Source organism: Pseudoxanthomonas wuyuanensis, assembly GCF_900215535.1.
In the GTDB taxonomy this organism is placed as follows: domain Bacteria; phylum Pseudomonadota; class Gammaproteobacteria; order Xanthomonadales; family Xanthomonadaceae; genus Pseudoxanthomonas_A; species Pseudoxanthomonas_A wuyuanensis.
The window spans coordinates 57,672-114,354 of sequence record NZ_OCND01000010.1; the positions used below are offsets into that span (position 1 = coordinate 57,672).

Sequence of the window (56,683 nt, forward strand, 5' to 3'; positions counted from 1 at the left end):
TTCCTGCGCAGCGCGACGCTGTCGCATCAGCCGATCCGGCCTCCCATCCGCTGAGCCGCAAACGGCGCCTTGCCGTAGCTTCATATCCGTCCCTGTCGCACGGCCAATCGCAAGGCCGGCAAGGACAGTCGGCTTTCCGCGCATCCGGCCTGAAGGCCGCCCGCGTGATACCAAGAACCTGGAGTTTCTCCATGTCCAACGACCTATTCGACGAACCTTCCCGCACCGGCGCGGCACTGTCGCGGCGCCGCTTCGTGCAGGGCCTGGCGCTGGGCGGCGTGGCCGCAGGCGCCGGCCTGTGGCGGCTGCCCGCATTGGCTTCCAGCGGCATCACCGGCGCACCGCAGGTACTGAGCGGTACCGATTTCAAGCTGAGCATCGGCGCATCGCCGGTCAATTTCACCGGCCGCACGCGTCCGGCCATCACCGTCAACAACAGCCTGCCGGCGCCCATCCTGCGCTGGCGAGAAGGCGATACCGTCAACCTGCGCGTGGCCAACGCCCTGCCCGACGCGATGACCTCCATCCATTGGCACGGCATCCTGCTGCCGGCCAACATGGACGGCGTGCCGGGCCTGAGTTTCAACGGCATCGCTCCGGGCGAAACCTACCAGTACCGTTTCCAGCTCAAGCAATCCGGCACCTACTGGTACCACAGCCATTCCCTGTTCCAGGAACAGGCCGGCCTGTACGGCGCACTGATCATCGACCCGCTGGAACCGGCACCCTACCGCTACGACCGCGAACACGTCGTGCTGCTGTCGGACTGGACCGATACCGATCCTGGTGCGCTGTTCCGGCGCATGAAGAAGATGGCCAGCTACGACAACTACTACCAGCTCACGCTGGGCGATCTGATCCGCGACGCCAGGCGCGATGGCCTGTCGGCGGCATTGCGCGAACGCGCCATGTGGGACCGCATGCGGATGACGCCCACCGACATTTCCGACATCAATGCGCACACCTACACCTACCTGATGAACGGCAATGCCCCGGCCGGCAACTGGACCGGTCTGTTCCGTCCCGGCGAAAAGGTGCTGCTGCGCTTCATCAACGGCTCGGCGATGACCTATTTCGACGTGCGCATCCCGGGCTTGAAGATGACCGTGGTGGCGGCCGACGGCCAGTACATCCACCCGGTCACGGTGGACGAATTCCGCATCGCGGTAGCGGAGACCTTCGATGTCATCGTCGAGCCCAGCGGCCAGGATGCGTTCACCGTGTTCGCCCAGGACATGGGCCGCACCGGCTACGCGCGCGGCACACTGGCCGTGCGCGCAGGGCTGCAGGCACCGGTGCCTGCCCGCGATCCGCGCCCGCTGCTGACGATGGACGACATGGGCCACGACATGTCCGGCCACAAGGGCATGGAAGGCGGTTGCGGCGCCAGCATGGGCAAGGGCATGGAAGGCAGCTGCGGCACCAGCATGGGCATGGCCGGCATGGACCACAGCGCGCATGGCGGTGACGATAAGACACCCAGGCATCCGCCCGGTGAGACCGGCAACCCGCTGGTGGACATGCAGTCGATGGCCAGCGCGCCGAAACTGGACGACCCCGGCATCGGCCTGCGCAACAACGGCCGCAAGGTGCTGACATACGCCGATATGAAGAGCCTGTTCCCCGACCCGGACGGCCGCGATCCCGGCCGCGAAATCGAGCTGCACCTGACCGGGCATATGGAGAAGTTCGCCTGGTCGTTCGACGGCATTCCATTCGCTGGCGCCGAACCACTCCGGCTCAACTATGGCGAGCGCATGCGCATCGTGCTGGTCAACGACACCATGATGCAGCATCCCATTCACCTGCATGGCGTGTGGAGCGATCTGGAAGACGAAAGCGGCAACTTCCACCTGCGCAAGCACACCATCGACATGCCGCCGGGCACGCGCCGCAGCTATCGCGTGCGCGCCGATGCGCTGGGCCGATGGGCATTCCATTGCCACCTGCTCTACCACATGGAAGCCGGCATGATGCGCGAAGTGAGGATCGAGGAATGAACATCCATCACAGGATTTCCCTCACTGTTCTGGCCGTCGCACTGGCCCTGGCCAGCAACGGCAATGCGCATGCGCAGCACGATCATTCGCAGCACGCCGCGCAATCCGAAGCGGCCAGGCCGACAACCGGTGCGCAATCCCATGCCGGGCATGAAACCAAGGCCGACGCGGACCGGACCGGGCAAGCTGTCGACCATTCGACAATGGACCACTCGCAGATGGACCACTCGCAAATGGATCACAGCCGGCACAGCGACCCGTCGCCGGTAGACCATGCCGCAATGGGCCATGGCACGCCGGCAACGCAAGCTCCCATCGAACCGATCCCGGCAGTCACCGATGCCGATCGCGCCGCCGCATTTCCCGCTCTCGACCATCATGCGATGGAGCATGCGCCCGCCATCAACCGCTTCGTCCTGTTCAATCGCCTGGAAGCCTGGGATGCCGATCACGGCACCGGGCAGGCCTGGGAAGGCAGCGCCTGGATCGGCAGCGATCTGAACCGCCTGTGGCTGCGCAGCGAAGGCGAGCGCGAAGGCGGCCGCACCGAAGCGTCCGATCTCGAAGCGATGTACGGCCGCAGCGTTTCGCCGTGGTGGGATCTGCTGGTGGGCGTCAAGCAGGATTTCCGGCCGGCCGATTCGCAGACCTGGGCGGCGTTCGGCGTGCAAGGCATGGCGCCCTACAAGTTCGAATTGTCGGCCACCGCCTATGTCGGTTCGGGCGGCCGCACCGCCGCCACGCTGGAAGCCGAATACGACCTGCTGCTGACCAACCGCCTGATCCTGCAACCGTTGATCGAAGCCGATCTGTCGTTCAAGGACGACCCGCAGCACGGCGTCGGCACCGGATTGAACAAGATCGAGGCCGGCCTGCGCCTGCGTTACGAGTTCACCCGCCGGTTCGCGCCTTATATCGGTGTGGTGCACGAACGCGCGTTCGGCAACACCGCGGACTACCGCCGCGAGGAAGGCGAACCCGCGCGCGATACCCGCGTAGTGGTCGGCGTGCGCCTGTGGTTCTGACCGCTGCCGCATGCCGCAGCGGCCTCATTTTCATTCCTTGCCCCGATGGCCTGAAGCCATTCCAACTCGAGAAAGATCCATGAAAACTTTCAGCAAGATCCTGGTGCTCGTCGTCGCTCTCAGCGCAACCGCCGCAATCGCCGGCGAACACGATCATCATGCCGCCAAGCCGGCCGCCGCTGCGACGGCGCCGCGCAACACCGCCGACCCCGAATTCGCCAGACTGGACGCCAACCAGGACGGGTTCATCAGCAAGTCCGAACTGGCCAAGCATCCGCTGCTTGCGCATTTTTCGATGGCCGACAAGAACAAGGACGGAAAGCTGGACAAACAGGAGTTCATCGCCGGCAAGGCGATGCTTTGACGCGTCATGGAGCCGGTTCGAAACCGGTCCGCGGGAAAGGCGGGCCGGTTCGCAGTACCTGGGTGATTGCCGGCGTCCGCCTGGGGTTCTGAGCGTTGCCGCGTCCGCCAACCGCCGCACCGCCTGTCAGCAGAAAGGCCCGCCAAAAGCGGGCCTTTCTGCGCAGACACTGCAAACTTGGCTCTCTTAGAACGGAATATCGTCATCGGCGAAATCGTCCACCGGCGCCTGCTGCGGAGCCGGGGCCTGGCGGCGCGGAGCCGAGGAGGATGACGACGAATACTCCTGGCGCTGCGGACGCGCGGCGCGCTCACCGCCGCCGCCGCCACCGCCACCGCCTTCGCCACGGCCGCCCAACATCTGCATCTCGTCGGCAATGATGTCGGTGGAATACTTCTCCACGCCGTCCTGGCCGGTGTACTTGTCGTAGCGGATCGATCCTTCCACGTACACCGAGCTGCCCTTGCGCAGGTACTCGCCGGCGATTTCGCCCAGCTTGCCGAAGAACACCACACGGTGCCATTCGGTACGCTCCTGCTGGTTGCCGTCCTTGTCCTTGCGGACGCTGGTGGTGGCCAGGCTGATGCGGGTGATCGCCATGCCACCCTGGGTGTATTTGGTTTCCGGGTCGTTGCCGAGATTGCCGACCAGGATGACTTTGTTGATGCCGCGGGCCATATCGTTATCCATTGAGAATCACCCGCCGGTCGCGGGCATAGCCAGTGAAGTATACCTGCGTCGCTGCAACCATCAGTGACCTGCCCGGCCGAAGGTAGGATTTCTCCGTATAATTCAGGCACTTTCCCGCCATTGCCCCCATGTCCGCCGTCGAATCCGCCCGTCCCGTCCTGGCCCTGCCGCAGATCCAGACCCTTGCCGCGCCGGACATGGCCGCCGTCGACGCCCTGATCCGGGCCCGGCTGGCCTCGGACGTAGCGCTGATCAACCAGATTGCCGACCACATCATCTCCGCCGGCGGCAAGCGCCTGCGGCCGATGCTGGTGGTGCTGGCCGGGCAGGCCTGCGGGCCAACGACGGCCGACCACCATCAACTGGCGGCGATCATCGAGTTCATCCACACCTCGACCCTGCTGCACGATGATGTTGTCGACGAATCCGATCTGCGCCGCGGCCGCAGCACCGCAAATGCATTGTGGGGCAATGCGCCCAGCGTGCTGGTCGGGGATTTCCTGTACTCGCGCAGCTTCCAGCTGATGGTGGAACTGGACCGCATGGAAGTGATGCGGATCCTGGCCGACACCACCAATCGCATCGCCGAGGGCGAAGTGCTGCAGTTGCTGCATGTGCACAATCCCGACACCGACGAAGCCGCCTACCTGCGCGTCATCGAGCGCAAGACCGCGGTGCTGTTCGCCGCCGGCACCCAGTTGGGCGCCTTCGCCTCCGGGGCCGACAGCGCCGCCCAGCGCAAGCTGTACGACTACGGCATGAACCTGGGCTACGCCTTCCAGATTGCCGACGACGTGCTGGACTACACCGCCGACGCCGCCGACCTGGGCAAGAACCTGGGCGACGACCTGGCCGAGGGCAAGGCCACGCTGCCGCTGATCCATGCCATCAAGCATTCGGATCCAGCCGTCGCAGCGCGCCTGCGCGACATCATCCAGCAGGGCGATGCCGACGCCATGCCGGAGGTGCTGGGCGCCATCCGCGCCACCGGCGGCATCGAGTACAGCCGGCGCCGCGCCGGCGAATACGCCGACGCCGCCGAGCGCGCGCTGGACGGTCTGGCCGAGAACGACGCCATCGCCGCGTTGCGCGGCCTGGCGCGCTATGCGGTGCAGCGCACGCACTGACGGGTCGAACCTCCAGGGGGAACTGTAGGAGCGACGTGAGTCGCGACCGAGATCGCGACAGAAAAGGAAAATCTCGTTGTCTGCCGTCTGGCCGAGCGGCGGCGGCTTCTCTTCTGTACGCACGCCTGGCTGCTTGCGGCACGGTCGCGACTCAGGTCGCTCCCACAATGCTCCGTTTCCGGTCGGTCAAGCCTTGGCATGGATTTTGGTATGAAACTCAAACTCCATGACATGCTCTAAGGCAACGCTGAAAAAGGTCGAAGCGCTGCCCTAGGCGATGCCCAGACCGGGAATCGAGGAAATAGCGGCCAGGTCGAAGCCTGCCAGCGCTGCAAAATGACGGCCGCGCGCCACATAGTCGCGGTAGGCGCCAAAGCTCGGCGCGCCGGGCGACAGCAAGATCACGCCTGGTCCGTCCAGCAGTTCCTTCGCGCGGGCCATCGCAGTCTCCATATTCTGCGCCTGCGCCAATGCAAAACCTGCAGACTGCGCCAACGGCGCCAGCAACGCGTGGATGCGCGGCCCGTTGGCGCCCATCGTCACCACGGCGGCAGGCGCGCGTTCGCGCATGCGCGCAGCGAATTCGGTCCAGTCCAGTCCGCGATCATGCCCGCCCAGCAGAATCGCGACCCGCTGCGAACGGAAACAATCCAGCGCGGCTAGGCTGGCGTGCGGCGTGGTGCTGATGGAATCGTTGACGTAGACGATGCCGTCGCGTTCGCCCAGCCTCTGCAGGCGGTTGGGCAGCGGGCGGAAACTCTGCGCGGCAGCGGCCAGCGGCGCCGCGTCGATGCCGGCGGCCTCGATGGCCGTCAGCACGGCGCACAGATTGCCGCGGTTGTGGCGGCCCGGCAGCGGCACCGTGGTGGTGTCCAGCACCAGGCGTTCGCCGCGATACAGATCGTCGCCGCGCAGATGCCAGCCATCGGCACGGTTGAACCAGCGCACTTCGCTGGCGGGCAATGCCAGCGCCGCCAGTTGCGGGTCGGCCGCGTTCAACACCGCGATACGCGGCCGCGCCGCAGTGACCAGCGCCAGCTTGTCGGCGACATAGCGGGCCTGGCTGCCGTGCCAGTCCAGGTGTTCGGGGAACACATTCAGCGCCACCGCAATGTCCGGTCGCGCACCGCTGTCGGCGACATCGCGGGTCTGGTAGCTGGACAGCTCGATGGCCCAGAACTCCGGCAGCAGCTGCGGATCCAGCACCTCCAGCAGCGGCAGCCCGATATTGCCGGCCAGCGCGGTGCGGTGTCCTGCTGCACGCAACAGATGCGCCAGCAACGCGGTGGTCGTGCTTTTGCCTTTGGTGCCGGTGACGCAAATCGTGCCTGCGGCAATGCCGGCATCGCCGGCGTGCTCGGCAAACCACAGCGCGGTGCCGCCGATAAAGCGGGTGCCCCGCTCCGCCGCAGCCAGCGCTTCGGGGCGATACGGGCTGATCCCGGGCGATTTGATCACGATGTCGAATGCGGACAGGCGCTCTGCCGTCACCTCGGTTTCCGGACTCAGCGCCGGATCGTCCAGCATGCGGATTTCGGCTGCCTCTTCGGCCAGACAGAAAACGGTCAGCGGCCTGGCTTCACCCGATTCCCGGGCGCGCAATGCGCGCCACGCGGCGCGGCCTTCACGGCCCCAGCCCCACAACGCAACGCGCCTGCCCTCAAGCTGCGAAATTCGCACGCAGGCGCTCCCACAGCGCGGGCGGGACGCGGTGTTCGCCGGAAACCACCAGCAATGGCGCGATATCGAGTTCGGCGGCATCTAGTTGCGGCCGGATCTCGCGGTTGAAGCGCACCACCAGCGCGTCTTCGCGCCATTCCGGGCGTTCGCCCAGCGCGGCCATCGCGGCGCGCGATTCCTGGCCTTCGCCGACGCACTCGAACGGTTTGTGGTCCTGGTATTCCAGCAGCGCATCGAAACCCGCGGTCTGCGCCGCATCGTCCAGCAGGTTGCGGCCGAAGATGCCGACCAGCCGTGGCTTGGGCATGAACGGCGCCAGCGCCAGGAACACGAAATGGCATTTGGGGCAGACCCCGCACCAGCGGTTGACCGGCCGCTCGCCCATGATGTGGAAATTGCGGTTGCAGCTTGAGAAATGCGCGTCGTAATGATCGGTCCTGGCGAACTGCCGCGCCACCGCCAGCTCCGACAACGGCCGCAGCAGCGAGTAGTAATGCAGGTCCGCCGCCACATGCGTCCGTACGTACTGGCCGAACGCCTGTTCGAACGCCCAGCCCTTGGACCATTGATGGTTCACTTCGCCGGTGCCGGGAATCATGCTGCCGTAGCTGGCCGAGCGCTCGTTGGAAAACACCACCTGGTCCACGCCGTGCAGCAATGCCGCCAGCACCAGGATGGCCGAATTCACCGCGGTCACCGGGATATGGCCGTTCCAGGCGCCCTGGCGGTTGTAGTCGAACAGTTCCGGCGCCAATGCGCGGCTGATGTTCAAGGTCGGCAGGCCGGTACGCGCTGCGCAGGCGGCGATCAGTTGCGAACCGCCGATCCAGCTGACGGTCTGCCCGACCCCGGCCGCACGCAAGGCCTCGATGCTGACCAGCGAGTCCTTGCCGCCGCCGATGGCGACCAGCGCGTGCTCGCGCAGGCCAACGGCAGGCGCCGGCGCGGAAGAGGCTTCAGCCTCTTCATCCTGTCCGCGCGGGACCGAAGCCCCTGCCGCCGGGAAACGCACCCGCCCATGCAGGTTCAGCCCGTTGCGATAGGCGAATTCGCCCAGGCCGTGCACATAGATCTGTTCCAGCAGCACCGCGGTGTCGGCGTCGATGGCATAGCCTTCGATGCGGATCTGCTCGGGCACCGCGGCCTTGTAGTAGCTGACGCCGGTGATCAGGTGCAGCAGCCGCAGCGCGCGCTCCACCGCCTGCGTGCGCGCGCGGTCCAGCGCGAAAGGCGCGCCGGGGATGGTGACGGTCTCGATCAGCTCCGGGCCATCATCGAAGGCATAGACCAGGCGCGCGGCACCGGTCTGCGCATCGAAGCCGCAGCGCACGAAACGGAAGGATCGGATCTTGTCTTTGTCGAAAGCACTCATGGTTTACTCGTAGTGGCATCCATCGAACGGCGCAGGTAGCGCCGGCACGCGAAGTACTCGATGGCGAAAGCCGGTACCGCGCCGAACACGACGGCGATAGCGGAGCAATAGACGATGATGGCCGGCAGCCACGCGGTCACGTCCTGCCAGCTGGCCGGCTGCGCCGCCCAGCGCAGTTCGACCCAGATGACCGTCAGCGCCCAGACCGCCAGCAGCAGGGGAAACGACAGAAACAGCAGCAGCAACGTGCGCAGGGTCATGCCGCCGGCCCGCCAGCGCTTGCCCTGCATGACGGCGCGACGATGCCATGCGGTCGCCGCCAGCGATGCCAGCAGCGCCGCCAACGACGCCGCAGGCGTCCACTTCAGCGATGCCGCGACGCTTTGCAGCTGGAATCCGTCGCCGCCGTGGACGACCGTCGCGAAGACGATCACCAGCAGCAGCGCCGCCAGCAATACGCTGGCCATGACGAACTCAGTCCGCGGCGCCATCATCGCCGTTTCCATCCAGCACCTCTTCGGCGGGCAGCGCGCGCAGGTTGTAGGTATTGGCCATCGCATAGCCGTACGCGCCGGTATCGGCAAACAACAGCGCGTCGCCCTCGGCGGTGGCGGCCGGCAATCGCCGGCGCTTGCCGAACACGTCGCTGGACTCGCAGATCGGGCCGACCACGTCGAACAGTTCCTCGGCGCCATCGTCCAGCCGGCTCAGGTTGGCCACATCATGCCAGGCGTCGTACAACGCCGGCCGCATCAGCGCGTTCATGCCGGCATCGGCGCCGACCCGGCGGATGCCTTCCTTCTCCACCACCTGGGTCACCCGGGTCAGCAATACGCCGGACTCGGCCACCAGGTAGCGGCCGGGTTCGATGATGAACTGGTAGCCCGGATAGGCGGCCTTGATTTCGGCCAGGCCCAGGCTCCACGCCTCCAGATCGAAGGGCTCGTCGTCGGCGCTGTAGGGAATCGGCAGGCCGCCGCCGATGTCGATGCTTTCGATGCTGCCGATCCGCTCGGCGATGCCGCCCAGCTCGTCGCAGACCTGGCGCCAGTGCTGCGCGGTTTCCACGCCGCTGCCCAGATGCGCATGCAGGCCGCTGATGCGGATCTCGAGCTTGCGCGCCTGCGCCAGGAATTCCTCCAGCCGCGCCAGCGGCAGGCCGAACTTGGACGCCTTGCCGCCGGTCTTGACCTTGTCGTGATGGCCATCGCCACGGCCCAGGTCGATGCGCAGCCACAGGTTGCGGCCGCGGAACAGCTCCGGCCAGTTGCGCAGCGCCTCCACATTGTCCAGCGTGACGGCGACCCCGCGCGCCAGCGCGAATTCGTATTCCGCCCGCGGCGCGAAGCTGGGCGTGAACAGCACGCTCTGCGGCGGCAGCTCCGGCAATACCGAAAACACGCGCTCCAGTTCGCCCTGCGACACGCACTCCAGGCCAAAACCTTCTTCCACCAGCGTGCGCAGGATGGCCGGATGCGAATTGGCCTTGATCGCGTAGAAGCGGCGATCGACTGCGGAGATGGCGGCCAGCGCACGCGCCCGCGCGCGTACGGTCGGCAGATGGTAGACGTAGCGCGGCGTGCCGGTCTGCGCCAACGCCAGCAGTCGCCGGCGTTCGTCCGCGCCGTGCCACCACGGCGTGCCGCGCCTGCGCACCTGGCCGGCGATTTCGCGCCAGCGCGGACCGAATACGCTGGTTTCCTCCACCGGCATCGCATCGCTGTCGATCAGCGCCGCGTGCAGCGCCGGCAGAATGCCGTCGGCGTCGGCTTCGTCGATGACGAAGGTCAGGTTGAGATCGTTGGACGACTGCGAGATCAGATGCACGCGTTCGCGCCCGAACATCGCCCACACGTCCGACAGCTTGTGCAGCAGCGAACGCATGCCGCGGCCGACCAGCGTGATCGCGGTGCACGGTGCAATCACCTTGACCCGGCAGATTTCCGACAGATCCGCCGACAGCGCGGCCAGTACATCGGTACTGACCAGGTTCTCGCTGGGGTCCAGCGACACGGTGACGTTGGTTTCCGACGAACCGATCAGGTCCACCGACAAGCCATGCTTCTTGAATCGCGCGAACACGTCGGCCAGGAAGCCGACCTGCTGCCACATGCCGATGCCTTCCATCGACACCAGCACGATGCCGTTGCGGCGGCTGACCGCCTTGACGCCCGCCACCGTCAGCGCGTTGCCGTCGATGCTGGTGCCGGGCAGGTCCGGACGCTCGGTGTCCAGGATCGCCATCGGCACCCCGGCGTCGCGGCACGGCTTGATCGACCGCGCGTGCAGCACCTTGGCGCCGGTGGTGGCGATTTCCTGCGCTTCGTAATAGTCCAGCCGGGTCAGCAGCCGCGCATCCGGCACCTCGCGCGGGTTGGCGCTGAACATGCCCGGCACGTCGGTCCAGATTTCCACCCGCTGCGCGCCCAGCAGCGCGCCGAAATAGGCCGCCGAGGTATCCGAGCCGCCACGGCCGAGCACGCAGGTGCCGCCCTCCGGATGACGGGCGATGAAACCCTGGGTCAGCAGCATCCGCGCCGGCTGCTGGCGAAAGCCCTTGCTCCAGTCTTCGCTGGGCTGGGTGCTGCAGGACACCGACAGCCGCTGCGCCCAGGCGGTCTGGTTGGGCAGCAGCGTCGCCTGCAGCCACTGGCGCGCATCCATCCAGCCGAAGTCCAGCCCCTGCGCGCGCAGATAGGCCGCACCTAGCGTGGACGATAGCAACTCGCCCTGCGCCAGCACTTCGGCCTGCCAGTCCAGCGGGCGGGTGGCCGCGCGCGGGTCGTCCAGCAGGCCGCGCAAGGCGGCCAGGCGTTCGCCCAGTACCGCGTCGGCGTCCAGTTCCAGCTCGGCGACGAATTCGCGGTGGCGCTGTTCCAGGTTGGCGACCCGAAGCGCGCTATCGGCTGCGCCATCGGCAATGGCGGTCAGCTCGTTGGTCACGCCGGACAGCGCCGACACCACCACCAGCACGCGCGCATCGTGTTCGTCGGCGCGTTTTTTCGCCAGCCGGCCTATCGTGTCCCAGCGATGACGACGCGACACCGAGGTGCCGCCAAACTTGAGGACGATCCAACGATCGGAAGCGGGAGAGGCGGATGGCATGGATAGGCGTGGGGATATGCCCGACCCTTCGGGCGTGAACCGTCGATTCTAGCCGAAGCCTTGGGGAAAACTCGGGGCTGGGGACTGGGAAGATGCAAAGCGGAAGGCTTGCGCCGGCGGTCGCTCCCTCCCCTGCGGCTCCTAACAGCCGAATGGCTGGTCAGTTCGCTGTCCTCGGCAGCGCGGCGACAGACAGCTGCAGCGGTATCAGATGAAACCATCGCCGGCAGCCCGACTTGCTAAGCTGCGCGGCCCCCCACCCGCAGATTCCCGTCATGACCGCACGCCGTTTCGTCCAACTCGATGTCTTTGCCGACCGCCCCGGCGCCGGCAATCCGCTGGCGGTGGTGTTGGACGGCAGCGGACTGGACGATGCCACCATGCAGGCGATCGCCCGCTGGACGCGGCTGCCGGAAACCACTTTCGTGTTCCCGGCCAGCAGCGCCGAAGCCAGCTACGCCATCCGCATGTTCAGCCCGCGCCGGGAAGTGCCGTTCGCCGGCCACCCCAGCGTGGGCACCGCGCATGCGGTATTGCAGGCCGGCCTGGCGGTGCCGCGCGACGGCCTGCTGGTGCAGGAAGGCATCGCCGGCCTGCTGCCGCTGCGCGTGCAGGGCGAAGGCAGCGAGCGCAGCATCGCCGTGCGCACGCCGCGGGCGCGCGTGGTCGAAGTCGGCAAGCCTTCCGAAAACGACTTGTTGCGAAGCGCTTTGGCCGGATTGCCCGCCGGCGCGCTGTCGCCCGCGCTGGTCGATGGCGGCCGCCGCTGGTGGCTGGCCGAAGTGCAGGACGAAACCGCGCTGCGCAGCGCGACCCCCGACTGGAACGCGATTGCCGCACTGGCCCACGGCACCGACAGCATGGGTGTATGCGCCTACGCGCGCGCCGCCGGCCAGCCGTACGACCTGGCCGTGCGCGCCTTCGTCGGCGCGCCGGCCGTCTTCGAAGACGCCGCCTCCGGCGCCGCCAACGCCACCCTGGCCGCATGGCTGAAATCGCAGGATGCCCTGCCCGGCCACCGCGACCATTACACCGTCAGCCAGGGCCGCGAAGTCGGCCACGACGCCCGCCTGCACCTGCGCGTGGACGAGGAAGGTTACGTCTGGTCCGGCGGCCAGGTGCAGACGGTGGTGCGCGGCGAGATCGACTGGTAGCGCAGCCAGTGCGGAGGCCGGCAAAGGAGCAGGCTTTCGACGGGATCCGGCCGCTGCGGGCTGCCCGCTGCAGGCATCAAACGTTGCGATGATTGCGCTGCGGCCAGAACACAAAGCTGAACAAATATAAGGCGATTTCCGACTTCAGCGCGCTCCGTGCAAGCCGATATTAACGTCACCGCGGATTTGCCCGCGGCACGGTAACGGGCGATGAAATTGAACGGCAGCGGCGGACCAGGAACCGGGCGAACAGGACAGCGATTTTTGCCTGTGGTCCGCCGCCCGTGGCTGGCCACGGTAGTGCTGGCAGCCCTGGCCGCCAGCGCCCAGGCACAGCAAAACCCGGCCGATTTGGCCAGCATGTCGCTGGAACAACTGCTGGATCTCGAGGTGGTGACGGCGTCGCGCTTCGACCAGAAGGCCAACCGCGCGCCATCGGCGGTGCGGATCATCAGCGCAGAGGAAATTCGCGCCCATGGTTGGCGCACGCTGGCCGAGGCGCTGGAAAGCCTGCCGGGCCTGTATCTGAGCGACAGCGGTCTGTATACCTATCTGGGCGCACGCGGCCAGTTGCATGCCGGCGACTACGACACCCGCTTCCTGCTGCTGGTCGACGGCCATCGCATCAACGATCCCGTCTACAGCCAGAGTCCGGTCGGCAGCGAATTCCCGCTGGACATGGCCCTGGTCCAGCGCATCGAATACGTGCCAGGTCCGGGCTCGGCCGTCTATGGTTCCAATGCGTTCTTCGGTGTCATCAACGTCCTGACCAAGCTGCCGGGACCGCCCGGCGAAGGCGAGTTGGCGCTGACCGGCGGAAACTACGGCACCCATGCCGCGCGTGCCTCGCTTTCCACCGGCGATGCGGCCGGCAGGACGTTGCTGTCGGCCAGCCAATCGCATTCGCGCGGACGCGACTTCCATTTCCAGGAATTTGCCGAAGCCGATTCGGCCGGCATGGCGCGCGGACAGGACGATGAGCGTACGCGCCGTCTGTTCGTTCGCCATACCGCCGGGGACCTGGCGTTGCTGGCGCTGGCCGGCGATCGCCGCAAGGAGGATCCGGTCGCTCCCTACGGCCAGAGCTTCGGAATTCCCGGTGCCGGCGTCCAGGACCGCTGGGCGGTGCTTGGCCTGCAGTACGGCCGCGCCTTGAGCGCCGCCACCCGCTGGCAGGCGCAGCTCGATCTGATCGACTACCGCTACATCGGCGACTACGCGTACGGGGATTCGCCCACGGTCATCAACCGCGACGTTTCCAGCGGCCGTTCCCTGGTGCTGGGCAGCCGACTGGTCACCACCGCATTCGCTGGCCACATCATGGCGGTGGGTCTGGAAGCGCAGTGGGATCGTGCGGTCGAGCAACTCAACTACGATGTCGAACCCTACGCCAGCTATCTGCAGTCGCGCGAGAACATCGCGAACATCGGCGCATTCGTCACCGACGAGATCGCACTGGGCGGCGATTGGCTGCTGAACGCCGGCCTGCGCCTGGATCATGACGATGTCGGCACCGTCCGCCTGAGCCCGCGGCTGGCGCTGATCTCCACGCCGGCCGGCGGCACCACCTTCAAGGCCATCGTCGGCAAGGCATTCCGGTCGCCGAATGCCTACGAGCGCTTCTACGGCATCGATACCGAAGACGGCGCCCAGTTGCTCAACCCGGACATCCGCGCCGAGAGCATCCAGACCCTGGAGCTGTATTTCAGCCGCAATCTGGGCAGCCGCAGCCGCGCCGAGTTGTCGCTGTTCGACTACAGGCTGCACCATCTCATCACCCTGGTCGGCGAAGAGGACCTGCTGACGCTGGATAACGCCGGCAGCGCCTCTTCCACCGGCGCCGAGGTGGCTTTTTTCCATCGCTGGGACCAGGGCGCGGTGGTGCGCTCCAGCTACAGCTACAGCCGGGTGCGCCAGTCGTCGCCGTCAACGCCGTTGAACGCACCACGCGGGATTGGCAAGGTGTCGGCGACGCTGCCGCTGGCGCACGGCCTGTCCGCGGCCGCCAGCGCGCTGTATATGAGCCAGCGCGCGACCAGGTTGGGAACAGCGGGGCGCCATACGACAGTCAACGCCAACCTGCTGTGGGAACCGGTTGGCGCCCCGTGGGCGTTGTCGGCGGGAGTCCGCAATCTGCTGGACCAGGCCTACGCGGATCCGGTCGGTCCCGAGTTCATCCAGGATGCCATTCCACGCCGGGGGCGCGAGTACCGCGTCGAATTGACGTGGCGGTTCTGAACCTGCCTGCCCGCTGGTGCCGCCGCCTTGGCTTCCGCTGCCGGCTGTTGACCGCAGCGCTGGCGCTGATGGCGACGCCCGCATGGGCGCAGGTTGAAGAGGCCGCGCTGAAGGCCGCGTTCGTCTACAACATCGTCGCGTTCTCCAACTGGAACCGAGGTGGCAGCGCCGACACGCTCGTTATCTGCGCGAATACCCGCAGTTCGCTGGATGCGGCGCTGGTCGATCTGGGCGGCCGGAGAATCGGCCAACGCCGTATCGCGGTCCGCCGCAACACTGGCTACGCCGGTTGCGACGTCCTGGTTCATGCCGGCGACGCCAAGCCAAAGCCCGCCGATGCCGCCACCCTGATCATCTGCGACGGCTGCCAGCTGCCCGATGGCGTCAGCGCGGTGGCCCTGGTCCGCGAAGGCAACCGGATCCGTTTCGATGTCGACACCGGTTCCGTCGCTGTGGCCGGCATCAGCCTGAGCAGCCAGCTGTTGCGGCTTGCGAGGCAAGTGCTGTGAGCAGGCGTGCGTTCTCCACCGGCACGATGAACCTGGGCTCCAACGCCGCGGGCGCCGCGCTGGTATTGCTGCTGGCCGGCGGCCTGCTGCTGCTGCTGCAATACCTGAGCCTGCGCCGGGAAGCCATTGCCGACGCGCGCGCCCAGGCGCAACTGGTGGCCGCCAGCAGCGCTGCCGCGGTGATGTTCCGCGACGCCGAAGCGGTCGGCGAAACGCTGGACTCGCTGCGCACCATGGAATTGATCCGCAGCGCCCGAATCAGCGACAACGCAGGCAATGTGGTGGCGGCCTATCCGCGCATGGAACCGGCCGCTCCTGCAAAGCGCGCCTGCGGTTTCGACTGCGCCACCGTCAGCGCTCCTATCGCCCTGCAAGGCGAGAACGTCGGAACGGTGCAACTGGAACTGGAAATGCGCCGGCTGCACAAACGCCTGCTCAGTTTGGCCGGCGCTTTCCTGGTAGCGGCGGTGGTGGCGTTCGCGATTGCGATACCGGTGATGGCGCGCATGCGCGCGCGGGTGCGCGCCGCGGAAACGCGCCTGGAGTACCTGGCCCACTTCGATTCGGTGACCGGCCAGCAGAACCGCAACGCGTTCAACGCCTATCTCAACAGATCGCTACGGCACGACCGCGGCGTCCGCCAGGCGCTGCTACAACTGGATGTCGACCGCTTCAAGGAAGTCAACGACACCCTGGGCCACCTGGGAGGCGACGAGCTGCTGCGGCAGGTTGGCGACCGCATCGCCGCGGCGATGCGCAGCGGCGACCAGTTGTTCCGCCTGGGGGGCGACGAATTCGCCATCGTCATGAACGCGGTGGCCTCGGCCGACCAAGCGCGTACGGCGGCCGAAGCCATTCTTGCCCAGTTCCAAGCGCCATTCCGGATATCCGGCCAACAGCTGACCGTCACCGCAAGCGCCGGCATCAGCCTCTGGCCCGACGATGCGCAACAGGCCCAGGAGCTCGCCGGCAACGCCGATGCGGCGATGTATGAAGCCAAGCGCGAGGGCCGCAACCGGGTGGCGCTGTTCGAACCCCGGCTGCGCGAAGCCCAGGCCAACAAGTTGAGATTGCAGAGCGAACTGCGCCAGGCGCTGAAGCAGCAGGAACTGCAACTGCACTATCAACCCCAGGTGGACACGCACAGCGGACAACTGCGGGGCGCAGAAGCGCTGCTGCGCTGGACCCATCCGCTGCTCGGGCCCGTCCCGCCCGCCGCCTTCATCCCGATCGCCGAAGATTGCGGCCTGATCGTCGAGCTCGGCCGCTGGGTCATCCGCGAAGCCTGCCGGCAATCGGCCGCCTGGCATGCGCAGGGGTATGGCGAGGTGCGGCTGGCGGTCAACCTGTCGGTGCGCCAGACCCGCGACGAACAACTCCCTGCCTTCATCGATTCGGTGCTGGCCGAAACCACGCTTGCGGCGGGTTGTCTGGAACTGGAGATCACCGAGAACGTCCTGATGGAGGAAGCGGATCTGGCGATCGCGCTGCTGGCGCGATTGCGTGCACGCGGCCTGCACCTGGCGATAGACGATTTCGGTACCGGCTTTTCATCGATGTCCTATCTGAAGCGCCTGCCGATCGACAAGCTGAAGATCGATATGACCTTCGTACACGCCATTCCCGGCGACGGCGAGGCGATCACCACCGCCATCCTTGCCATGGCCAACCGGCTCGATCTGGCGGTCGTCGCCGAAGGCGTGGAGACCGAACAGCAGCACGACTTTCTGCGCCAGGCCGGCTGCGGGCAGATCCAGGGTTTCCTGATCGGCCGCGCGCTGCCCGCCGACGAATTCGCTTCGCGCTGGCTGCAAACGGCGCCGCAGCAGTTCCGGCGCCTGAGCTAGTCGCGCACTCCATCCACCGGAGCGGCGCCGGCTATCGCGCCTCGAACACCGCCCGGCCATCCACCCAGGTCGACAAGATTTCCAGATCGTCCAGCGCCTGGGCCTGCACGCTCAGCGGGTCCTGCGCCAGCATCACGAAATCCGCGCGCAGGCCCGGGGCCAGTTGCCCGACTTCGGTTTCGTCGCGGCCGGCATAGGCGGCGTCGCGGGTGAAGCCGCGCAAGGCTTCGGAAGGGCTCAGCTTCTGCGCGGGCAGCCAGCCGCCCGGCGGCTGGCCTTCGCGGTCCTGGCGGGTGACGGCGGCATACAGGCCCAGGCGCGGATCCGGAGATTCCACCGGAAAATCCGAACCCAGCGCCAGCTTTGCGCCGCTGGCCAGGAACCGCTGCCACGCATAGGCTCCCTCGATGCGCTGCGCGCCAACGCGGTCCTGCGCCCACGGCATGTCCGAAGTCGCATGGGTCGGCTGCATCGAAGCGATCACCCCCAGCGGCGCGAAACGCGGAATGTCCTCCAGCGCCACCACCTGCGCGTGCTCGACCCGCCAGCGGCGATCGTTTTTCCCATCGTCGCCAAGCACGCCGGCATAGGTGTCCAGCACGATGCGGTTGCCGCGGTCGCCGATGGCGTGGGTGGCCACCTGCACGCCGCAGTCGCGCGCCTTGCGCACCGCCGATTCCAGCGCAGCCGGTTCGGTCAGCAACAGACCGCGGTTGCCGTGATCGTCGCTGTAGTCCTGCAGCAGCGCCGCGCCGCGGCTGCCCAGCGCGCCGTCCATGTACAGCTTGACGCCGCGCATCTGCAGGCGACCGCCCGGGTGCCGGTACAGGCCATCCGCACACAGATCCTCCAGCGCCTCGCCGGCACCATCGGCATAGGCGTTGATGCGCAACGGCAGCTGGCCGGCGTCGGCGAATTTTTTCATCAATGCCAGGTCCTGGCGCGAGACGCCCATGTCGTGCACGCCGGTCAGGCCGTGGCCGACCAACGTCCGCACCGCCGTGCGCAGCGCCTGTTCGCGCACCGCGTCATCCGGCGCAGGCATGGCGGCGTTGACCAGATCCATCGCGCGGTCGACCAGCACGCCGCTGGGCTGGCCATCGATGCGCTCGATGCGCCCGCCTTGCGGGTGCCAGTCGCCCTCCAGCGGCTGCGCAGCGATGGCGGCGGCAGCGTTCAGCGCGGCCGAGTTGGCCCAGCCGGCGTGGCCATCGACGCGTTCCAGCCAGACCGGGCGATCCGGGAAAGCGGCATCCAGATCCGCTGCGGTCGGGAACGCCTTGCCCGGCCAGTGGTTCTGATCCCAGCCGCCGCCCTGCAGCCAGGCGCCGGCCGGCAGTTGCTTTTCGTACTCGCGCAGGCGGGCGATGGCTTCGTCCTTGCTGCGGGTCCCGGTCAGGTCGGCGCGCATCAACGCGTAGCCCAGCCCCATCACATGGCCATGGGCGTCGATAAGGCCCGGAATCACCGTGGCCCCGGGTTTGTCGATGCGGCTGGCCTGCGGATAGCGGGCGTGCAGTTCTTGCGCGCTGCCCACCGCAAGCAGCCGTCCGCTGCGGTCCCAGGCGATCGCCTCCGCCTGCGGCTGCTGCGGGTTGGAGGTATGGATGCGCGCGGCGGTGAGCACGGTGATGCCGGGTTCGGCGGCGTTGGCCGCGACAGCGCTGATGGCCAGTGCCAGACCGCAGAGAAAGTGCCGCATGCCGATGCTCCCGTTCGGATGACCGCCGCGACTATGCGTGCGGAATCGCGCGGGCACAAGAACCGGCTGACGCCGGGATTCGGCCGGAGTGGCCGATGCGAGGGGTATGGCGCAGCGACACATCGGTAGAAAACGACAAAGGGGCCTTGCGGCCCCTGTCGGTGCGGATGGCGCTGCCGCTCACTCCGGCCGCACGTCCACGCGTACGCGGATGCGGTCGCCCGGGTGGTGGTCGGTACGGGTACGGTAGGTACGGCCGGCATATTCGTAAGTCACGTCGTAGCCTGAAACATGCCCATCGTCGCGGCCGCCGTAGTAATCGTTGGCCGGTACCGGGTCGCAGACGCGGACCACGCCGCGCTGGCTTTGCTGGCGGTTGCGCTGCGAATTGTCGTAGATGGAACGCCCAGCCATGCCGCCGACCATCGAACCGACCGCGGTGCCGACATAGCGGCCGCTACCATCGCCTATCTTGCTGCCCAGCACCGCGCCGGCGATGCCGCCCAGCACGGTGGCGACGGTGCGGCTGGTTTCGTTGCCGGTGCCGTACCGGTCGCGGCGATAGCCATCACCGTAGCCGTCGCGTCCGTAGCCGTCGCGGCGATAGCCGTCACCGTAGTAATCGTCATCGCGGTAATAGCCGTCGCCGCCGGCATAGACCTGGTCGGCCTGGCGGTAGTAGCAGCGCTGCTCGGTGGAGGCGCTGCGGTAACGGTCGTAGTCGATGATGGGGTCGACGCGGATCACCCGCGCATAGTCGTATTCGGCGCCGTGGTCGGCCGGGTAGTAGCGCGAGGATTGCGCCGATGCCAGCGCGGGTAAGGCAAGGGCCAGAATCAGCAGGCCGGCGGACAAAGGCTTCATGGTCGACTCCCGGCGCCGAAGCGGCGCAGGCCTGCATCGTCGTGGCGTCCGCGTGAAAGCGGACTGAATTCAGCCGGCGACCGCCAGCCTGTTTACCCATGCGACAGCCTGCGCCGCGGTACCGGCCGCGCTATCGCCAAGCAACGGGCCAACGTGGCTGCCGGCCGGGGATTGCAGGAAATCGGCCTGCCACACCGCGGCTTGCTCGCGGCTGAGCGCGGGCGGCACATCGTCATCGCGCGTCGACGCGATCACCAGCACGGGACAGGCCGGCGCCGGGACGTCAATGCCGGCGGCGGCCATGCGCATCACCGCACCGGATTCGTCGCGCCAATGGCGGAACGCGAACAGCGCAGTAGCGTCATCGGCATCGGGCATCGCCTGGCGGGTCGAAAACAGGCGCGCCTGCATGCCCCAAGGCACCACATCCGGCCACTGCCGTGGCGGCAGCCGACGATGCAGCGGTGCCGGCGGTAGCGGGTTCACCGCTATCAACGCATCGGCGGCACCGGCATGGCTGGCGGCCAGCAGCCCGCCCAGGCTTGCGCCCACCAATACCCGCGGATGCGGCAGCATCGCCAGCGCGTCGCGGATCTGTGCGGCGTAGTGCTGCCAGCCGGTTCGCGCCAGGCCCTCGGGCGCAGGTTGCAGATCGGGCGCATGCACGTTCAGTCCATGCGCCTGCCACACGCCCTGCCAGATCCGCCATTCCCAGCCGCCGCCGCCGGCGCCGTGGATCAGCAGGGCGCTCCACTGGCCCGGACCACCGGTCACTCCAGCAGCGCGGCTTCCAGCGATACCGGTACCGACAGCGCGCGCGAGATCACGCAGCCGGCCTTGGCCTGCTGGGCGAGTTCCTCGAACTGGCCGGCATCGATGCCCGGCACCCTGGCCGACACGATCAGCTTGATGGCGGTCACCGTCGGCCCCGGATCCATGCCCGGTTCCATCGTCGCCTCGGCGCGGGTCTGGATGCTGTCCGGAGTGAAACCGGCCTTGCCCAGCACCGCCGACAGCGCCATGCTGAAACAGCCGGCATGGGCGGCGGCCAGCAGTTCTTCCGGATTGGTGCCCTTCTCGTCGCCGAAACGGGTCTTGAAGGAATAGTTCTGCGCATCGAACAGCCCGCTCTGCGGCGTGCTTATGCTGCCCTTGCCGGACTGCAGGTCGCCGTTCCAGACCGCATCGGCGAATCGTTTCAAAGCCATGGCATCGTCCTCGCTCACGTGGGAAGGGCAGCTTACACCGGCAGATGTTCATGCCGCGTACCGCACTGCGGCTTGACCGCGCCGCCGCCGATGCCGATGCTAGGGACCGTTGATGTTTCCGGGGCGATGACGCGGCTCCGGGTGCGCAAATGCGCTCCTGCGGGTTGGGCCTGGCCAGCGGCCAGACTCAACGCGGCCTGCCCGGGAAACCTCAGCAAACTCCAAACCCGCCATGACCGCCCGCAGCGCTGCCGCTCACGGGTCGCGATCTGCCCGGACAGCCATGACGGCCCTTCGACCCACGCATCAGCGACCCTGGGAGAAACGGCCTCATGCCTTACATCACACCGCAAATCCGCAACGTGGCCCTGGCGGGCCACCCCGGCGCCGGCAAAACCACCCTGTTCGAAGCCCTGCTGCATGCCGGCGGCGCCCTGCAGACGGCAGGCACGGTGGAACGCGGCACCACCGTCTCCGATCACGACCCGATGGAGAAAGTCCGCGGCCACTCCATCGACACCGCCATCGCCAGCATCGATCACGCACCCGGCAACGGCGGGGCCATCCATCTCAACCTGATCGACACCCCCGGCTATCCGGAATTCCGCGGCCCGGCGCTGTCGGCGCTGTCGGCGGTGGAGACCGCGCTGATCGTCGTCGATGCCAATACCGGCATCGAGCATGGCACCCGCCGGCTGATGGAGCGCGCACGCCAGCGCGGCCTGTGCCGGGCCATCGTCGTCAACAAGATCGATCACGAAAGCGCCGATTGCGCCGGCATGCTGGCGCAACTTCGCGAGCAGTTCGGCCCGGAGGTGCTGCCGCTTAATCTGCCCGCCGACGGCGGCAACCGCGTCATCGACTGCTTCGGCCAGTCCGCCGGCCAATCGGACCTGGGGCCGGTTGCCGACTGGCACCAGAAGATCATCGACCAGGTGGTGGAGATCAACGAGACGGTGATGGAGCACTACCTGGACCTGGGCGAAGACGGCCTGTCCGGCGAAGAGTTGCATGACGCCTTCGAACAATGCCTGCGCGAAGGCCATCTGGTGCCGGTGTGTTTCGTTTCCGCGCGCACCGGCGTCGGCGTCGCCGAACTGCTGGACATCGCCGAACGGCTGTTCCCGCACCCCGGCGAGGCCAACCCGCCGCCGTTCCGGAAAACCAACGGCAGCGGCACCCAGCCGGTCATCGCCACACCCGATGCCGATGCGCATGTCATCGCCGACGTCTTCAAGATCGTCAACGACCCGTTCGTAGGCAAGCTGGGCATCTTCCGCGTCTACCAGGGCACGGTGAAGAAGGACGGCCAGTTGTTCGTCGACGACGGCAAGAAACCTTTCAAGGTGGCCCACCTGTTCAAGCTCAAGGGCAAGGACCATGTGGAAATCGACCAGGCCGTGCCCGGCGACATCGCCGCGGTGCCCAAGATCGACGATCTGCATTTCGACGCCGTGCTGCACGACAGCCACGACGAGGATCATCTGCACCTGGCGCCGGTCGACTTTCCCAAACCGATGTTCGGCCTGGCCATCGAGGCCGCCAGCAAGGGCCAGGAACAGAAGCTGTCCAACGCGCTGCAGAAGCTCGCCGAGGAGGATCCGGCGTTCCAGGTCGAGCATCTGGTCGAACTCAACGAAACCGTCATCCGCGGGCTGTCCGATCTGCACCTGCGGGTGATGCTGGAGCGGTTGAAGGATCGCTACGGGGTGGAAGTGAAGACGCGGCCGCCGCGCATCGCTTATCGCGAAACCATCGCCGCCAGGGCCGAAGGCCACCACCGGCACAAGAAACAGACCGGCGGCGCCGGCCAGTTCGGCGAAGTGTCGTTGCGCATCGAACCGTTGCCGCGCGGCGCCGGGTTCGAATTCGTCGATGAGGTCAAGGGCGGCACGATACCCGGCCAGTTCATGCCGGCGGTGGAAAAAGGCGTGCGCCAGGTGCTCAGCGGCGGCGCCATCGCCGGTTACCCGCTGCAGGACGTGCGGGTCATCGTGCATGACGGCAAGCACCACCCGGTCGACAGCAAGGAAGTGGCGTTCGTGGCCGCCGGCAAGAAGGCCTTCCTGGATGCGATCGGCAAGGCCCGGCCGCAGGTGCTCGAGCCGGTGGTGGATCTGGAAGTCAGCGTGCCGGAAGCGCAGGTCGGCGATATCACCGGCGGCCTGGCCAGCAAGCGTGCGCGCATCAACGGTACCGATTCGGTGCGCGGCGAGATCGTGATAAAGGCGCAGGTCCCGTTGTCCGAGCTGGAAGGCTATGCCGCCGAACTGAAGTCGGTGACCGCCGGCCGCGGGCGCTACAGCCTGGATTTCAGCCACTACGAGCCGGTTCCGGCCAATGTGCAGCAGAAGCTGACCGAAGCCTACAAGCCGAAAGCCGATGAGGATTGATGGGCTGCCGCTGGAATCCGACGGACGGCAGGAACGGCGTTTCCGCTTTGCAACATCGCAATCCGGCGGGCAACTCCTGCCCGCCGCGGAAGCGGCAATTGAGCCCGCTTCCGCGGCTTTTTCTGCCCGGAACAAAAAAAATAGGCGAAAAACCCATTTTTATTCGCTTTTGCTCTTGGCGGCGCGTTGGCTTTGCCCTACATTTCGCATGCCGATGCGATCGGCCCGATTACCCACCTACTGAGTGCAAGACAGGACATTTATGGCAAAGAGCACAAAGAAAGCCGCGCCGAAGAAGGCCGCCAAGAAAGCCGCACCGAAGGCCGCAGCAAAGCCGGCCGCACCGAAGCCGATCAAGGAAGCCCTGAGCAAGTCCGGCCTGGTCGCCCACATCGCCGAAGCCACCTCCGTGGCCGCGAAGGATGTCCGCGCCGTGCTGGCTTCGCTGGAAAGCGCCGTCCACGCCTCCATCAGCAAGAAGGGCGCTGGCAGCTTCACCCTGCCGGGCCTGCTCAAGATCACCTCTGTCGCCGTTGCGGCCAAGCCCAAGCGCAAGGGCATCAACCCGTTCACCAAGGAAGAGCAGTGGTTCGCCGCCAAGCCGGCTTCGGTCAAGGTCAAGGTGCGTCCGCTGAAGAAGCTCAAGGACGCTGCCGCCTGATCCCCGGATCTCCGGCGCAACACGCAGCACAGAATCGGGACGGTCATACCGTCCCGATTTTTTTTGGGGTTCTTTTCCGAATCCTGGTGGATAGCGGCTTCGGCCGGGCAGTGGTGCAGGCATGCCAGTACCGGCCAGTCGTGAAGAGGCCTTACCGGCAGACCATCGCGACTGACATCGCTCCCGCAAGATTCTTGTCGAAGTCCACTACAGCAGGAACATCCCTGCCATCGGTCATGCTTGACGACAGGCCGCTCCGCCCGCAGCTATAGCCATTGAGGCCACAACAAGGGTGCGCGCATGAAAATCCAGGGTTTTCTCGATCATCTGCTCAAGTCCGCCCAGAGCGGCGGCCAGACCGGCAGCGGGCCGGCCGGCGTGCTCGATACCGACTTCGGCAAAGGCGCGCTGAGCGGCGGCGCGCTGGGATTGTTGCTCGGCAGCAACCGGACCACGCGCAAGCTGGCCACCTACGGCGGCCTGGCGGCAATCGGCATGATGGCCTACCGCGCCTATGGCGACTACAAGCGCCAGCAGGGCGGGTTTTCCGCCGGCGCGCAGCCGCAGACCGTCGATCGCCTGGCGCCGCCACAGGCCGAACTGCACAGCCAGGCCATCCTCAAGGCGCTGGTGGCCGCGGCCAAGGCCGATGGCCATATCGACGCGCGGGAGCGCGCGGTCATCGAAGGCGAATTCGCCCGTATTGACGCCGATGCCGAAGTACGGCAATGGCTGCATGCCGAACTGGAGAAGCCGCTGGACCCGGCCGAAGTGGCGCGCGCGGCCAGTACGCCGGAAATCGCTGCGGAGATGTACCTGGCCAGCCTGCTGGCGGCGGACGAACAGAACTTCATGGAACGCGCCTACCTGGACGAACTGGCGCGCCAGCTGAAACTGGATGACGGCCTGAAGCTGCAGTTGCAGCAACAGGTAGCGGCGCAACCGACGCAGCGCTGATCCCCCGCCAGTGGCCGTCCCCCGCGAAAGACGCACCGACTACCGGCGCGCTGCCACACGCGCGGTCGCCTGGGCGCTTGCGCTTGCCGTGCTTGCGCTCACCGCTTCCTGGGCATGGCGGCAACCGTTCATGGCGACCCCGCGCGCGTTCTGGGAACTCTCGCGGATGCCACCGCCGGCGTCGCTGCCGATGCCGGTGCAAGGGGTTGCCGCCGCGCACGTGGCCGACACCTTTGGCGCCCAACGCGGAACGGATCGCAGCCACGACGGCGTGGATATCTTCGCCGCCCGCGGCACCCCGGTCGTCAGCGCAACCCAGGGCGTGGTGGTCGCGGTGCGCGACAGCGGGTTCGGCGGACGCCAGGTCTGGGTATTGGGGCCTGCACGCCAACGCCACTACTACGCCCATCTGGACGACTGGACGCCAGGCCTGAAGCAGGGGGACCGCGTCCATCCCGGCGCCGTGCTGGGCACGGTCGGCACCACCGGCAACGCACGCGGCACCCCGCCGCATCTTCACTACGGCATTTACGGCAGCGAAGGCGCCTACGACCCGCTACCGCTGCTGCGTGCGCACGCCGGCCAGCCATTGCCGCGCTGAACGCGCCCGCTGGCGACGCTGGAACAGTGCATCGCGGCGGTGGCACTCGTGCAGCCGCGGAGCGGCGCCTATCTTGGTCCGGCCCCATCCGCAATCGCTGGACGCCGCCATGGCCAACAACGCCCACCGCTACCGAATCACAGTCACTCCGGTCGAGTCCGACGGCCAGCCATGCAGCGGCCGCTGCACGATCGAGTTCGAACACTCCTGCCACGACGACTGGATGCGCATCCTTGAGGCCACCCAGCGCCAGCGCGGCTTCAGCGGCGACGAACGTGCCGCGCTGGTGGTCGGCACCAAGCTGCTCAGCGGCCTGATGCTGCAGCACCGCAAGGACAGCGATGACCTGTTCGCGCCATTGCGCCCGCACATGCCCGGGTTCATCCAGGGCCTGAAACAACGCAACCGCGACAATGGAACCGCCTAGAGCAATCGCCAGGTATGCTTGCCTGAACCCGCTCATTCCATAACGCGCCCATGTTCGACAGCGCCACCCTGTTCGCGTATATCGCCGCCGCCACCGCGCTGGTGCTGATTCCCGGCCCGGGCACGGCCTGGATCGTCGCGCAGACCCTCAACGGCGGCAGCAGGCGCGGCGCGCAAGCCGCCATCGGCCTGGAAACGGCCACGCTGATCCACGCCTTGGCCGCCGGCCTGGGCCTGTCGGCGGTGTTGGCGACCTCGGCGATGGCTTTCGATCTGCTCAAGTACGCCGGCGCGGCCTACCTGATCTGGCTGGGCATCAAGAACTGGCGCGAACCTGCCACGGCGCCGCCACCGACTTCCGGGCAGGAACCGGCGCAGCCGGTCGCCGGCAGCGCCCGCAGTCTTTACCTGCGCTCGGTGATCACCGGCGTGCTGAATCCCAAGGTCGCGCTGTTCTTCCTGGCCTTCCTGCCGCAATTCGTCGCTCCGGAACGCGGATGGGTGCCGCTGCAGTTCCTGATCCTGGGCGTGCTGCTGTCGTTCATCGGCCTGGCCCACAGCCTGGCGCTGTCCTACCTGGTCGGCCGTTTCGGTCGCCGCGCCTCCCATCCGCGCTTCGCGCGCTGGAAGCAACGGCTCACCGGCAGCGTGTTCATCGCCCTGGGCCTGCGCCTGGCCGTGCAGCAGCGCAACTGATGAACACCCGGCAGGAACAGGTGCCCGACAAGGGTCATCGCGGCGGAACGTCGATGAAGCGCCTGCACCTGGGTGCGGGCATGTTGCTGCTGGGCAGCCTGTACGGCTGCTCCTGCGCGCCGCAACCGCCGGCCAGCGAAGCCGGCAGTGCGCCACCGGCATCCGTGCAGCCGGCCGGTTCGGATGCCGCCGCGACCGGGCCGGAGGATGCGGCCGCCCTGGCGCAGCGGCAGGCGCAGGCGGAGGCGATGTCGCAGGCGGTTTCGCAATTGCATGGCTATCTGGGCGCAGTCGGCGCCAGGGACTGGAGCAAGGCCGATGCCTACTGGTCCGGCGGCAAGCCGCCGCCGCGGCCGGACGACTACCCGGTACGCGCGCTGGAAGACATGCAGGCACTGCGCATCCGCAACGAGCGGCCGCAACCGCTGGACAACGAGCTTCCCTCGCGCGCCGTGGAAGTGCCCGTGCAGTTGCGGGTGACGCTGGACTCCGGCGCCAGCCGCCAGTTGGTTGGCTGGTACCGTCTGCGCCGCAAGGTCGACGGCAGCGGTTGGGAAATCACCTCCGCCTCGCTGCAACCGCGCATCGATTGAGGCTGGGTTCACGCCGGCCCGCTAAGGTGGCGGCAACTCCGTCATCGCCGCCCTCCATGCCTGTACGACACCGCTGGTCCGCCGCCGCCTTCTGCGCATTCGCTCTGCTGGCGCTTGCCGCCTGCGGAACGCTCAACACCGTTTCCGGCATCTTCGGCAATCAGATCAATTTCACCGCGCCGCAACTGCAGCGCTATCTCAACAACAGCTTCCCGCGCGAGTTCGACAAGCTCGGCGGCCTGGTTTCGGCCACCCTGACCAATCCGAAGCTGACGATTCCGCCGGGCGACAACCGCCTGCGGCTGGATTTCGATGTCGGCGTGCGCGCCGTGGGCGCCGGCGAAGTGAGCCGCGGCCGTTTTGCCCTGGCCAGCAGCCTGCGCTACGACCCGGCCACGCGCGGACTGCATCTGCAGAACCCGGAGATCGTCAGCATGGAAGTGCCCGGCTCGGGCTCGTTGATCAAGGGCGGCACCCGCGAGCTGCTCAACGCCGTACTGGCCGAATACGCCCGCGAAGAACCGGTCTACCGCATCGACAGCGATCTGCTTGCGCGGCTGCCGTCGGGCAAGCGCATCGGCAGCACCGATATCGAAAACGGCCTGGTGGTCGTGCATCTGGACAGGTAATCCATGAAAAAGACTTCCCCCCTCTCCCGCTCCACCGCACTGTTGGGCCTGGCGCTGTCGTGGCTGCTGGCGTTGCCGGCCATGGCGCAGTCGCTGCCGGAGATTTCCGGCAACCAGGCCAGCGTCGGTGCCGCTCAGATCCAGCAGTTCCTGGCCGGCGAGTTCCCGCAGCAGCACGAAACGCTGGGCGGGCTGCTGACGCTGACGGTCAGCGACCCGGTCATCTCGATTCCGGCCGACGGCCAGCGCCTGCATCTGGAATTCTCGGCCGCGGCCGGCAGCGGCGGCAGCGCGCCGACGCCGGTCGGCCGCCTGTCGATGAGCAGCGGCCTGCGCTACGACCCGCAGCGGATGGCGCTGCTGCTGGATCAGCCCACCCTGGACGGCATACAGCCCGCATCGCCGGGGCAGCGCGTCGATTCGCGCACGCAGATGCTGATCAACCTGTGGCTGGCCGACTACGCGCGCGACGAACCGCTGTACCAGCTCGATGACGCCACCCGCGCCCTGCTCGGCGAGCTGCAGGTGCAGTCCACCAGCATCGAGAACGGTCGGGTGGTGGTGCGTTTCAACCAGGACATCGGCGCGGCGATGTCCGGCAGCAGCCAATAGCCCGGCGCGCAGGCTAGATTTCGAACCGGTATGCCAGCTTGACCAGCAACTGTTCGTTGTCGCGCAATTCGAAACTGTCGCGCAGCAGGCCGCTGATGTCGTCGCGCTGCCGCTCCAGTGCCGAACCGCCGCGCGCGTAGACCACGTACAGATACGACAGCGGCGCCAGTTCGTAGCGGTAGCGGATCTGGAAACCCAGCCGGGTCAGGTTGAAATCGTCGATGGCTTCGTCGCTGCGGACGGCGGCGCCGTCGGCCATCACCCGGTAGGCCTGGCGTTGCCGCGCGTCCACCGCCAGCGCCTGCAGCTTCACCCGCAGTTCCTGGCGGCTGCCGATGTTCCAGTTCATGCCGGCATTGATATGCCATTCGCGGCCGTCGAAGCTGCCGATCAGGTTGTCGTACTGCCACACCAGCCAGTCCGGCGTGCGATCGCCGTAGACGCCGCCGTAGACGCTGAAGGCATCGCTGATGAAGTACGTGGCCTGGTAGTCGAACGAATAGCCGACCTTGTCGCTGCCGGACAGCCCGCCGGTGATCAGTTCGGCTTCCAGCTCATGCGCCCAGTTGCCCTTGCGCGGGCGCTGGAACTCGTAATAGGCGTTCCAGCGCCATGGCACCTTCAACGAGCCATGGCCGCGGGTAAGCAGGTCGTCCACGCCGGCGCTGTTGATGTTGATCTGCGCGTACTCGTAGCTGCCGTTGCGCAGCCTGCCTTCGCGGCTCATGCGGAACTGATCGCTCAGGTGCTCGCCACGATTGTTGTGGTTGCTGCTGGCCCGCCAGCGCCATTCCTTGGAAGAGTAGCGCGAGGTTTGCGGCTGCTCGGCGAAGCGTTTGCGCACTTCCCAGTGCAGATAGTTGGTGCTGTTGCGCGACAGGTAGCCGGCATCGTTGATCTGCAGGTCGTTGCCGAAATGCATGGCGATCCACTGCTGGCGCCAGCCGCGGTCCATTTCGTAATCGGCCCACAGCGTCGCTCCCAGATCGCTGTGGCGGTCCCCGGCCTCGTCGATGCGGCTGCCGAACACGCGGGTGCGCACGTTCCAGCGCGGCGTCGGCCGCCAGTTGTGGTCCACGCCCAGCACGGTCGCTTCGCGATCGAAGTACGGGCGATCGACCTGGGTCAGCATCAGCCCCAGGTTCTGCTGGCTGAGGTCGCGCACCAGCCGCAGCGCGCGGAACGAGCGGCCGACTTCATCGGCCTCGTCGGCCATGAACAGGCCGTACTTGGTCTGGCCCAGGCTGCCGTTGATCTTGACCGCCGCGGTGATGTCGCCCGAGCCTTGGCCGTCGTCGGCCGGCCCGCCGATGCGGCGCGTGTACAGCAACTGGCTGTAGTCCGAGGGCGTGGTGTATTCGAACAGGCCCTGGTTCTCGGTGAAGAACGGGCGCTTGTCGCTGATGAAGGTTTCGGTGGCGCTGAAGTTGACCACCAGGTCGTCGCTTTCGACCTGGCCGAAATCGGGGTTGACCGTCGCGGTCATCTGGAACTGGCCGTTGGGCTTCCAGAACATGTCCACGCCGCCGTCGTAGTCGCTGCTGCCGCCGACGTTGTCGTACAGGCCGGAAACGTACGGGGTAACGGCCAGCAGCGCCTGGCTGTACTGCGGCACTTCGATCCGGTTGAACTCGGACAGGAAGCGCGGGCGCTCATAGCTGGCGGCCGGCCAGGCCGAGCGCTCGCCGGTCGAGCCGATCACCCGGTCCAGATAGGCTTTCATCGTGCGGGTACCGCCGTTCGCCTTGCGCATCGGCGCGATGTACCAGGGAATCAGCATCTCCACCGACCAGCTGTCGGCGTCCTCGCTGACCGCATGCCGCCAGTTGCCGTCCCAGTCGTCGTTGAACTCGTTCTGGTTGGTGATCACCGCATCGGAGATGCCGCCGGTCGAGGACACGGTGAAGTTGTAGCCGGTGCGGCCATCGCCGTCGAAGTCGATCATCAGATTGACCCTATCGACCTGTTCGTCGAAATCGCGCTGCACCCGCTGGCGGGTGCGCGGCACCGATGCTGGCTGCACATTCCTGAATGCGATGGCCAGACCATCCGGTGTCGCCAGAATCCAGGCCTCGGTCGGCTGCGAGGCGGGCGCTCCGGTCAGCGGCTGCACCTGGCGGAAATCGGTGATGTGCTGCGCGCCCTGCCATTCGGCCGGGTCGATGCGGCCATCGACTTCGATCGCCAGAGCTGGCGCGGACAACGCCATCAGCATGGACAGACTCAAACGGGTGAAACGCATCGGTGGATTTTTCCCTTCCGGGCTCGTGCCCCTGGCTGCGCACACTACCGCCCGCACCGGGATTCACCGACTGGCGTTAGTCATGGCAACCTTTTGCTCCCTGGCCGCATCCGACCCGGCGTACCGCCGCGCGGTCGGGGTTGGTTCTCTAGTTACTCCGGGGATATCGGCTTCGGTAAGAGTCGCCGTCCGGCAAGGTGGGGTCGCTCCGCCCTCCTGACGACGTCGTGTCTTTACGTCGGGCCGCAGGCTCGTTCCGCTTCGCGGCCCGAACCGGCCCGGCGCAGCGCGCCGGGCGTTCGCCAAGGCGCGCGGCAGTGCCGCGCCAACCGCCTTGGCTCACCCATGGCCTGCCCTCCGCACCCCACCCTGCCGGTCGTCGCCTTGCGCGATGTGGCAGGCCGCGGCTTCGGAAGGCCTTTCTTCGAGCGTGGGAGAAGCGCCTATTTCTTCGGCTGCAGCATGGTCCCTGTGCACTTCTTGCTGCCGCAGCGGCATTCCCAGACCTTTTTCAGCCGCGCGGTGTGCGGTTCGCTCAGGGTGATGCCGTAGTTGTAGGTCAGTTCCTCGCCCGGCTTGATGTTGCGGATCGCCTCGATGAAGACCTTGTCCTTCTTGCGGTTCTTGCCGTCGTGTTCCTCGATGACCGCTTCGCAGTTGGGATCGCAGCTGTGGTTGATCCAGCGCGCCTTGTTGCCCTTGTGGTTGGCGTCGATGACATAGTCGTCATTGAGCGTGAACAGGAAGGTGTGCCCGGATTCGACATCGCCGGTGTCGTCCCGATCCACTTCCTCATGGGTACGGCGCTTGCCCTTGTATTCGACGACGCGCTCGCCCTTCTTGATCGGTGCGATGGCGAAAACGCCATTGCCATGGATGTCGGACTTGCGGGCTTCGATCTTGCGGGGCATAGGTGGGCCGTGAGGGTGAACGAGCGACGATTCTCGCTCATGCGGGCCGATCCCCCAAGCCCTGCGGCAACGATTGCGCCGGGGCCAAGGCATGACCGCAGCCATGATGACCAACGGCAGGGGCGACCGGAAAGCTGTCCTGTGCGGCCGCGGCGGCGCGTTTGCTACTCCGTTTCCCATCGAGCGAACGCGCCATGCCCTACCGGTTTCCCGTTTCCGCGGCCCTCCTGGCCGCAGCGCTGACTGCCTGCCAGCCGGCCACCCAGCACACGCCCGTCGCCGACGCAGGCGCGAATCCGATCGCGCGCGGCGAGTATCTGGTCCGCACCGCCGGTTGCAACGACTGCCATACCGCCGGCTACATCGAGAGCCAGGGCGAGATGGACACCGCGCAATGGCTGACCGGCTCGCCAATGGGTTACCACGGGCCGTGGGGAACGACCTACGCGTCCAACCTGCGCCTGCGGCTGCAAGAGATGGACGAGGCGCAGTGGCTGGAATACAGCGCGCACCTGCGCACCCGGCCGATCATGCCGGACTTCTCGCTGCGCGCGATGACTGCCGAAGACCGCCGGGCGATCTACCGCTTCGTGCGCTCGCTTGGCCCGGCTGGAGTCGCCGCGCCGGCCGCCCTGCCGCCCGGACAGACTCCTCCGGCGCCGTATTTCGGGCTGGTGCTGCCGCCCGAAGCGCCCACAGGCCCTGCTGCAGCGGCCGTCCCGGCAAACTGAACCAGCCCGGCTTGGCCGCGGCGGAGCAAAAGCGTACAATTTCGGTACGTTTTAGGAGCCCGCCCCGGCCATGCTTCGCGTCACCAAGCTCACCGACTACGCCACCGTTGTCCTGACCGTGCTCGCCGCACGGCCCGGCGAGGTGCTGAGCGCGGCCGATCTGGCCGAACAATCCGGCCTGGAGCCGCCCACCGTCAGCAAACTGCTCAAGCCGCTGGCCCAGGCCGGCCTGGTCGAAGGCCTGCGCGGCGTCCACGGCGGCTACCGGCTGGCCCGCCCCGCGGCCGGCATCAGCCTGATTGAAATCGTCGAGGCGATGGAAGGCCCGCTGGCGATGACCGAATGCAGCCAGCACGACGGCCATTGCGGCATCGCCCACCAGTGCGGCGTGCGCACCAACTGGCGGCTGATCAACGACGTGGTCGCCGACGCCCTGCGCGGCGTGACCCTGGCGCAGATGCTGCAGCCCCCACCCCACACCGACGACACGCGGCGGCGCCCCATCGCCGTGCGCGTCGCCACCCGCTGAACCGTAGGCAGCCCTGATGGCCACCGAGATCACCCCAATCCAAGCTCCTCCCAAGAACGCGGAAATCCTGCAACAGCTGGGACGCCGCTACGACGCCGGTTTCATCACCGACATCGAATCCGACTCGCTGCCGCCGGGCCTCAGCGAGGACGTCGTGCGCGCGCTGTCGGCCAAGAAGGAAGAGCCGGAGTGGATGACGCAATGGCGCCTGCAAGCCTACCGGCACTGGCTGACGATGCCGGTGCCGCACTGGGCCAAGCTGAAGATCGCGCCGATCGACTTCCAGGCCATCAGCTACTACAGCGCGCCCAAGGCCAAGTACGCCTCGCTGGACGAAGTGCCGCAGGAACTGCTGGACACCTACGACAAGCTGGGCGTGCCGCTGCACGAGCGCGCCAAGCTGGCCGGCGTGGCGGTGGACGCGGTGTTCGATTCGGTCTCCGTCGGCACCACCTTCCGCAAGGAACTGGCCGAGAAGGGCATCATCTTCTGTTCGATGTCCGAGGCCATCAAGGACCACCCGGACCTGGTCAGGCAGTACCTGGGCAGCGTGGTGCCCACCGGCGACAACTATTTCGCCGCGTTGAACTCGGCGGTGTTTTCCGACGGCAGCTTCGTGTTCATCCCCAAGGGCGTGCGCTGCCCGATGGAACTGAGCACCTATTTCCGCATCAACGCCGGCCACACCGGCCAGTTCGAGCGCACCCTGATCATCGCCGAGGACAAGAGCTACGTGTCCTACCTGGAAGGTTGCACCGCGCCGATGCGCGATGAGAACCAGCTGCACGCCGCGGTGGTGGAACTGGTGGCGCTGGAAGACGCCGAGATCAAGTACAGCACGGTGCAGAACTGGTACCCCGGCGACGAGGAAGGCCGCGGCGGCATCTACAATTTCGTCACCAAGCGCGCCGAATGCCGCGGCGCGCGCAGCAAGGTGACCTGGACGCAGGTGGAAACCGGTTCGGCCATCACCTGGAAATATCCGTCCTGCGTGTTGCTGGGCGACGACTCGGTCGGCGAGTTCCACTCCGTGGCGCTGACCCATCACCGCCAGCAGGCCGATACCGGCACCAAGATGATCCATATCGGCAGGAACACCAAGTCGAAGATCGTCAGCAAGGGCATCAGCGCCGGCCGCGGCCAGAACACCTACCGCGGTCTGGTCAAGGTGGACCGCAACGCCGCCAACGCGCGCAACTACACCCAGTGCGACAGCCTGCTGATCGGCAAGAAGTGCGGTGCGCACACGTTCCCGTACATCGAGGTCAAGAACCCGACCGCGACGCTGGAGCACGAAGCCACCACCTCCAAGATCTCCGACGACCAGATGTTCTATTGCCGCGCCCGCGGCATCAGCCAGGAAGATGCCGTCAGCATGATCGTCGACGGCTTCTGCAAACAGGTGTTCCGCGAGCTGCCGATGGAATTCGCGGTGGAAGCCAAGAAGCTGCTGGAAGTAAGCCTGGAAGGATCGGTCGGATGAAGAAGAGAACGCTACTGACACTCTGCCTGTTGCTGGGCACCGCACTGCCCGCCTTTGCGCAGAGCCGCTGCAATCCCAGCGGCAACCAGGGGGAACTCAACGCCTGCGCGGCGCAGGAACTGGCACAGGCTGATGCCGCGTTGAACGCGGTATATCGGCAGGTGCTGGCCAAGCACGCCGGCGAAAGCGTCGCCCTGGAGAAAATAAAGGCTGCGCAGCGGCTGTGGATCCAACTGCGCGATGCGGATCTGGACGCTCGCTATCCGGTAGGCGACGACGAAAATCCGCGCGTGCTGTATGGCTCGATGTACCCGATGCTGTATGCCCTTGAGAAGGCCGCGCTCACCGAAACCCGCACGGCCTATCTGCGCAAGCAATTCCTCGAACGCAGCGAATACGACCTCTGAACCTCGCTGCCTCCGTGCCCCTCTCTGACAAGACGATGATCGCAATGCTGAAGATCGAAAACCTCCATGCCAGCGTCGCCGGCAAGCAAATCCTCAAGGGCCTGTCGCTGCAGGTACAGCCGGGCCAGGTGCACGCGGTGATGGGCCCCAACGGCGCCGGCAAATCCACGCTGGGCAATATCCTGGCCGGGCGCGAGGGTTATGAAGTCACCGAGGGCTCGGTGAGCTACCAGGGCCGCGATCTGCTGGAGCTGGCGCCGGAAGAACGCGCCGCCGCCGGGGTATTCCTGGCCTTCCAGTACCCGGTCGAGATTCCCGGCGTCAACAACACCTACTTCCTGCGCGCCGCGCTCAACGCCCAGCGCAAGGTGCGTGGCGAAAGCGAACTGGATTCGATGCAGTTCCTCAAGCTGGTGCGCGAGAAGCTGGCGGTTCTGCACCTGAAGGACGAACTGCTGCATCGCGGCGTCAACGAAGGTTTTTCCGGCGGCGAGAAGAAGCGCAACGAGATCTTCCAGCTGGCCGTACTGGAACCGAAGCTGGCCATCCTGGACGAAACCGACAGCGGCCTGGACATCGACGCGCTGAAGAATGTCGCCGAAGGCGTCAACGCGTTGCGCTCGCCCGAGCGCGCGTTCCTGGTCATCACCCACTACCAGCGCCTGCTGGACTACATCAAACCAGACGTGGTGCATGTCCTGGCCGATGGCCGCATCGTCGAATCCGGCGGCCCCGAGCTTGCGCTGGAACTGGAAGCGCATGGCTATGCCTGGCTGAAGGATCGCGTCGCGCCGGAGAAGGCCGCGTGAGCTCCACCATCGCCCGCGGCCCTTCCTGCCGTCATTCCGGCGCACGCCGGGAACCGGCGATATCGCCCGCCGGATTTCCGGTGCGGGAGCAGCAAAGGCACTGGGTCCCGGCGTGCGCCGGGATGACGAGCATCTTGGCTTCCGATTACCGATGAGCACTCTTCTCGACGCTTTCTCCAGCGCCTTCCACGGCGATGCCGCTCGACGCGCAGTGCTGGATGAAGTCCTGCGCGACGGTCTGCCCGGCCCGCGCACCGAAGCCTGGAAATACACCTCGCTGCGCGCGCTGGAGCGGCGGGCGTTCGCGCCGGTCGAAGCCGTGCCCGACGTCGACCCGCAGCTGCTGGATGCGATTCCGGCGCCGCGGCTGGTATTCGTCAACGGCCGCTACTCGCAGGCGCTGTCGCGCAGCGACGCACTGCCAGCCGGGGTCAGTGTGCAGCTGCTGTCCGAAGCGCTGGCCGGCGGCGGCGAAAGCGCGCGCTTTCTGGCCCGCCGTTTCGAGCGCAGCGACGAGATCTTCGCCCGTCTCAATGCCGCGCTGGCCGATGAAGGCCTGCTGCTGCGCGCCGAAGCCGGCGCGGTCGCCGAAACGCCGGTGCACCTGGTCTTCATCGGCGCGGCGGATGGCGCCGACCGCGCCTGGCATCTGCGCCACCGCATCGAACTGCGCCAGGACGCGCAGCTGACCCTGGTCGAACATCACTTCGCCAGCGGCGACCATGCCCACTTCATCAACGCGCTGAGCCATGTGCACCTTGCCCGCGGCGCACAGCTGACCCACGCGCGCGTGCAGGACGAAGGCGAACGCGCGACCGCGTTGCTGCGCACCGATGCGGTACTGGCGCGCGATGCCGGCTATCGCCGGCTGGATCTGGAACTGGGCGCGGCGCTGTCGCGGCATGAACTGAATGTGCGGCTGGAAGGCGACAATGCCCGCCTGGCTGCCAGCGGCGTGCTGCTGGCGGACGCACGGCGGCACATCGACACCCGCCTGGGCATCGACCATATCGCCCGCGACACCGCCTGCGAGCTGACCTGGCGCGGCCTGGGCAGCGGGCGCGGGCGGGTGGTCTTCCACGGCGGCATCCTGATCCGCGAAGGCGCCGACGGCAGCGATGCGATGCTGTCGAACAAGAATCTGCTGCTGTCGGACAACGCGGAAATCGACACCCAACCGGTGCTCGAGATCCACGCCGACGAGGTCAAGGCCGCACACGGCGCCACCGTCGGCCAGTTGGACGCCAACGCGCTGTTCTACCTGCGTTCGCGCGGCCTGTCCGAAAGCGATGCGCAGCGTTTGCTGACCGCCGCGTTCTGTCGCGAACCATTGTCGGTGATGACGCGGCCGGAGCTGGCGGCACTGTTGGCCGCGCAACTGGACAAGGCGCTGGCAAGGTCGGGGTTGGCATGACCGAGACCGCCGCAAGCCATCGAAAACCATCGCCAACGCCGGTCGACTGGGCCGCTGTCCGCGCCGATTTCCCGCTGTTGACCCGGCAGGTGCAGGGCAAGCCGCTGATCTACCTGGACAGCGCCAACACCGGCCAGAAACCGGCCGCGGTGATCGAGGCGGTCGACGATTTCTATCGCGCCCACAACGCCAACGTCAGCCGCGCCGTGCATACCCTCGGCACCGAGGCGACCGAGGCCTATGAAGGCGCGCGCCGAAAGCTGGCACGGTTCCTCAATGTGCGCGGCGACGATCTGGTGCTGTGCAGCGGCACCACCTTCGCTATCAACCTGGTGGCGTATTCGTGGGCGCTGCCGCGGCTCAAGCCTGGCGATACGATCCTGGTTTCGCGGATGGAACACCACGCCAATATCGTGCCGTGGCAGTTGGTCGCCCAGCGCACCGGCGCGGTCGTACGCGTGGCCGAAATCGCGCCGGACGGCTCGCTGGATCCGGACGCGCTGCGCGCGGCGATGACGCCGGATGTGAAACTGCTGGCCGTTACCCACGTTTCCAACGTATTGGGTACGGTCAACCCGGTCCGCGAAATCTGCCGCGAAGCGCGCAAGCGCGGCATCGTCACCGTCGTCGACGGCTCGCAGGCGGTGCCGCACCGCAAGGTCGATATCGCCGCCATCGGCTGCGACTTCTATGCGCTGACCGGACACAAGATGTGCGGCCCGACCGGCACCGGCGCGCTGTGGGCGCGGCGCGAGCACCTGCAGGCGATGCCGCCGTTCATCGGCGGCGGCGAGATGATCAAGGAAGTCAGTTTCGACGGCACCGTCTTCAACGATGCCCCGCACAAGTTCGAAGCGGGCACGCCCAACATCGCCGGCTTCATCGGCCTGGGCGCCGCGGTGGATTACCTTGATGCCATCGGCATGGCGCATATCGAGGCGCGCGAAGCCGAACTGCTGGCGCATGCCACCGAAGAGCTGGACAGGATCGAAGGCCTGCGCATCTTCGGCCGCGCGCCGGAAAAGGCGGCAGTGATCTCGTTCCTGGTCGAAGGCGCGCATGCGCACGACCTGGCCACGCTGCTGGATCTGGAAGGCGTGGCGATCCGCTCCGGCCAGCACTGCGCGCATCCGTTGCTGCAGTTCTTCGGCGTGGCCGCCACCTGCCGCATGTCGCTGGCGTTCTACAACACCCACGAGGAAATAGAGAAGTTCGTGGCGGCGCTGAAGAAAGCCCGCAGCCTGCTGGCCTGAGCCCCCTGTACTTGTAGGAGCGGCGCGAGTCGCGATGAAGCTCTACTGGTAAAGCCCTCGCGACTTACGTCGCTCCTGCCGGAAGACGGTTCTTTCCGTAAAATCCCCGCCATGGATACCCTCACCTTCCGTTCCGCAACCCTCGCCGATATCCCCGCCCTGGTCGAACTGGTCACTTCCGCCTATCGCGGCGATGCCAGCCGTCAGGGCTGGACCACCGAGGCCGATTTGCTCGACGGCCAGCGCATCGACCCCGAGGTGCTGCGGCAGGATCTGCTGCGCCCGCGCAGCCGGGTGCTGCTGGCCCTTTCCGGCGACCGCCTGCTGGCCTGCGTGCATGTGGCCGAGGAGAACGGCGCCGGCTACCTGGGCATGTTTTCGGTGCGGCCGGACGCGCAGGGCAGCGGCGTCGGCAAGCGGTTGATGGTCGAAGCCGAGCGCTATGCGCGCGAGGAGCTCGGCCTGCCGGCAATGCGGATGACCGTCATCGACCTGCGCGAAGAGCTGATCGCCTTCTACGAACGCCGCGGCTACCGGCGCACCGGCATCAAGAAACCGTTCCCGTACGGCGACGAGCGTTATGGCATCCCCAAGCGCGACGATCTGCGCTTCGAAATCCTCGAAAAGGCGCTGCCGGGAGCCGCCGCATGAGCCAGAACTGGACCTTCGTCTGTGCCACCGGCGAGCTGCTGCCCGGCGAAATGAAATCCGTCTTCGACGAAGTCACCGCCGTGCCGATCCTGGTGTTCAACTACGACGGCGACTTCTACGCGCTGGAAGATCGCTGCAGCCATGAAGAGTTCGAGCTGTCCTCCGGAGTGTTCGATGCCGGCGAGGCCACCATCGAATGCGTGCTGCACGGCGCCAGGTTCGACATCCGCGATGGCCGCGCCCTGTGCGCACCGGCCTATTCGCCGGTCCGCAAGTTCCCGGTCAAGCTGGAACATGGCGGCATCTGGACCCGCGACGATCGCGATTGAGCCGGCCTTGCCGATTCTGTCAAATGTTAATTAATTGCATTTGGCACTGGTTCTCACTAGCATTGCGCACCCCGGCGCTCGCCGCCTATCGCCGCTATTGCATCGATGAACCCCAGGAAGACCCCTGCGGCCGCGCCGCTGACCGCCGCACTGGCGCTGGCGCTCGCCGTCACTGCCCACGCCGAAACCGCCGCCGACCAGGCCGTCAACCTCGATCGCTTGACCGTCGTCGGCAACGGCCAGAAGGCCCAGGAGAGCGCCGGTTCGGCCGCCTATCTCGACGCCGAGACGCTGGAAAAGCACGACTACCGCGACATCCAGCGCATCCTGCGCCAGGTCAACGGCGTGTACGCCGTCGATGAGGAAGGCTACGGTCTGCGCCCCAACATCGGCATCCGCGGCTCGGGTACCGACCGCAACAGCCGCATCACGGTGATGGAGGACGGCGTGCTGATCGCCCCGGCCGCCTATGCCGCGCCGGCCGCCTACTACTTCCCCACCGCCGCCCGCATGAACGCGGTCGAGGTACGCAAGGGTTCCTCGACCATCCGCACCGGCCCGCGCACCACCGGTGGCGCCATCAACCTGATCTCCACGCCAATCCCGCAACAGACTTCCGGCCTGGTCGATTTCGCTTACGGCACCGACCAGACCATGCAGGCGCACGCCTGGGCCGGCGGCAGCACGGACAACATCGGCTGGCTGCTGGAAACCGCGCAGCAGCAGACCGACGGCTTCAAACGGTTGGACAATGGCGGCGACACCGGCTACACGCTGGAGGACTACCTGGGCAAGTTCCGCATCAACACGGGATCGGATGCGCGCTACTACCAGTCGCTGGAACTCAAGCTGGGCAAGGTCGAGCAGGACAGCGACGAAACCTATCTGGGGCTCACCGACGCCGATTTCCGCGCCACGCCCAACCGCCGCTACGCCGGCTCGCAGCAGGACAACATCAAGACCGACCACGAGCAGGTGGAACTGCGCCACTACATCGCGTTTTCCGATGCGCTGGACCTGACCACCGTCGCGTACCGCAACGAGTTCTCGCGCAACTGGTACAAGCTCAACGACGTACGCAACAGCGCCGACACCGGCTGGCAGAGCATCAGCGGCATCCTCGCCAACCCTGCGGCCAACGCCGAGCAATACGCCTGGCTGACCGGAGCCGACAGCAGCCGCATCGCCCAGGGCGCATTGCGCGTGCGCAACAACAACCGCGAGTACTACAGCAAGGGCGTGCAGAGCGTGCTCGGCTGGACCCTGGATGCGGGCGGCGCGCAGCACGCGTTCGAGTTCAGCGTGCGCTACCACGAGGACCAGGAAGACCGTTACCAGAGCGACGACCGCTACATGATGCAGAACGGCACCATGGTGCTGGCCAGCCGCGGCGCGCCCGGCAGCCAGGACAACCGCATCGGCGACGCCAAGGCCATTTCTGTCTATCTGCAGGACGAAATCCGCACCGGCAACTGGATCGTCACCCCAGGATTGCGTTACGAGTCCATCGACCTGACCCAGACCCGCTACAGCACCGCCACCGGCGACCGCTCCGCACCGGTCAGCGTGCAGAAGCACTCGGTGTCCGAACTGATGCCAGGCGTGGGCGTGACCTACCTGATCAACGACAGTCTCAACGTCTTCGCCAGCGCCCACCGCGGTTTCAACCCGCCCGGCCCCGGTTCCGATGTCGATCCCGAAGAGAGCGTCAACGTCGAAGCAGGCCTGCGCTGGAACGCGGGAGCGATGAACGCCGAGTTCGCCGGCTTCTGGAACGACTACAGCAACCTGGTCGGTACCTGCACCGCCTCGACCGGCGGCAACTGCGACATCGGCGACCAGTTCGCCGGCGGCAAGGCGCGCGTGCGCGGCATCGAGGCCAGCTTCGGCTACACGGCCGGGCTGGGCAACGGCCTGCGCCTGCCGCTTCGCGCCGGTTACACCTGGACCGACGCCGAGTTCCGCAGCAGTTTCGCCAGCAGCTTCGAGGAATGGGGCACGGTGGAATCCGGTGCGCCGCTGCCATACCTGCCCGAGCACGCCTTCAACGTGCAGGTCGGCCTGGAAAGCGAACGCTGGCGGGTGAACCTGGCCGGCAACTACATCGACGACATGGCCACTTCCGCACAGGCCGGAGCGCGGCGCACCGAATCGGCCTTCGTGGTCGATCTTTCGGCCGGCTATCGCCTGACCGACAGCGCCGAAGTCTTCGCACGGGTCGAGAATCTCACCGACGAAGTCTGGATCGCTTCGCTCCGCCCCGCCGGCGCCCGCCCGGGCATGCCGCGGCAGACCTATGTCGGGGTACGGGTGAAGTTCTGACGATGCGACGGGGCCGCGGCCCTGCTGGATCGGCATCGCATCTGCCTTTTCGATGATGGCTACCCAAGGAGTCCGTGCCTTACGGACTCCTTTTTTTCGTCCCGAATCAACAGCGGAATGTGAATAGTTTGTTGTAATTGCAAATCAATCTCATTAGCATTGACGGGTTGGCGGTGCCACTTCCAGCTGCCGCTTCTTCGTGACGACCCAGACCAATGCTCTCCAAAACTCCCGCTCTTTCGCCGCTGGCAGCGGCGCTGTCCCTATCCCTGACCGTACTCACCGCACAGGCTGCGCCCGCCGGTGATGTTCCGGCAGATGCCGCCATGCAGGCCAAGGAACTCGATACCGTGGAAGTCCACGGCGAGCGCGTGCGGAAAGCCAGCTCCAGCAAGTACACCGAGCCGCTGCTCGATACCCCGCAGACGATCACCGTGGTCACCAGCGAGGTCATGTCCCAGCAAAACCTGCTGGGCCTGCGTGACGTCCTGAGCACCCTGCCCGGCATCACCTTCGGTGCGGGCGAAGGCGGCGGCGGCTACGGCGACAGCATCAACCTGCGCGGCTATACCGCCAACAGCGACATCACCACCGACGGCGTGCGCGACAGCGCCCAGTACACCCGCAGCGACACCTTCAACCTGGAAGCGGTGGAACTGATCAACGGCGCCAATTCGGTGTATTCCGGTGCCGGCTCGGTCGGCGGCAACATCAACCTGGTCAGCAAGACTGCGCACGAAGGCGAGTCGCACAGCTTCACCGTAGGCGCCGGCAGCGACAGGTACGGCCGCGTCACCGCCGACAGCAACTTCGACCTGGAAAACGGCATTGCCGTGCGCCTGAACGCCATGGGCCACACCCAGGACGTGCCGGGGCGCGACGAGGAATTCAAGCATCGCTGGGGCTTTGCGCCGTCGGTCGCGTTCGGTCTGGGTTCGGATACGCGTTTCACGCTCAGTTACCTGCACCAGCACGACAACAACATGCCGCAGTACGGCGTTCCCTACGCGCTCAACGCATTCAACGATGGCCCGCTACCCGGCGTGGATCCGGAAACCTACTATGGTTACCGCAACACCTCGCGCCAGGAAATCGACGTGGACATGCTGACCGGTGTGTTCGAGATGGACTTCAGCGACAACCTGAAGCTGCGGAGCCTGGGCCGCCTGCAGCGCGTGGAGCAATACACCAACACCACCGCGCTGCAGGGCAGTTGGTGTCTTGCCGACAATACCAGCCCCCATACCGGCCTGCCTTGCGTGGGGCAGCCGGCCGGCACGTGGAACCCGAACGGCGGGCCGCGCGGCCTGGTGCGCGACACCGAGAACTTCATCGCGCACAGTCAGACCGACCTGACCGCCATCTTCAATATCGGCAGGATCGAGCACCATCTGGTAGCGGGTGTGGCCTTCAGCAAGGAAGACTTCGAACTGGATACGGGCACCGCGTTCCGCAATGCCGACGGCTCCACCACGGGCATCACCTATCCGATCCAGGATCTGGCCAATCCGTACAACATCTGGACCGGTCCGGTGAACTATTTCCGCACCGGCCGCACCAGGGGCAGCCTGAACAACCAGGCCGTTTATGTCTTCGACACGCTGAAGTTCAATGAGCAATGGATGCTCAACCTGGGGGCCCGCTATGAGCACAACGAAGGCGATACCACCACGTATGCCATATCCACCGATACCGGTTCCGTCGGCCAGGTGACGGGCGTCAGCGGCAGGTTCAAGAACGAGGATGACCTGTTCTCCTACCGTGCTGGCATGGTGTACAAGCCGGTCGAGAACGCCAGCGTCTACCTCTCCTACGCCAACAGCAAGACGCCCTCCAAGACTTCGGTCAACGGCGCCTGCAATGCCGCCACCTGCAATGTCGATCCGGAAACCGCGGTCAACATCGAACTGGGCATCAAGTGGGAGGTCCTGGCCAATCGCCTGGCCCTGACCGCCGCGGTGTTCCGCAACGAGCGGCAGAACTACAAGGTCGCCGACCTCAACAACCCCGAGAATCCCTCCGGCGAACAGGTGTTGGACGGCAAGGCGCGCGTGGATGGTCTGGCACTGGGCGCGGCCGGGCATATCACTCCGGAATGGTCGCTGTTCGCGAACTACACGTTCCTGGACAGCGAAGTGCTGCAGAGCGTTTCGGACCACACCAGCGCCACCGACGGGGACCCGATTGCCGGGCGCGAATTGAGCCAGACACCGCGCCATTCGGCCAGCCTGTGGACGACCTATCAGGTGGATAGCTGGTTGTTCGGTTATGGCGCCAGCTACCAGGGCTCGTTCTATCCGAACAATGCGGCGGCGGCGCCGTATGTGAAGACCAATGCGTACTGGGTGCACCGCGCCATGATCGGCTATCAGCTAAATGAGCGCGTCGGCCTGCAGCTCAACGTCAACAACCTGTTCGACGAGGAGTACTACACCAGCATCCGCAATAACGCCGGCAACGGCTGGGCCATTCCTGGCGAGGGTCGCTCGGCGGTGCTGACGGCCACCTTCAATTTCTGAGCTGGCAGCCCGCGCTTCCACTACCCCGCCCACGCAGAATGGGCGGGGTTTTCCCGTTTCGAGGTAACCGCCGATGCTGCTGCCGATTCCCGATGTGCTGACGCCCGAACAAGTGGCGCAGGCGCGCGCGAAGCTGGATGCCGCCGACTGGGCCGACGGCCGCATCACCGCCGGCTACCAGTCGGCCAGAGCCAAGGACAACGCGCAACTGCCGGAAGACTTGCCGTTGGCGCGCGAGTTGGGCGCCATCGTGCTTGACGCGCTCTCCCGCAACAGCACGTTCTTCTCCGCTGCGTTGCCCAAGCGTATCTACCCGCCGCTGTTCAATCGCTACAGCGGCGGGCAGTCGTTCGGCTTCCATGTCGACAACGCGGTGCGCTACGACCGCAGCCGCGGCGGTGCGGATGCGGTGCGAACCGATCTGTCGGCGACACTGTTCCTCAGCAGTCCCGAGGAATACGACGGCGGCGAACTCATCATCGAAGACACCTTCGGTACCCACAGCGTCAAGCTGCCGGCCGGCCACATGGTGCTGTACCCGGGCACCAGCCTGCACAAGGTCACCCCGGTGACGCGCGGCGCACGGGTGGCTTCGTTCTTCTGGATGCAAAGCATGGTCCGCGACGACGGACACCGGCGTTTGATGTTCGAACTCGATGTCTCCATCCGCCGCCTGACTCAGGACGTGCCCGATCATGCGGCGCTGATACAACTGACCGGCGTGTACCACAACCTGCTGCGGCAGTGGGCCGACACCTGAGAACCCGTTCCCGATCTCGCTGCCACCCTCATGGGTGAAGCAGCGGCCAGCCGGCCAAACTAGGCTCCAGAAGGTCGCCACACAATTGAGACTCATTCTCATTTATGGTGTAATGGCGTCCCTTTCCACTGCGATCCGACGCTTGCCGCGTACGCCCCCCCCTGCCGATTTTTTCCAGCAGCATCGCCGTGGCTTCTGGCTGCGCACGCTGCACCAGTGGCACTGGATCAGCTCGGCCGTCTGCCTGGCCGGCATGCTGCTGTTCGCCGCCACCGGCATCACGCTGAACCATGCCGCGCGCATCGAGGCGCAACCGCAGGTGGTCAACCGCAGCGCGGAACTGCCGCCTGCGTTGCTGCAATCGCTGGGAGATCGCGACGACGGCACCGCGCCGCTGCCCGCGGATGTCGCCGACTGGCTGAGCGACGAGTTTTCGGTAGCGATCGGCCGCCGTGCCGCGGAATGGTCGGAGCCGGAAATCTACCTGTCGATGCCGCGCCCCGGCGGCGACGCCTGGCTCAGCCTGGATCGCGAAACCGGCGCGGTCGAGTTCGAAAGCACCGAGCGCGGCTGGATCTCCTATTTCAACGATCTGCACAAGGGCCGCAACGCCGGGCCGGCATGGGGATGGTTCCTGGATCTGTTCGCGGTGGCCTGTCTGGTGTTCTGCATCACCGGCCTGTTCCTGCTGTACCTGCACGCGCGCCAGCGCCGCATGACCTGGCCGATGGTCGGCCTGGGCCTGGTGGCGCCGCTGCTGCTGGCGCTGATTTTCGTCCACTAGAGCGTGTTATGGCCTTTGGGATGAGACCCCAAAGGCCATAACACGCTCTAGCCCATCACACGCCCTAGCGAGATATTCCGATGTCCAAGATCGCCGTCCCCGTCACCCTCTGTATCGCGCTCAGCGGCGCGCTGGCCCTGCCCGCCTACTCGGCGCAGCTGGACATCAGCGTCGAGGTGCCCAAGTTGAACGTGGCCGAATACCACCGCCCGTATGTGGCCATCTGGCTGGAGGGCGCCGATCAGAAGGTCGCCGCCAACCTGTCGGTCTGGTACCAGCAGCGCGACAGCGCCGAGGGCCATGGCACCAAGTGGCTGCCGGATCTGCGCCAGTGGTGGCGCAAGTCCGGCCGCTCGCTGCAGGTGCCGGTCGACGGCGTCACCGGCCCGACCAAGCCCGTCGGCACGCATGCATTGAGCTTCACCGACAAGCAGCCTCAGTTGAAAGGGCTGGCGCCGGGCCAATACACGCTGGTGGTGGAAGCCGTACGCGAAGTCGGCGGGCGCGAACTACTGAAGATTCCGTTTACCTGGCCCGCCAAGGACGCGCAGCAAACCGGCACGGCCCAGGGGAGTTCCGAACTGGGCGCTGTGGCTGTGACCGTCAAGCCCTGACCTGCGCCTGCCCTCCTCCTTCCTACCTTTCCGCTGGAGTCCCAATGAAACGCATCGCCCTGCTCGCCCTCTGCCTGACCGCCGCGCTTCCGTTCTCGGCCCCCGCTCACAAAGCCTGGCTGCAGCCGTCGCAGACGGTCATCGCCGGCAGCAACCCGTGGATTACCGTCGATGCGGCGGTGTCCAACGACCTGTTCTACTTCAATCATGTGCCGCTGCGTACCGACGGCCTGACCATCACCGCACCCGACGGCAGCACGGCCGATGCGCAGAATCTGGCCAGCGGCAAGTACCGCACGGTGTTCGATGTAGAGCTGACCCAGCAGGGCACCTACCGCATTGCCGTGGTCAACAACGGCCTGTTCGGCAGCTGGGAAGAGAACGGCAAGCCCAAACGCTGGCGTGGCACCGCGGCCAGCTTCGCCAGCGAAGTCCCGAAGGATGCCAGGAATCTGCAGATCTCGCAGTCGGTCAGCCGCATCGAAACCTTCGTCACCAACGGCTCTCCCAACGAGACCGCGCTGAAAACCAGCGGCGAAGGACTGGAGCTGGTGCCGGTGACCCACCCCAATGATCTGTTCGCCGGTGAGCAGGCGACCTTCCGCATGCTCAAGGATGGCAAGCCGGCGGCGGGACTGGAGTTCGAAATCACCCGCGGCGGCACCCGTTACCGCAACGCGCAGGATGAGATCAAGGTCGCCACCGACAGCAACGGCGAATTCCGCGTGACCTGGCCGGAAGCGGGCATGTACTGGCTGGAAACCAGCGCCCAGGACGACCAGACCTCGCTGCCGCAGGCCAGACAGCGCCGGTTGAGTTATGTGGCCACGCTGGAAGTGCTGCCGCAGTAGCGGCTAACGCGGCGGTTCGGCTTTGCTTTCCTCGTCAACGGCATGAACGCCAACCACACCAATCAGGCAATCGCCGCCCTCGGCGGCGAAACGATGGGCACCACCTGGAGCGCCAGGCTGGTGGTTTCGCCGCGCGCGGATCTGCATGCCCTGCATGCCGGCATCCAGGCGCAGCTGGATCGGGTGGTCGCGCAGATGAGCACCTGGCGGGCCGACTCGGACATCTCGCGTTTCAACGCCAGCGCAGTGGGCCGCTGGCAGGCGTTGCCGCAGGAATTCTTCACCGTGTTGTCGTGCGCGCTGGAAATCGCCCGCGACAGCGGCGGTGCGTTCGATCCGACCCTGGGCCCGCTGGTGGACCTGTGGGGATTCGGTCCCGCGCGGTCGGCGCGGCGCGTGCCCGATGCCGCGACCTTGGCGGCCGTACGCCAGCGCTGCGGCTGGCAACGCGTGCTGGTGCAGTCGCCCCCGCCTCGCTTACGGCAGCCGGGAGGCCTGCATCTGGACCTGTCGGCGATCGCCAAAGGCTATGGCGTGGATCTGGTCGTCGGCCATCTGCGCGATCGCGGCATCGCCAGCGCGCTGGTCGAAGTCGGCGGCGAACTGTACGGCTACGGCCGCAAACCCGATGGCGGGCCGTGGCGCGTGCTGGTCGAATCATCGCCGGATGAAGAAGCCACCGATGAGGATTTCGAACCGCGCGTGCTGGCATTGGAAGGATTTGCGGTGGCCACTTCCGGCGACCGCTGGCATCGCTTCGAACAGCAGGGCCATCGCTACGCCCATACCCTGGATCCGCGCAGCGGGCAGCCGGTCGAACATGCGCCGGCTGCGGTTACGGTAGTCGCGGACAGCGCCATGCGCGCCGACGCCTGGGCCACCGCGCTGACGGTGCTGGGTCCGCAGCAGGGCCTGCAGCTGGCCGAGACCCGGCAACTCGCCGCGCGCTTCGCGCTGCGTACGGATACGGGAATCGAAGAAATGGCGACATCCAGCTTCCATGCCCATCTGGCGGCGGCGACATGACACCTGCCGCTTCGCGCTTCCGTCCGGCCCTGCTTGGCAATGCGTTCGCGCTGCTGCTCCTGCTGATCCTGGCGATATGGCTGCAACGCCTGAACGGCGGCGACTGGTGGCTGGCGCCGCCAACCGGATCGCGCTGGTCGGCGGCTGCCGCCACGCTGACGGCTTACCTGGGCTTTTGCGGTTGGCTGCTCTGGCGTTCGCGCCCGGCCCGGTCCGCCGCAGCCTCCGCCGACGCCGCTGAACGGGAGGCGACGCTGGTGGCCTACGCCAGCCAGACCGGCTACGCACAGCAACTGGCCGGACGCACGGCTGCCGCTCTTCGCGAAGCCGGACTGCCAGTGGTCCTGCGTGCCATCGACTGTCTCGACAGCGCCGCACTCGCCAACGCGCACACGGCGCTGTTCGTTGCCAGTACGACCGGCGAAGGCGACCCGCCGGACCATGCCATCGGCTTCGTCCGCACGGTGATGGCCAAACCAGCGGCGCTGCAGGCGTTGCGCTATGCGGTGCTGGCGCTGGGCGACCGCCAGTACGACGCGTTCTGCGGGTTCGGCCACCAGCTCGACAGCTGGCTGCGCCAGCATGGCGCGCAACCGCTGTTCGATATCGTCGAGGTCGACAACGCCGACGAAAGCGCGCTGCGGCACTGGCAGCATCACCTGGGCCTGCTCGGCGGCAGCACCGAACTGCCCGACTGGTCGCCGCCGCAATACCAGCGCTGGACTCTCAGCCGGCGCGAACACATCAATCCCGGCAGCGCAGGCGATGCGGTGTTCCATCTGGAACTGCGGCCACCAAAAGGCGAGACGATCGCGTGGAGCGCAGGAGACATCGCCGAAATCGGCCCCCGCAATGGGCCGCATGCGGTCCAGGCCTGGCTGGCGGCCCTGGGCCTGCCGGCAACCGCGCGGGTCACCTGGGCCGCGCGATCCGAAACACTGCAGGACGTGCTTGCGCTATGCCATCTGCCCGCCGTGGACCAGTTGCGCGGACTGGATACGCAGGCCATCGCCGACCGGTTGACGCCGTTGCCGCACCGCGAATATTCGATCGCCTCGCTGCCGGCCGATGGCGCGCTGCACCTGCTGCTGCGCCGAATGCACCGTCCCGATGGCACCCCCGGCCTGGGCAGCGGCTGGCTGTGCGAGCATGCCGAAATCGGGTGCACCATCGCGCTGCGCATTCGCAGCAATACCAACTTCCATCCCCCTGCGCCGCAACGGCCATTGATCCTGATCGGCAACGGCACCGGCATCGCCGGCCTGCGTGCGCACCTGAAGGCGCGAATCGCCGCCGGCGCCCGTCGCAACTGGCTGCTGTTCGGCGAACGCAACGCGCAGCACGATGGCTTCTACCGCGGCGACCTGCTGCAGTGGCGGGCGGAAGGCCACCTGGAACGGCTGGATCTGGCGTTCTCGCGCGACCAGCCGCAACGCCGCTACGCGCAGCATCTGCTTGCCGAGTCAACTGTCGCGCTGCGCAGCTGGGTCGATGCGGGCGCCGCCATCTACGTCTGCGGCAGCCTGCAAGGCATGGCGCCGGGTGTGGATGCGGTGCTGCGCGATGCCCTGGGTGACGAGCAGGTGGAACAGATGCTGGCCGACGGCCGCTACCGGCGCGATGTCTATTGAGCCGGCCACTGGGCCTTGGCATGCACAGCGGCGTCGTTCGCGATTGTAAATCCGAGAACGGTTGCAGCCTCTCTGTTCGTCATCCTGGCGCGCTGCGGCAGGCTCTTCATCTTGCGCGCTGGGCGGCTATCGGGGCGCCATCGCGACTCACGTCGCTCCTACAAGGGTGTGGCGTTACTCAAGCCCTTCACAGGCGAGTTCCTGCTTTCCGTTGTGGGAGTGGCGCCGGCATGCCGGCACCGGTCAGTCGCGACAACTTATCGGTAAAGCTTCATCGCGACTCGCGTCGCTCCGGCCCACGTCAGCCGTTGCCGTCGCTGCGCTTGTCCTGCAACCGAATCGCCAGAATCTCGCCGCCGCCCTCCAGCACGAAGCGCTTGCGGCCTTCGCCGGAAACCAGCAATGCGGTATCGCCCGCCCACAGCGGCGGCAACCCGCAAGCCCGATCGAAATGCGCCTGCCCGGCCAGCAGGTGGATGGCCCAGCGCACACCCGGTTCGGCGAAGAACAGCATCGGTCCCACCAGCGGCCGGTGCAGCAGTTCGGCTTCCACCGCATCGCGGCGCCACATCAGATTGAAATCATGGGTAAGCCCGTCGATCAACTCGCCGGTCAAGCCGCGTTCGCCAGCGAAGCGGTGGCGCTGGTGCGGCGGCAGCAGAACGACCTCTTCTCCGTCGTCGAATCGCAGGCGCAGGCCGTTGCCGCGCAACAACACCAGCTCCCGATCGATGCCGGGAAAAGAAGAGAACGCCGCATCCTGTTCAATCTCGGCAATCGACAGCCGCCAGTCCCAGTCCGCGGCATCCGGGTAGCGGACGATTTCGCGGGTCCAGCCCAGACCGTTCTTCCAGCGCTCGCGCCGGTATTCGTTGGCCGGAATCACATACGAGATGGGCCGCACGCATCGGTTCCCTGTGCCGAAGTCCGCCCCATTCTAAGCGCTGCCGCCGTACCGGACAGAATCCCGTGCAGAAACCCTTGCCCCAAAAAAAACCATCGCCCGGCCGCACTATCCTGTGCCTGCCGGGCGATGGCGACTTCCCTGTTGGCGTCCTGCCTGTTTCAGGCGTCATGCCTGCTCCTGGCCTACGCGCTCCTGCGCTGTTGTGGGTACATCCTTGTCGGCATCCTTGCCAAACCCCCTGGCTTCCAGCCCCCTTCATCCCCGGCAGCGCTTCCTGGCACTGGACCGGGCATGCGGGTAATGGGTCAGCGCCGGCTGACCGGCTTGGCCGGCGAAGCCGCCGCCGCACCGCTGGCCGGTTTGCTGGCGGCCGCGCGCAGTTCGATGCGGTCGCGGTTCTTCTCGACGGTCTTCAGGCCAATACCCTTGACCATCGCCAGTTCCTCGGCGCTCTTGAACGGACCGTTGGCCTTGCGGTAATCGACGATGGCCTGCGCCTTCGACGGACCAACGCCGACCAGTACCGCTTCCAGCGCAACCGCGTCGGCGGTGTTGATGTTCACCTTGTCGGCGGCGAAGGCTGTGGTAGCCAGCAACAGCGTCAGGGCAATGGATTTCAGAATGATGGCAAACGACTTCATGGCAACTCTCCTTGTGGCATGGACTGTCCGTTCAACGGCCGCAGCGTCGATGCTTCCGGCCGGATTGCCGGCGCCCGAATCGCTTCGTTTGCCGGTGAGGAAAGTCTGTCTCTGCGCATGCGGCCAAGGTATCGCCGAAGCCCCGGGAAAACTGCCGGGAAACCCCGCGCCGGCGTGTAGGAAAATTCCTACCCCGCAACGGAGGCGTAGAATGCGGGGCTCGATACGCAGCATCTGGAGCTCCCATGGACACCGCCAAAGTCGACCGTTTCATTGCCGAAAAATGGGACGACGACATCGTTCCGCAACTGGTCGAATACATCCGCATCCCCAACAAGTCGCCGATGTTCGACAAGGAATGGGTCGCCAACGGCTATATGGAAGATGCCGTGAAGCTGATGGAGAACTGGGCGCGAAGCCAGCCCATTGCCGGCATGCAGGTGGAAACGGTGCGTCTGGAAGGCCGAACGCCGCTGATCTTCATCGAAATTCCGGCCACCGGCGCCGATACCGGCGCCGATACCGTGCTGCTGTACGGCCATCTGGACAAGCAGCCGGAAATGACCGGCTGGGATGCCGACCTGGGGCCTTGGACGCCGGTGCTGAAGGGCGACAAGCTGTTCGGCCGCGGCGGCGCCGATGACGGCTACGCCATTTTCGGCTCACTGGCCGCGATCCAGGCGCTGCAGCAGCAGGGCGTGCCGCATGCGCGCTGCGTGGTGCTGATCGAGGCCTGCGAGGAGTCCGGCAGCTACGACCTGCCCGCCTACGTCGATCACCTGGCTGCGCGCATCGGCAAACCGTCGCTGGTGGTATGCCTGGATTCGGGCTGCGGCAACTACGACCAACTGTGGTGCACCACCTCGCTGCGCGGCATGGCCGGCGGCAACTTCACGGTCAAGGTGCTGGCCGAAGGCGTGCACTCGGGCGACGCCTCGGGCGTAGTGCCGTCCAGCTTCCGGCTGCTGCGGCAACTGCTGTCGCGGCTGGAGGACGAGAACACCGGCCGCATCCTGGCCGAAGGCCTGCACGCGGAAATCCCCGCCGACCGCCTGGCGCAGGCCCGCGAAGCCGCACGGGTGCTGGGTACGGCGGTGTACGACAAGTTCCCGTTCCTGCCCGGCATGGCGCCTATGGCCGAAGACCTGGCCGAGCTGGTGCTCAACCGCACCTGGCGCCCTGCCCTGTCGGTGACCGGCGCCGACGGCCTGCCGCCGCTGTCGTCGGCAGGCAACGTGCTGCGCCCGCAGACCTCGGTGAAGCTGTCGCTGCGGCTGCCCCCCACGCTGGACGGAAAACGCGCCGGCGAACTGCTGAAGGAACTGCTGCTCAAGGATCCGCCCAATGGCGCCCAGGTCAGCCTGGATCTGGAAAAGGCCAGCACCGGCTGGAACGCGCCGGCGATGTCGCCGTGGCTGGAGCAGGCCATCGATGCCTCCAGCCGCGAGTTCTTCGGCGCGCCGGCCATGTACATGGGCGAAGGCGGCACCATTCCGTTCATGGGCATGCTGGGCGAGAAGTTCCCGGGCGCGCAGTTCATGATCACCGGCGTGCTGGGCCCGCACTCCAACGCGCACGGCCCCAACGAATTCCTGCACATCCCGATGGGCAAGAAGGTCACCGCCTGCGTGGCGCGCGTGATCGCCGAGCACTGCATCGCCAGCGCTCGTGGCGAAACCGCCGGCGTGGCCGCGGTGGCCGGCGGCCAGCAGCACGGCGGGCACGGCTGCTGCTGAGGCACTTCCGCAACGCGTCCTGACAACGCGCCGGCGGGGCTGTTACGCTCGCCCCACCTAACCAGTGGGGTGAGCGTATGGAAGGCCTGTTCGGCAGCAGCAGTTGGCTCTACATCATCTTCATCGGCTTCATCGTGGGTTTGCTGGCGCGTTTCCTCAAGCCCGGCAACGACGGCATGGGCATCATCCTGACCATCCTGCTGGGCATCGGCGGCGCGCTGCTGGCCGGCTGGGCCGGCCAGGCGATGGGCTGGTACGCGCCGGGCCAGCCGGCCGGCTTTATCGGCGCGCTGATCGGCGCCATCGTGATCCTGGTGATCTTCAGCCTGTTCCGGCGCAGGCGGATTTAGCGCAGTTCAGGGGCGCGGACCTGGGCTATCGATAGTCCCAACACCGCACCCCCTTCATCGACGGACAAAACGAAGCCCCGCATTGCGGGGCTTCGTTCTCGAGTGCACGCCGCAGAAACGGCGCTCAGCCGCTGCGTCCGTAGACGTCCTCGAAACGGACGATATCGTCTTCGCCCAGATAGCTGCCGGACTGCACTTCGATCAGTTCCAGCGGCAGCTTGCCCGGGTTTTCCAGCCGATGGGTCACGCCCAGCGGAATGTAGGTGCTCTGGTTCTCCGACAGCAGCAGCGTGTCGTCGCCGCGGGTCACCTTGGCGGTGCCGCTGACGACGATCCAGTGCTCGGCGCGGTGATGGTGCATCTGCAGACTGAGCGCCGCACCGGGCTTGACAGTGATGCGCTTGACCTGGAAGCGCTCGCCCATGTCGATGGAATCGTACGCGCCCCACGGACGGTAGACCTTGCGATGCATGACCGCCTGGCTGCGCTTGTCGTTCTTGAGCCGGGCCACCACCTGCTTGACCTCCTGCACGCGGTCCTTGCGCGCCACCAGGATGGCGTCGTCGGTTTCCACCACCACCACATCGTCCACGCCAACCAGCGCGATCAACCGCTGCGCGTAGGTGTAGCTGTTGCGGCTGTCGATGGCGATGACGTCGCCATGGTGGGCATTGCCGTCGCCATCGCGTTCTGCCACGTCCCACAGCGCCGACCAGCTGCCGACATCGCTCCAGCCGATATCCACCGGCAGCACCATCGCATCGCCGGTCTTCTCCATCACCGCATAGTCGATGGAGTCGGACGGACAGGCGGCAAACGCTTGCTTGTCCAGCCGCACGAAATCGCCATCGCACTTGGCGGCGGCGAACGCCGCGCGCACCGCCTCGACGATATCGGGGCGGAACCGCTGCAGTTCTTCCAGAAACCGGCTGGCGCGGAACAGGAACATGCCGCTGTTCCAGTAGTAGCCGCCGGCATCCAGGTAGGACTGGGCGGTGTCCGCGTCCGGCTTCTCGACAAACCGCAGCACCTTGCTGAGTCCTTCGGCCACGGTCGACTGAATGTAGCCGAAACCGGTTTCCGGGGCATTGGGCACGATACCGAAGGTGATCAGCGCGCCCGCTTCGGCGGCGGCGGTGGCTGTCTGCACGGCCCGGCGGAAGCCCTCGGCGTCGGCAACCACGTGATCCGACGGCAGCACCAGCAGCAGCGGGTCCTCGCCGCCGGCCATCGCCTGCAACGCGGCCGCGGCGATGGCCGGCGCGGTGTTGCGGCCGACCGGTTCCAGCACGATGGCCGGCACCGGCGCGCCCACCTGGCGCAGTTGTTCGGCCACCAGGAAGCGGTGCTCCTCGTTGGCGACCACGATGGGAGCCCGATCGGACAACGGCGCAACCCGCAACCAGGTGTCCTGCACCATCGTGTAGTCGCTGGTCAGCGGCAGGAACTGCTTGGGATACGCTTCGCGCGACAGCGGCCACAGACGGGTTCCGGAACCACCGGACAACAACACGGGTTGGAGATTGGCCATAACATCCTCGCAAGTGATTGGAGTAACGGTTTAACCTGTACGCTACTGAAAAGGCCCCCTCCAGAAACGCATGATAGCCGAGCATCAAGACTCTGCCGACCGTAACGTTGCACGTCTTGCGTGGGCACAACGGCAGATGAACGCGCCGGGCCTGAAACTGCAACGCGCATCAATAGATGCCGGCTTCCGCAGCTATTGGCGCACGTTCGAAAGCGACGGTAGTCCCAGTCGCATCGTGATGGACTCGCCACCAGCGCTGGAGGATGTACGGCCATGGTTGAAGATGCGCGATCTTCTGCACGCTGGCAGCGTGCGCGTACCGCAGGTGCTGGCGCAAGATATCCAAGCCGGTTTCCTGCTGTTGGAGGATCTGGGCGGCCCAACGCTGGCGCAGGTCATCAACGACGCCAACGCCGACGACTGGTTCGAACGGAGCATCGGCCAGTTGCTGAAGCTGCAGGCGATTGCCCCGCCGGCCGGGATGGACGAGTTCGGCGAAGCGCTGCTGCAGCGCGATGCCGGATTGTTCGAGGAATGGTTCCTGCGCCGCCATCTGGGCATCGTGCTGGACTGCGGCGACAGCGAGCGGCTGCAACAGGTGCAGCGCCGGCTGATGGACAACGCGCTGGCGCAGGCGCGCGTACTGACCCACCGCGACTTCATGCCGCGCAATCTGATGCCGACGCTGCCGGAACCGGCGCTGCTAGATTTCCAGGACTGCGTGCGCGGGCCGATCGCCTATGACGCGGTCAGCCTGTTCAAGGATGCGTTCCTGAGCTGGCCGCTGCCGCGCGTCGACGGCTGGCTGGCGCAGTACCATGCGCGCGCAGCTGCCGCCGGGCTGCCGGTACCGCCGCTGCCGCGGTTCCTGCGCGACGCCGACTGGCTGGGCGTGCAACGGCATCTGAAGATCCTGGGCATCTTCGCGCGGTTGCACTATCGCGATGGCAAGACCAAGTATCTGCCCGACGCGCCGCGCTTTATCGCCTATCTGCGTGAAGCGCTGCCGCGCCACCATGAATTGCAGCCGCTGCAGCAGTTGCTGGAGCAGCGCATCGAGCCGGCCCTTCGCGCCAAGGCCACGGCATGAAGGCCCTTATCTTCGCCGCCGGTCTGGGCGAGCGCATGCGCCCGCTGACCGAGCATACGCCCAAGCCGCTGCTGCAAGCCGGGGGAAAGCCGCTGATCGTCTGGCATCTGGAAAAACTGGCCGCGCTGGGCGTCGGCGAGGTGGTGATCAACACCAGCTGGCTGGCCGAACAGTTTCCGCAGGTATTGGGCGACGGCAGCCGCTGGGGCCTGCGCCTGCATTATTCGTACGAAGGCCCGGTGCCGCTGGAAACCGGCGGCGGCATGCTGCACGCGTTGCCGCTGCTGGGCGATGCGCCATTCCTGCTGGTCAACGGCGATATCTGGACCGACTACGACTTCGGCCGCCTGCCGCGCGAACCGGTGGGCGATGCGCATCTGGTGCTGGTCGCCAATCCGCCGCAGCACCCGAACGGCGATTTTGCGCTGGGCGCGGACGGCATGCTGCAACCGGACGGCGAGGCGAAATTGACGTTCACCGGTATTGGCGTCTATCGCCCCGCTCTGCTGCGCGATTGGCGCAACGTCATTGGCGACACTCCCGACAGCGGACAGACGCCGCCCTCCTTCAAGCTGGCGCCGTTGCTCCGCCACGGCATGTCCCGCCAGCGCATCACCGGCGAATTCCATCCCGGGCGCTGGACCGACGTCGGCACGCCGGAACGATTGGCGCAACTCAACACGGAACTCGCTGGGTAGAGCAGCGTTCT

53 protein-coding genes (1 of these 53 running past the window's edge) are annotated in these 56,683 nt (G+C 66.5%); 39 read left to right on the forward strand and 14 right to left on the reverse strand.

Annotated elements, in window-relative coordinates:
- The 4 genes from CRO39_RS17135 to CRO39_RS17150 form a co-directional block, all read left to right on the forward strand.
- Positions 1-54: the 3' end of a CopL family metal-binding regulatory protein gene (locus CRO39_RS17135; RefSeq protein ID WP_097123187.1), read on the forward strand. 366 nt of this gene lie to the left of the window's left edge; the window shows 54 of its 420 coding nt (coding positions 367-420); its start codon lies off the left edge, out of view; it ends in the stop codon at positions 52-54.
- A gap of 137 nt (positions 55-191) precedes the next feature.
- Positions 192-2,000, forward strand: coding sequence for a copper resistance system multicopper oxidase (locus CRO39_RS17140; RefSeq protein WP_097123188.1), 1,809 nt, complete (start codon positions 192-194; stop codon positions 1,998-2,000).
- Positions 1,997-3,025, forward strand: coding sequence for a copper resistance protein B (locus CRO39_RS17145; RefSeq protein WP_097123189.1), 1,029 nt, complete (start codon positions 1,997-1,999; stop codon positions 3,023-3,025). Before CRO39_RS17140 ends, CRO39_RS17145 begins: the two co-directional genes overlap by 4 nt.
- Positions 3,026-3,104: 79 nt before the next feature.
- Complete coding sequence (locus CRO39_RS17150) at positions 3,105-3,389, forward strand: EF-hand domain-containing protein (protein WP_097123190.1); 285 nt, start codon at positions 3,105-3,107, stop codon at positions 3,387-3,389.
- 186 nt (positions 3,390-3,575) lie between these two features.
- Here CRO39_RS17150 and CRO39_RS17155 read toward each other — a convergent pair whose 3' ends face one another.
- Complete coding sequence (locus CRO39_RS17155; protein ID WP_097123273.1) at positions 3,576-4,067, reverse strand: single-stranded DNA-binding protein; 492 nt, start codon at positions 4,065-4,067, stop codon at positions 3,576-3,578.
- A gap of 140 nt (positions 4,068-4,207) precedes the next feature.
- Between CRO39_RS17155 and CRO39_RS17160 the strand changes: the two genes are divergently transcribed.
- Positions 4,208-5,206, forward strand: coding sequence for a polyprenyl synthetase family protein (locus tag CRO39_RS17160; protein WP_097123191.1), 999 nt, complete (start codon positions 4,208-4,210; stop codon positions 5,204-5,206).
- 270 nt (positions 5,207-5,476) lie between these two features.
- Here CRO39_RS17160 and murD read toward each other — a convergent pair whose 3' ends face one another.
- Genes murD through CRO39_RS17180 form a run of 4 tightly spaced genes read right to left on the reverse strand, consistent with a single transcriptional unit; the run spans position 5,477 to position 11,363 of the window.
- The gene (murD, locus tag CRO39_RS17165) at positions 5,477-6,886 is read right to left on the reverse strand and encodes a UDP-N-acetylmuramoyl-L-alanine--D-glutamate ligase (RefSeq protein ID WP_097123192.1); all 1,410 of its coding nucleotides are present in this window, start codon (positions 6,884-6,886) and stop codon (positions 5,477-5,479) included.
- A complete protein-coding gene (murL, locus tag CRO39_RS17170; protein WP_097123193.1) occupies positions 6,867-8,258 on the reverse strand; it encodes a UDP-N-acetyl-alpha-D-muramoyl-L-alanyl-L-glutamate epimerase in 1,392 nt (463 codons plus the stop codon). The genes murD and murL overlap by 20 nt, the downstream gene beginning before the upstream one ends.
- Positions 8,255-8,749: a hypothetical protein gene (locus tag CRO39_RS17175; RefSeq protein WP_141400848.1), complete on the reverse strand. Its 495-nt coding sequence runs from the start codon at positions 8,747-8,749 to the stop codon at positions 8,255-8,257. Before CRO39_RS17175 ends, murL begins: the two co-directional genes overlap by 4 nt.
- Positions 8,733-11,363 (reverse strand): bifunctional aspartate kinase/diaminopimelate decarboxylase, encoded by a 2,631-nt coding sequence (locus CRO39_RS17180; RefSeq protein ID WP_097123195.1) that lies wholly within the window; start codon positions 11,361-11,363, stop codon positions 8,733-8,735. Before CRO39_RS17180 ends, CRO39_RS17175 begins: the two co-directional genes overlap by 17 nt.
- Before the next feature lie 275 nt (positions 11,364-11,638).
- On the opposite strand from CRO39_RS17180, the gene CRO39_RS17185 reads away from it, so the two are divergent.
- From CRO39_RS17185 to CRO39_RS17200, 4 genes are all read left to right on the forward strand, one after another.
- Positions 11,639-12,517 (forward strand): PhzF family phenazine biosynthesis protein, encoded by an 879-nt coding sequence (locus CRO39_RS17185; protein ID WP_097123196.1) that lies wholly within the window; start codon positions 11,639-11,641, stop codon positions 12,515-12,517.
- Between the two features lie 270 nt (positions 12,518-12,787).
- Positions 12,788-14,755: a TonB-dependent receptor plug domain-containing protein gene (locus tag CRO39_RS17190; RefSeq protein WP_238394620.1), complete on the forward strand. Its 1,968-nt coding sequence runs from the start codon at positions 12,788-12,790 to the stop codon at positions 14,753-14,755.
- On the forward strand, positions 14,743-15,264 hold the full coding sequence (locus CRO39_RS17195) for a YfiR family protein (RefSeq protein WP_097123198.1): 522 nt from the start codon (positions 14,743-14,745) through the stop codon (positions 15,262-15,264). The genes CRO39_RS17190 and CRO39_RS17195 overlap by 13 nt, the downstream gene beginning before the upstream one ends.
- Entirely contained in the window at positions 15,261-17,111 is a 1,851-nt protein-coding gene (locus CRO39_RS17200; protein WP_097123199.1) for a putative bifunctional diguanylate cyclase/phosphodiesterase, read from the forward strand. The genes CRO39_RS17195 and CRO39_RS17200 overlap by 4 nt, the downstream gene beginning before the upstream one ends.
- 31 nt (positions 17,112-17,142) lie before the next feature.
- On the opposite strand, the gene CRO39_RS17205 is transcribed toward CRO39_RS17200, so the two are convergent.
- The 4 genes from CRO39_RS17205 to CRO39_RS17220 all read right to left on the reverse strand — a co-directional run bounded on the left by CRO39_RS17205 (position 17,143) and on the right by CRO39_RS17220 (position 20,885).
- Positions 17,143-18,813: an amidohydrolase gene (locus CRO39_RS17205; protein ID WP_097123200.1), complete on the reverse strand. Its 1,671-nt coding sequence runs from the start codon at positions 18,811-18,813 to the stop codon at positions 17,143-17,145.
- A 180-nt stretch (positions 18,814-18,993) separates the two neighbouring features.
- A complete protein-coding gene (locus tag CRO39_RS17210; RefSeq protein WP_097123201.1) occupies positions 18,994-19,677 on the reverse strand; it encodes a glycine zipper 2TM domain-containing protein in 684 nt (227 codons plus the stop codon).
- Positions 19,678-19,746: 69 nt separating this feature from the next.
- Complete coding sequence (locus CRO39_RS17215; RefSeq protein ID WP_162125799.1) at positions 19,747-20,451, reverse strand: alpha/beta fold hydrolase; 705 nt, start codon at positions 20,449-20,451, stop codon at positions 19,747-19,749.
- Positions 20,448-20,885 carry an OsmC family protein gene (locus CRO39_RS17220; protein ID WP_097123275.1) on the reverse strand — a complete coding sequence of 146 codons (438 nt, stop codon included), beginning with the start codon at positions 20,883-20,885 and terminating at the stop codon, positions 20,448-20,450. The genes CRO39_RS17215 and CRO39_RS17220 overlap by 4 nt, the downstream gene beginning before the upstream one ends.
- Before the next feature lie 332 nt (positions 20,886-21,217).
- Here CRO39_RS17220 and fusA point away from each other — a divergent pair, with 332 nt between their 5' ends.
- The 9 genes from fusA (at position 21,218) to CRO39_RS17265 (ending at position 28,453) form a co-directional block, all read left to right on the forward strand.
- Positions 21,218-23,278, forward strand: coding sequence for an elongation factor G (fusA, locus tag CRO39_RS17225; protein WP_097123202.1), 2,061 nt, complete (start codon positions 21,218-21,220; stop codon positions 23,276-23,278).
- Between the two features lie 262 nt (positions 23,279-23,540).
- On the forward strand, positions 23,541-23,939 hold the full coding sequence (locus CRO39_RS17230) for an HU family DNA-binding protein (RefSeq protein WP_097123203.1): 399 nt from the start codon (positions 23,541-23,543) through the stop codon (positions 23,937-23,939).
- A 300-nt stretch (positions 23,940-24,239) separates the two neighbouring features.
- The gene (locus tag CRO39_RS17235) at positions 24,240-24,896 is read left to right on the forward strand and encodes a tellurite resistance TerB family protein (protein WP_097123204.1); all 657 of its coding nucleotides are present in this window, start codon (positions 24,240-24,242) and stop codon (positions 24,894-24,896) included.
- Between the two features lie 88 nt (positions 24,897-24,984).
- Positions 24,985-25,497, forward strand: a complete 513-nt coding sequence (locus tag CRO39_RS17240) for a M23 family metallopeptidase (protein ID WP_425479732.1) — start codon at positions 24,985-24,987, stop codon at positions 25,495-25,497.
- A gap of 73 nt (positions 25,498-25,570) precedes the next feature.
- Complete coding sequence (locus tag CRO39_RS17245) at positions 25,571-25,924, forward strand: DUF3861 domain-containing protein (RefSeq protein ID WP_425479728.1); 354 nt, start codon at positions 25,571-25,573, stop codon at positions 25,922-25,924.
- A 50-nt stretch (positions 25,925-25,974) separates the two neighbouring features.
- Positions 25,975-26,619 carry a LysE family translocator gene (locus CRO39_RS17250; RefSeq protein WP_097123206.1) on the forward strand — a complete coding sequence of 215 codons (645 nt, stop codon included), beginning with the start codon at positions 25,975-25,977 and terminating at the stop codon, positions 26,617-26,619.
- A complete protein-coding gene (locus CRO39_RS17255) occupies positions 26,619-27,212 on the forward strand; it encodes a hypothetical protein (protein ID WP_097123207.1) in 594 nt (197 codons plus the stop codon). The genes CRO39_RS17250 and CRO39_RS17255 overlap by 1 nt, the downstream gene beginning before the upstream one ends.
- Positions 27,213-27,268: 56 nt before the next feature.
- Positions 27,269-27,841 carry a DUF1439 domain-containing protein gene (locus CRO39_RS17260; protein ID WP_097123208.1) on the forward strand — a complete coding sequence of 191 codons (573 nt, stop codon included), beginning with the start codon at positions 27,269-27,271 and terminating at the stop codon, positions 27,839-27,841.
- Positions 27,842-27,844: 3 nt separating this feature from the next.
- Positions 27,845-28,453 (forward strand): DUF1439 domain-containing protein, encoded by a 609-nt coding sequence (locus tag CRO39_RS17265; RefSeq protein WP_097123209.1) that lies wholly within the window; start codon positions 27,845-27,847, stop codon positions 28,451-28,453.
- Between the two features lie 13 nt (positions 28,454-28,466).
- On the opposite strand, the gene CRO39_RS17270 is transcribed toward CRO39_RS17265, so the two are convergent.
- Positions 28,467-30,695, reverse strand: a complete 2,229-nt coding sequence (locus tag CRO39_RS17270; protein WP_097123210.1) for a DUF5916 domain-containing protein — start codon at positions 30,693-30,695, stop codon at positions 28,467-28,469.
- A gap of 443 nt (positions 30,696-31,138) precedes the next feature.
- On the reverse strand, positions 31,139-31,606 hold the full coding sequence (locus tag CRO39_RS17275) for an SET domain-containing protein (RefSeq protein WP_097123211.1): 468 nt from the start codon (positions 31,604-31,606) through the stop codon (positions 31,139-31,141).
- A gap of 194 nt (positions 31,607-31,800) precedes the next feature.
- Here CRO39_RS17275 and CRO39_RS17280 point away from each other — a divergent pair, with 194 nt between their 5' ends.
- The 17 genes from CRO39_RS17280 to CRO39_RS17360 all read left to right on the forward strand — a co-directional run bounded on the left by CRO39_RS17280 (position 31,801) and on the right by CRO39_RS17360 (position 49,719).
- Positions 31,801-32,337, forward strand: a complete 537-nt coding sequence (locus tag CRO39_RS17280; RefSeq protein ID WP_176520226.1) for a c-type cytochrome — start codon at positions 31,801-31,803, stop codon at positions 32,335-32,337.
- Between the two features lie 70 nt (positions 32,338-32,407).
- Entirely contained in the window at positions 32,408-32,866 is a 459-nt protein-coding gene (locus tag CRO39_RS17285) for an SUF system Fe-S cluster assembly regulator (RefSeq protein ID WP_097123212.1), read from the forward strand.
- Positions 32,867-32,882: 16 nt separating this feature from the next.
- Positions 32,883-34,349: a Fe-S cluster assembly protein SufB gene (gene sufB, locus CRO39_RS17290; RefSeq protein ID WP_097123213.1), complete on the forward strand. Its 1,467-nt coding sequence runs from the start codon at positions 32,883-32,885 to the stop codon at positions 34,347-34,349.
- Positions 34,346-34,756: a lysozyme inhibitor LprI family protein gene (locus CRO39_RS17295; RefSeq protein ID WP_097123214.1), complete on the forward strand. Its 411-nt coding sequence runs from the start codon at positions 34,346-34,348 to the stop codon at positions 34,754-34,756. Before sufB ends, CRO39_RS17295 begins: the two co-directional genes overlap by 4 nt.
- Positions 34,757-34,800: 44 nt before the next feature.
- Positions 34,801-35,565: a Fe-S cluster assembly ATPase SufC gene (gene sufC / locus CRO39_RS17300; RefSeq protein ID WP_097123277.1), complete on the forward strand. Its 765-nt coding sequence runs from the start codon at positions 34,801-34,803 to the stop codon at positions 35,563-35,565.
- A 151-nt stretch (positions 35,566-35,716) separates the two neighbouring features.
- A complete protein-coding gene (gene sufD / locus CRO39_RS17305; protein ID WP_097123215.1) occupies positions 35,717-36,979 on the forward strand; it encodes a Fe-S cluster assembly protein SufD in 1,263 nt (420 codons plus the stop codon).
- Positions 36,976-38,232 carry a cysteine desulfurase gene (locus CRO39_RS17310; protein ID WP_097123216.1) on the forward strand — a complete coding sequence of 419 codons (1,257 nt, stop codon included), beginning with the start codon at positions 36,976-36,978 and terminating at the stop codon, positions 38,230-38,232. The genes sufD and CRO39_RS17310 overlap by 4 nt, the downstream gene beginning before the upstream one ends.
- 111 nt (positions 38,233-38,343) lie before the next feature.
- Entirely contained in the window at positions 38,344-38,883 is a 540-nt protein-coding gene (locus CRO39_RS17315) for a GNAT family N-acetyltransferase (RefSeq protein WP_097123217.1), read from the forward strand.
- Entirely contained in the window at positions 38,880-39,212 is a 333-nt protein-coding gene (locus tag CRO39_RS17320; protein WP_097123218.1) for a non-heme iron oxygenase ferredoxin subunit, read from the forward strand. Before CRO39_RS17315 ends, CRO39_RS17320 begins: the two co-directional genes overlap by 4 nt.
- Before the next feature lie 105 nt (positions 39,213-39,317).
- The gene (locus CRO39_RS17325; protein ID WP_097123219.1) at positions 39,318-41,534 is read left to right on the forward strand and encodes a TonB-dependent receptor family protein; all 2,217 of its coding nucleotides are present in this window, start codon (positions 39,318-39,320) and stop codon (positions 41,532-41,534) included.
- 215 nt (positions 41,535-41,749) lie between these two features.
- Entirely contained in the window at positions 41,750-44,053 is a 2,304-nt protein-coding gene (locus CRO39_RS17330; protein WP_097123220.1) for a TonB-dependent receptor, read from the forward strand.
- Positions 44,054-44,126: 73 nt separating this feature from the next.
- On the forward strand, positions 44,127-44,813 hold the full coding sequence (locus CRO39_RS17335) for a Fe2+-dependent dioxygenase (RefSeq protein ID WP_097123221.1): 687 nt from the start codon (positions 44,127-44,129) through the stop codon (positions 44,811-44,813).
- A gap of 142 nt (positions 44,814-44,955) precedes the next feature.
- Positions 44,956-45,597, forward strand: a complete 642-nt coding sequence (locus tag CRO39_RS17340) for a PepSY-associated TM helix domain-containing protein (protein ID WP_238394616.1) — start codon at positions 44,956-44,958, stop codon at positions 45,595-45,597.
- Between the two features lie 80 nt (positions 45,598-45,677).
- Positions 45,678-46,211 carry a DUF2271 domain-containing protein gene (locus tag CRO39_RS17345; RefSeq protein ID WP_097123223.1) on the forward strand — a complete coding sequence of 178 codons (534 nt, stop codon included), beginning with the start codon at positions 45,678-45,680 and terminating at the stop codon, positions 46,209-46,211.
- A gap of 44 nt (positions 46,212-46,255) precedes the next feature.
- Entirely contained in the window at positions 46,256-47,062 is an 807-nt protein-coding gene (locus tag CRO39_RS17350) for a DUF4198 domain-containing protein (RefSeq protein ID WP_097123224.1), read from the forward strand.
- A gap of 42 nt (positions 47,063-47,104) precedes the next feature.
- Entirely contained in the window at positions 47,105-48,088 is a 984-nt protein-coding gene (locus tag CRO39_RS17355) for an FAD:protein FMN transferase (protein ID WP_097123225.1), read from the forward strand.
- The gene (locus CRO39_RS17360; protein WP_097123226.1) at positions 48,085-49,719 is read left to right on the forward strand and encodes a sulfite reductase subunit alpha; all 1,635 of its coding nucleotides are present in this window, start codon (positions 48,085-48,087) and stop codon (positions 49,717-49,719) included. The genes CRO39_RS17355 and CRO39_RS17360 overlap by 4 nt, the downstream gene beginning before the upstream one ends.
- A 301-nt stretch (positions 49,720-50,020) precedes the next feature.
- On the opposite strand, the gene CRO39_RS17365 is transcribed toward CRO39_RS17360, so the two are convergent.
- Both CRO39_RS17365 and CRO39_RS17370 read right to left on the reverse strand, forming a co-directional pair.
- Positions 50,021-50,623 carry a HutD/Ves family protein gene (locus CRO39_RS17365; protein WP_097123227.1) on the reverse strand — a complete coding sequence of 201 codons (603 nt, stop codon included), beginning with the start codon at positions 50,621-50,623 and terminating at the stop codon, positions 50,021-50,023.
- A gap of 308 nt (positions 50,624-50,931) precedes the next feature.
- Complete coding sequence (locus CRO39_RS17370; RefSeq protein WP_097123228.1) at positions 50,932-51,267, reverse strand: ComEA family DNA-binding protein; 336 nt, start codon at positions 51,265-51,267, stop codon at positions 50,932-50,934.
- A 245-nt stretch (positions 51,268-51,512) separates the two neighbouring features.
- Here CRO39_RS17370 and CRO39_RS17375 point away from each other — a divergent pair, with 245 nt between their 5' ends.
- Positions 51,513-53,003: a M20 family metallopeptidase gene (locus CRO39_RS17375; RefSeq protein ID WP_097123229.1), complete on the forward strand. Its 1,491-nt coding sequence runs from the start codon at positions 51,513-51,515 to the stop codon at positions 53,001-53,003.
- Between the two features lie 77 nt (positions 53,004-53,080).
- Positions 53,081-53,353 (forward strand): GlsB/YeaQ/YmgE family stress response membrane protein, encoded by a 273-nt coding sequence (locus CRO39_RS17380; protein ID WP_097123230.1) that lies wholly within the window; start codon positions 53,081-53,083, stop codon positions 53,351-53,353.
- A gap of 124 nt (positions 53,354-53,477) precedes the next feature.
- Here the strand turns inward: CRO39_RS17380 and CRO39_RS17385 are convergent, their stop codons facing one another.
- Positions 53,478-54,884: a mannose-1-phosphate guanylyltransferase/mannose-6-phosphate isomerase gene (locus tag CRO39_RS17385; RefSeq protein WP_097123231.1), complete on the reverse strand. Its 1,407-nt coding sequence runs from the start codon at positions 54,882-54,884 to the stop codon at positions 53,478-53,480.
- Between the two features lie 70 nt (positions 54,885-54,954).
- Between CRO39_RS17385 and CRO39_RS17390 the strand changes: the two genes are divergently transcribed.
- Positions 54,955-55,974, forward strand: a complete 1,020-nt coding sequence (locus CRO39_RS17390; protein ID WP_097123232.1) for an aminoglycoside phosphotransferase family protein — start codon at positions 54,955-54,957, stop codon at positions 55,972-55,974.
- On the forward strand, positions 55,971-56,672 hold the full coding sequence (gene murU, locus CRO39_RS17395; protein WP_097123233.1) for an N-acetylmuramate alpha-1-phosphate uridylyltransferase MurU: 702 nt from the start codon (positions 55,971-55,973) through the stop codon (positions 56,670-56,672). The genes CRO39_RS17390 and murU overlap by 4 nt, the downstream gene beginning before the upstream one ends.
- Positions 56,673-56,683 lie beyond the last annotated feature (11 nt).

Bases quoted from the DNA above. Each gene is read 5' to 3' on its own strand.
- CRO39_RS17155 (WP_097123273.1), bottom strand. From the start codon at position 4,067: ATGGCCCGCGGCATCAACAAAGTCATCCTGGTCGGCAATCTCGGCAAC.
- sufD (WP_097123215.1), top strand. From the start codon at position 35,717: ATGAGCACTCTTCTCGACGCTTTCTCCAGCGCCTTCCACGGCGATGCC.
- CRO39_RS17210 (WP_097123201.1), bottom strand. From the start codon at position 19,677: ATGAAGCCTTTGTCCGCCGGCCTGCTGATTCTGGCCCTTGCCTTACCC.
- CRO39_RS17355 (WP_097123225.1), top strand. From the start codon at position 47,105: ATGAACGCCAACCACACCAATCAGGCAATCGCCGCCCTCGGCGGCGAA.
- CRO39_RS17140 (WP_097123188.1), top strand. From the start codon at position 192: ATGTCCAACGACCTATTCGACGAACCTTCCCGCACCGGCGCGGCACTG.
- CRO39_RS17150 (WP_097123190.1), top strand. From the start codon at position 3,105: ATGAAAACTTTCAGCAAGATCCTGGTGCTCGTCGTCGCTCTCAGCGCA.
- murL (WP_097123193.1), bottom strand. From the start codon at position 8,258: ATGAGTGCTTTCGACAAAGACAAGATCCGATCCTTCCGTTTCGTGCGC.
- CRO39_RS17375 (WP_097123229.1), top strand. From the start codon at position 51,513: ATGGACACCGCCAAAGTCGACCGTTTCATTGCCGAAAAATGGGACGAC.
- CRO39_RS17385 (WP_097123231.1), bottom strand. From the start codon at position 54,884: ATGGCCAATCTCCAACCCGTGTTGTTGTCCGGTGGTTCCGGAACCCGT.
- CRO39_RS17325 (WP_097123219.1), top strand. From the start codon at position 39,318: ATGAACCCCAGGAAGACCCCTGCGGCCGCGCCGCTGACCGCCGCACTG.
- CRO39_RS17185 (WP_097123196.1), top strand. From the start codon at position 11,639: ATGACCGCACGCCGTTTCGTCCAACTCGATGTCTTTGCCGACCGCCCC.
- CRO39_RS17370 (WP_097123228.1), bottom strand. From the start codon at position 51,267: ATGAAGTCGTTTGCCATCATTCTGAAATCCATTGCCCTGACGCTGTTG.
- CRO39_RS17335 (WP_097123221.1), top strand. From the start codon at position 44,127: ATGCTGCTGCCGATTCCCGATGTGCTGACGCCCGAACAAGTGGCGCAG.
- CRO39_RS17180 (WP_097123195.1), bottom strand. From the start codon at position 11,363: ATGCCATCCGCCTCTCCCGCTTCCGATCGTTGGATCGTCCTCAAGTTT.
- fusA (WP_097123202.1), top strand. From the start codon at position 21,218: ATGCCTTACATCACACCGCAAATCCGCAACGTGGCCCTGGCGGGCCAC.
- CRO39_RS17145 (WP_097123189.1), top strand. From the start codon at position 1,997: ATGAACATCCATCACAGGATTTCCCTCACTGTTCTGGCCGTCGCACTG.
- CRO39_RS17265 (WP_097123209.1), top strand. From the start codon at position 27,845: ATGAAAAAGACTTCCCCCCTCTCCCGCTCCACCGCACTGTTGGGCCTG.
- sufC (WP_097123277.1), top strand. From the start codon at position 34,801: ATGCTGAAGATCGAAAACCTCCATGCCAGCGTCGCCGGCAAGCAAATC.
- CRO39_RS17295 (WP_097123214.1), top strand. From the start codon at position 34,346: ATGAAGAAGAGAACGCTACTGACACTCTGCCTGTTGCTGGGCACCGCA.
- CRO39_RS17275 (WP_097123211.1), bottom strand. From the start codon at position 31,606: ATGCCCCGCAAGATCGAAGCCCGCAAGTCCGACATCCATGGCAATGGC.
- CRO39_RS17270 (WP_097123210.1), bottom strand. From the start codon at position 30,695: ATGCGTTTCACCCGTTTGAGTCTGTCCATGCTGATGGCGTTGTCCGCG.
- CRO39_RS17320 (WP_097123218.1), top strand. From the start codon at position 38,880: ATGAGCCAGAACTGGACCTTCGTCTGTGCCACCGGCGAGCTGCTGCCC.
- CRO39_RS17220 (WP_097123275.1), bottom strand. From the start codon at position 20,885: ATGGCTTTGAAACGATTCGCCGATGCGGTCTGGAACGGCGACCTGCAG.
- CRO39_RS17350 (WP_097123224.1), top strand. From the start codon at position 46,256: ATGAAACGCATCGCCCTGCTCGCCCTCTGCCTGACCGCCGCGCTTCCG.
- CRO39_RS17280 (WP_176520226.1), top strand. From the start codon at position 31,801: ATGCCCTACCGGTTTCCCGTTTCCGCGGCCCTCCTGGCCGCAGCGCTG.
- CRO39_RS17345 (WP_097123223.1), top strand. From the start codon at position 45,678: ATGTCCAAGATCGCCGTCCCCGTCACCCTCTGTATCGCGCTCAGCGGC.
- CRO39_RS17285 (WP_097123212.1), top strand. From the start codon at position 32,408: ATGCTTCGCGTCACCAAGCTCACCGACTACGCCACCGTTGTCCTGACC.
- CRO39_RS17315 (WP_097123217.1), top strand. From the start codon at position 38,344: ATGGATACCCTCACCTTCCGTTCCGCAACCCTCGCCGATATCCCCGCC.
- CRO39_RS17310 (WP_097123216.1), top strand. From the start codon at position 36,976: ATGACCGAGACCGCCGCAAGCCATCGAAAACCATCGCCAACGCCGGTC.
- CRO39_RS17255 (WP_097123207.1), top strand. From the start codon at position 26,619: ATGAACACCCGGCAGGAACAGGTGCCCGACAAGGGTCATCGCGGCGGA.
- murU (WP_097123233.1), top strand. From the start codon at position 55,971: ATGAAGGCCCTTATCTTCGCCGCCGGTCTGGGCGAGCGCATGCGCCCG.
- CRO39_RS17230 (WP_097123203.1), top strand. From the start codon at position 23,541: ATGGCAAAGAGCACAAAGAAAGCCGCGCCGAAGAAGGCCGCCAAGAAA.
- CRO39_RS17330 (WP_097123220.1), top strand. From the start codon at position 41,750: ATGCTCTCCAAAACTCCCGCTCTTTCGCCGCTGGCAGCGGCGCTGTCC.
- CRO39_RS17390 (WP_097123232.1), top strand. From the start codon at position 54,955: ATGATAGCCGAGCATCAAGACTCTGCCGACCGTAACGTTGCACGTCTT.
- CRO39_RS17160 (WP_097123191.1), top strand. From the start codon at position 4,208: ATGTCCGCCGTCGAATCCGCCCGTCCCGTCCTGGCCCTGCCGCAGATC.
- CRO39_RS17250 (WP_097123206.1), top strand. From the start codon at position 25,975: ATGTTCGACAGCGCCACCCTGTTCGCGTATATCGCCGCCGCCACCGCG.
- CRO39_RS17235 (WP_097123204.1), top strand. From the start codon at position 24,240: ATGAAAATCCAGGGTTTTCTCGATCATCTGCTCAAGTCCGCCCAGAGC.
- CRO39_RS17175 (WP_141400848.1), bottom strand. From the start codon at position 8,749: ATGGCGCCGCGGACTGAGTTCGTCATGGCCAGCGTATTGCTGGCGGCG.
- CRO39_RS17205 (WP_097123200.1), bottom strand. From the start codon at position 18,813: ATGCGGCACTTTCTCTGCGGTCTGGCACTGGCCATCAGCGCTGTCGCG.
- CRO39_RS17260 (WP_097123208.1), top strand. From the start codon at position 27,269: ATGCCTGTACGACACCGCTGGTCCGCCGCCGCCTTCTGCGCATTCGCT.
- CRO39_RS17380 (WP_097123230.1), top strand. From the start codon at position 53,081: ATGGAAGGCCTGTTCGGCAGCAGCAGTTGGCTCTACATCATCTTCATC.
- sufB (WP_097123213.1), top strand. From the start codon at position 32,883: ATGGCCACCGAGATCACCCCAATCCAAGCTCCTCCCAAGAACGCGGAA.
- CRO39_RS17360 (WP_097123226.1), top strand. From the start codon at position 48,085: ATGACACCTGCCGCTTCGCGCTTCCGTCCGGCCCTGCTTGGCAATGCG.